Genomic DNA, 57,671 nt, shown 5'->3' with positions numbered 1-57,671 from the left:
GCCCACGGTGACCGCGACTCGCTCGGCCTGTTCCAGCAGCGTCCCAGCCAGGGCTGGGGCACCCCGGAGCAGATCCGCGACCAGCGGTACGCGGCGGCCCGGTTCTACAAGGCGCTGAAGAAGGTACGCGGCTGGGAGCGGATGGAGGTCACCGACGCGGCCCAGGCCGTGCAGCGGTCGGCGTACCCGAACGCGTACCAGAAGTGGGCCGACGAGTCGCAGGTGCTGGCGCGGGCCCTGCTCGGCGAGGCGACCGGCGCGGTGGCCTGCACGGTGGGGCGTACCCCGGTGATGCGCGGGCAGGCCGCGGCGGCCGAGCTGACCCGTGGCCTGACCCTCGACTGGGGCCTGCCCGACGCCGGTGCGGTGGCCGAGCTGACCGACGTGACGGTGCCCGCCGCGGACGCCCGGGACGGCTGGCGGTACGCGCACTGGCTGGTCTCGCACGCCCCCGACCACGGGGTGAAGCGGGTGCGCTTCGACGGGCTGGAGTGGAACGCCGACAACGGACGGTGGGCGAAGGTCGCCGACGGCCGGCCGACCGGGGCACGGGTGCTGGCCGAGGTCTTCGCCGACCCCGCCTGACCTGCCGGCGACGACCCCGGCCGAGCTGCCGGCCGGTGGGCCGGTCAGCCGGCGACGTTCAGCCGGCGACGCACCTTCGCCCGGGTCGATTCGGGCAGTTCGGGGACGTCGAGCAGTCGGGGCAGCAGCTCCGGCTCCAGGCTGGTGGCCCGGAACACCTCACCGATGGTGACGCCGTGCGCCGGCCGGTCCACCACCTCCACCGGGTCACCCGCGCTCACCTCGCCCTCGCGTAGCACCCGCAGGTAGGCCCCGGGGGTGGCCCGGACGGTGAACCGTTTGATCAGGTCGGGCACCCCCCAGAAGCCGGCGAAGGTCGTACACGGGGTACGCGGCTTGGTGACCTGGAGCAACGCCGAGCCGACCGCCCAGCGTTCGCCGATCACCGCGCCGGTCACGTCGACCGCCCAGGTGGTCAGGTTTTCGCCGAAGCCGCCGGGGCGGAGGTCACGGCCCAACTCGGCCGACCACCAGCCGGCGTCCTCCTGCGCGTAGGCGTAGACGGCCTGCTCCGGGCCGCCGTGGTGGGCCCGCTCGCCGATGAAGTCACCGGCCACCCCGTCGGCGCGTAACAGCACCGGGCCGTCGACAGGCCGCTTGTCGATGCCGCTGCGTCCACTCGCGTCACCCGCCCACCGCGCCTGCGTCACCACGCCGAGGTTCACCGCCGCCACCCTGCCCGTCATGGCCCCAGGGTACGGCCGGGCGCGGGCGGTCGCCGTCCCGGATCAGCCCTTGACGGCGCCGGCGACCAGACCGGAGACCATCCGGCGCTGCACCAGCAGGAAGAAGATGATCACGGGCAGGGTGAACAGGGTGGAGGCGGCCATCACCGACCCCCAGGCGGTGTCGTCCCGGCCGAAGAAGAAGGTCATCGCGACCGGCAGGGTGTAGCGGCTCTGGTCGTTGACGAAGGTCAACGCGAAGATCAGCTCGTTCCAGGCGGTGATGAAGGAGAAGATGCTGGTGGCCACCAGGCCGGGCGCGACCAGCGGGAAGAGGACCTTGCGGAAGGTCTGGGCGCGGCTCGCGCCGTCGATGGCGGCGGCCTCCTCCAGTTCCTTGGGCACGGCCGCGACGAAGCCGCGCAGCATCCACACCGCGAACGGCAGCGAGAAGCCCAGGTAGGTGAGGATCAGGCTGGGCAGGGTGTTGTAGAGGCCGAGCCGCTGGATCATCAGGAACAGCGGGATGACCAGCGCCTCCAGCGGGATCATCTGGACCACCAGCAGCATGATCAGGAAGGTGGTCCGCAGCCGGAACCGGAACCGGGCCACCGCCGTCGCGGCCAGCAGCGCCACCAGGCCGCTGAGCACGACCGTGCTCACCGCCACCAGCACGCTGTTGAGCAGGAAGTCGCCGAAGGTCACGCCCGGGATCAGGTTGCCGGTGAGGATCTCCCGGTAGTGCTCCAGGGTGGGGTGGGCCGGGACCGGCCGGGGGGTGGCCGAGAAGATCTCCCGGTTCGGCTTCAGCGAGGTGGCGATCATCCAGTAGACCGGGAAGGCGGCGAAGAGCGCCACCAGCAGGCCCGCGCCGTTGAGGGCGACCTTCTTCACGACGCGTCCTCCTGTCTGAGCACCATCCGGACGTACAGGCCGGTCACCACCAGCAGGATCAGCGTGAGGATGACCGCGATGGCCGAGCCCACGCCGTACTTGGGCGGCGGGGAGAACGCCTCGGCGTACGAGTAGATCGACAGCATGAACGTGGGCCGGTCCTGGGTGCCGCCGGCCAGCACGAACTGCTGGGTGAAGACCTTGAAGTCCCAGATGGTGGAGAGCACCACCAGGATGCCGAAGACCGGCCGCAGCAGCGGAAAGGTGATCTTCCAGAACACCGTCCACGGGCCGGCCCCGTCGACCCGGGCCGCCTCGTGCAGTTCACTCGGCACGCTCTTGAGCCCGGCGAGCACGCTCACCGCGATGAACGGGAACGAGTGCCAGACCACCACCAGGGTCAGGATCGCGAAGAACAACAGGGGTGAGTTGAACCAGCCGTAGCCCGACCAGTCGGTGCGGCCGAAGATCGCCTGCGACAGCCCGTCGGGCAGCGCGTTGAACGCCCAGGTGACCAGGCCGGAGGTGTCATCGAAGATCCACTTCCAGACGATCGTGCCGGTCAGCGCCGGGGTGGCCCAGGCCAGCATCACGCAGCTGGCGACGAAGGTGGCCATCTTCCGGCCGAGCCGGTGCAGCAGCAGCCCGACCAGGGTGCCCAGCACCATCGTCAGCAGTACGTTGGCCGCCGCGAACAGCACGGTGTTGCGTAGCACCGTACGGAAGAACGGGTCGCCGAGGATCTGGGTGTAGTTGGCCAACCCGACGAACGGCCACTCCCGGTCCCCGCGCAACTGCCGGACGCTGTTCAGCCGGAAGAACGACATCGTCACCACCTGGCCCAGCGGCCAGAGCAGCAGCACCCCGATCACGACCAGGCAGGGCAGCAGGAGCAGGTACGGCAGGCGGTCCACCCGGGGCCGCCGCCGGGCGGGGATGTCCCGGGCGGCGGCCGTCGGGGTGTGCTCGGTCAGGGTGCTCACTTGGCGTTGAGGATGCTTTCCATCTCGGCGGCGGCGTCGGCGGTGGCCTGCTGCACCGACTTCTGGCCCTTGATGACCGAGCTGTTCATCGCCTGGGTGACCGTCTTCGTCCGGCTGACCTCCACCCACTTCGGGGTCAACGGGGTCACCCGGGTGCGCTGCATGGCGCTGGCGAACGCCGCCATCAGCTTGTCGTCGGCGTAGTCGCCGCCCTGCACGAGGTCGGAGTAGACCGGGAAGAAGCCGAGGCTGCCGGCGAACGTCTTGGCGTTCTTCTTGCTCAGCAGCACGGTGAGGTAGTCCCAGGCCAGGTCCTGCCGCTTGCTGTCCTGCCAGAGGGCGATGTCCGAGCCACCGGCGAAGGCAGGGGCCGGACCGCCGTCCGGGCCGGGGATGGGGAAGGTCCCCCAGACCTTCTCGATGTCGGGGTTGTCCTTCTTGATCGCGCCGGCCTGCCAACTGCCGGCGAAGGCCATCGCCGCCTTGCCCGTGGCGAACTGGGTACGGGCGTCGATCTCGTTCCACCCGGCGGCGGCGGGCGGGGCCACCTTGTGCACGGTGACCAGGTCGGTCCAGAACTTCACCGCCTGCTGCGCCTGTGGGCTGGTGTAACCGGACTTCCAGGTGCCGCCCTGCTCGGTGGCGATCTCGCCGCCGGCACCCCAGAGGAAGGAGTAGAACGGCAGCTCGGAGTTGCCCGGCAGGGCGATGCCGTAGCTGCCGGGCTTCTTGGCCTGCACCGCCTTGGCGACCGAGACCAGCTCGTCCCAGGTCTTCGGCGGCTGCACGCCGGCCTCGGCGAACCAGTCGGTGCGGTAGTAGACCGCGCGCACCCCGGCGTACCAGGGGACACCGTACTGCTTGCCGTCGAGTTGGGCGTTGCGCACCAGGTCGGGCAGGACGTCCTTGCCCTCGGCCCAGCCGCCGAAGCGGCCGGAGATGTCGGCGAGCGCCTCCTGGGCCGCCCAGCCCTGGGTCTCGGTGTTGCCCAGTTCGGTGACGTCGGGGCCCTCGCCGCCGGCGAGCGCCGCCTGGAACTTCTTGGGCGCCTCCAGCCAGGGGACGTACTGGACCACCACGTCGGTGTCGGGGTGCTTCTGCCGGAACTCGGTCTCGACGCCGTCGAGGAACGCGGTCTGGGCGTCGCTCCCCTCGCCCATCATCCAGACCGTCAGCTTGCTGTCGTCGGCGGCTTCGTCGTCGCCGGAACCGCCGCAACCGGCGAGCACCATCACGGCCGAGGCCACGACGGCGGTGACCGGGGTCAGCCGCTTCCACCTGTTCACGCCACATCTCCCTCGCGCCGTCCGGCATTAACCTTCTCAGCCGCACCCTAGTAGGAAAATTTCCTTTACGACAGGGGGTGGGTGCCGCCCCGCGCGGGCGGACCGTCGACGGTGCGGCGGCGGACGGCGGGGCGTTGCGCGAGGCGACCGTATCGCAGGCGGGGGCCACTCGGGCAGGCCCCGCGACGACCCGACGGGATCGACGGTCGCCATCCGGACAAGCGGATGCCCGCCCCCGGTCCGGGGGCGGGCATCCGCTGAGTTGGTCCGTGCCGGTCGGTCACCGACCGGCGGATGGGGTCACCGGTGGGTGACCCCCCGACGCCCGCCCACGCCGGCCACCAGGGCCACCGCGATGGCGGCGAGGACGACCTGCACCAGCAGCTCGGCCCAGTCGATGCCGGCGGTCTGGGTGGCGATGCCCATCGCGCGGGCCAGCACGGTGCCCAGCAGAGCGGCGCCCACGCCGATCAGCATGTGCAGCCAGATCGGCATGTTCTGGCGGCCCGGCACGACCAGGCGACCCAGAGCGCCGACGATGAGACCGACGACGAGCGCGGTGATGATGCCCCAGACGGTGAACTCCACGGCCGTCCTCCTTCAGTAGATATGTCGTTGGTGAGTGTTTGTTGCTGTGGTGATCGATAGGTTCCCGAAGCGGAGAATCTCCAAACCGACTCCGGTAACGATCTGGTCTAGACCGCCCGCCGCCGGCGACGGCCCGCGCCACCCGGCCCCGCACGCCAGCGGGCGCCCGACCCCGTGGGGGTCGGGCGCCCGCTCAGCGGTGCCGCTTGACTTACCGGTGGGTGACGCTGCGGCGGCGACCCACGCCGGCCACCAGGGCCACCGCGATGGCGGCGAGGACGACCTGCACCAGCAGCTCGGCCCAGTCGATGCCGGCGGTCTCGGTGGCGATGCCCATCGCGCGGGCCAGCACGGTGCCCAGCAGAGCGGCACCCACACCGATCAGCATGTGCAGCCAGATCGGCATGTTCTGGCGGCCCGGCACGACCAGACGGCCCAGAGCGCCGACGATGAGACCAACAACGAGCGCGGTGATGATGCCCCAGACGGTGAACTCCACGGTCGCCCTCCTCCTGAAGATTGAGTCACACGGTATGTGTGGTTCCTGTCGTGACAGCTAGGTTCCCGACCCGCCGGAAAACCAAACCGACTCACCACCCCACATGTCGCCGCACGTCGATCCGACGCCGCTGCGTCGGTTTGCCGGCCGTCGATGTCCACGCAGCTCAGGACACTCGCACCGGCAGATCCGGCAGTGGCACGGGGGCGGAAAAATTCTTCCGTACGACACCGGGGGCGGGCGTGCCGACGGCCGGCGGCCGGGTCGGAACACCGGGGCCGCCGGCCGTCGTGGGGTACCGGGACCGGCTGGGCCGCGCGGGCGCGGCCGACGTGATCGGGCGTACGCGCCCGACTACTTCTTGCCGGCCGGCTTGGCGTCGGCGGAGTCCGAGGAGAGCGCGGCGATGAAGGCCTCCTGGGGGACCTCGACCCGGCCCACCATCTTCATCCGCTTCTTGCCCTCCTTCTGCTTCTCCAGCAGCTTGCGCTTGCGGCTGATGTCACCGCCGTAGCACTTGGCGAGCACGTCCTTGCGGATGGCGCGGATGGTCTCCCGGGCGATCACCCGGCTGCCGATGGCCGCCTGGATCGGCACCTCGAACTGCTGGCGCGGGATCAGGTTGCGCAGCTTCGCCGCGATCGTCGTGCCGTAGTTGTATGCCTTGTCCTTGTGCACGATCGCGCTGAACGCGTCCACCGGCTCACCGTGCAGCAGGATGTCCACCTTGACCAGGTCGGACGCCTGCTCGCCGGAGGGCTCGTAGTCCAGCGAGGCGTACCCCTTGGTACGGCTCTTGAGCTGGTCGAAGAAGTCGAAGATGATCTCGGCGAGCGGCAGGGTGTAGCGCAGCTCCACCCGGTCGGCGGAGAGGTAGTCCATGCCGAGCAGGCTGCCCCGCCGCCCCTGGCACAGCTCCATCACCGCGCCCACGTAGTCGTTCGGGGTGAGCACGGTGGCCCGCACCACCGGCTCGTACACCTCGGCGATCTTGCCGGTGGGGTACTCGCTCGGGTTGGTGACCACGATCTCCTCCCCGTCGTCGGTGATCGCCCGGTAGACCACGTTCGGCGCGGTGGAGATCAGGTCGAGGTTGTACTCCCGCTCCAGCCGCTCCCGGATGATCTCCAGGTGCAGCAGGCCCAGGAAGCCGCAGCGGAAGCCGAAGCCCAGCGCGCCCGACGTCTCCGGCTCGTAGTCGAGCGCGGCGTCGTTGAGCTTGAGCTTGTCCAGCGCCTCGCGCAGGTTGGGGTAGTCGGAGCCGTCGATCGGGTAGAGGCCGGAGTAGACCATCGGCTTCGGGTCCTTGTAGCCGCCGAGCGCCTCGGTGGCCGGCCGGGCGTTGATGGTGACGGTGTCGCCGACCCGGGACTGGCGGACGTCCTTCACCCCGGTGATCAGGTAGCCCACCTCGCCGACGCCGAGCGCGTCGGCCTTGACCATCTCGGGTGAGATGACGCCGATCTCCAGCAGCTCGTGCACGGCGGCGGTGGACATCATCTTGATCCGGTCCCGGGCGCTGATCCGGCCGTCGATGACCCGGACGTAGGTGACCACGCCCCGGTAGACGTCGTACACCGAGTCGAAGATCATCGCGCGGGCGGGCGCGTCGGCGTCACCGACCGGCGGGACGAACTGCCTGACGATCTCGTCGAGCAGGTACGGCACCCCGTCGCCGGTCTTGCCGGAGACCCGGATGCAGTCGGCCGGGTCGCCGCCGATCAGGTGGGCCAGTTCCTCGGCGTACTTCTCGGGCTGGGCGGCCGGCAGGTCGATCTTGTTGAGCACCGGAATGATCTTGAGATCGTTCTCCAGCGCCAGGTAGAGGTTCGCCAGCGTCTGCGCCTCGATGCCCTGCGCGGCGTCGACCAGCAGCAGCGCACCCTCGCAGGCGGCGAGCGACCGGGACACCTCATAGGTGAAGTCCACGTGGCCCGGGGTGTCGATCATGTTCAGGACGGCCTGCTCACCGGCCCGCTCGCCGTCGCGGATGGTCCACGGCATCCGGACGGCCTGGCTCTTGATGGTGATGCCGCGCTCGCGCTCGATGTCCATCCGGTCGAGGTACTGCGCGCGCATCTGCCGGGGATCGACCACACCGGTGAGCTGCAACATCCGGTCGGCCAGGGTCGACTTCCCGTGGTCGATGTGGGCGATGATGCAGAAGTTCCGGATGCGCGCCGGGTCGGTGGCACCAGGAGCGTTCGCGCCGGGATCGAGCGTCGGTGGCACAGCGGTCCGTTCTGGTCGGCTGACGTGAGCGGGCCGACGCGCCGCCGGCCCCCTCTATGCTCCCACGTCGCTCCGAAACCGGTCCGATCACTCCTGGGGTACCCGGCGACGGCACCACCGGTGGCCCACTCCCGGGGGTCACTCCTCGGGAGGCTCGACGAAGAGGGCGGCGAGCTTCGGCAGCCGACGGCGGGCCTCCGCCTCGTCGTCGAAGTCCCAGAAGTCGTTCAGGTCCGGCACCGGCACCGCGTCCCGCGGCGTCGGCAGCTCACTCGCGGTCGCCTTCCGGTACGCGTCCCACGGCGCCGCCAGCATGTCCTCGCACTCGAACTCCTCGCCGCTGAGCGCCGCCGACCGCACCCGGGGCAGCCCGGCCAGCGAATCCGGGTCGGCCACCGCGGCGGCGAAGACCGCCCGGCCCTGGGTCATCAGCCAGCCCCGGAAGTACTCGAACCCGTCGTCGGAGGCACCCCCGTTGATCAGGTACGCCGCACCCCACAGATCGACCCGGTACGAGGCGGCCAGCACCCGCTGCTGGTGGTGCGCGTACCCGACGATGTCCTGCGGGGTGCGCTCGGCGAGCAGCGCGACCGCCCGCGCCGCGACCGCCTCGGCCTCTCCCCCGCCCCCGGCCCGCGCCTGGTCGATCAACTGCCAGAAGTCGTCGGTCCTCATGGCCTGGAGTCTCCCAGACCCGCGCCGGCCCCCGACCCCACCCGGCCGGGGGTCACCACGCCCGGCCGGACCGGGCACGATGGTGGGGTGTCCGCGACGCCGCCGCCGTACCACGAGACCGCCGTGCGACCCGACTGGCGGGACCTGCCCGACGGCCTGCGGGACGCGATCAGCGGCCGGCTCGGCGCACCGGTGGTCGCGGCCCGGACCGCAACCGCGGGCTTCACCGGCGGCTTCGCCGCCGTGCTCACCACGGCCACCGGCGCACGGGTCTTCGTCAAGGCCGCCGACCTGCTCCGGCAGCGCCACCTGGCCGACTGGTACGCCCGGGAACTGGCCGTCCTCGCCCGGCTGCCGGCCGGCCTGCCGGTGCCCCGCCCGCACTGGGCACTCGACGCGGCCGGCTGGTACGCGGTCGGCCTGGACGCCGTCGACGGCCGGACCCCCCGCCTGCCCTGGGACCCGGCCGAACTGGCCGCCGTGCTCACCGGATACGCCGGGGTCGCCGCCGCGCTGGCCGACCCGCCAGCCGGACTGACCGCGCTCGGCCTACCCCGGCTGGCCGACCTGGCCCGCGCCGACATCCTGTGGTGGGACGAGGTGGCCGCCGGACGGGAGCCGGTGCCCCCGCTGATCCCGCCGGCCCGCGACCGGCTGCCCGAACTCGTCGCGCTGGAGTCCCGCCTGCCCGGGTACGCGGCGACCGCGTCCGGCCTGGCCCACGGCGACCTGCGGGTGGACAACGTGCTGCTGGACCCCGCCGGCCGGGCCTGGTTCTGCGACTGGAACTGGCTCTGCCACGGCCCGGCGTGGTTCGACCTGGCCGGTCTGTTGATCACCGGGTACGCCGACGGGGCCGGGCTGGACGCCGTCTTCACCGCGCATCCGGCATCGGCCGACGCCCCGCCCGACGCCCTGGACGTGACGCTGGCCGCGCTCGCCGGCTACTACCTCACCGCCGCCGGCCCACCGGCAACGGCGAACCCCACGCCGGGTGCGGGGTCGGCTGCTGCCGGGGGACACCCGGCGGGCACGTCCGCGCTGCTCGGGGCACACCGGCGGTTCAGCGGGGAACAGGCGCTCCGTTGGCTCGCCGCCCGGCAGGGCTGGCACTGACCCGACCCGGGACGCCGTGACCCGGGCCGTCGGCGTGGCCCGGGCGGGTGCGGTCGGGGTACGGCGTTTTGGCTCGTCCCGGCGGACCTGGTAGCCTGGCTTTTCGCGTGGCGATGACGCATGCTCGTCACACGCGGATTAGCAGACCAAACCGAGCTATCAAGACGAGGCTGTCGCGTGGCGAACATCAAGTCCCAGATCAAGCGCAACCGGCAGAACGAGAAGCGCCGGCTGCGTAACAAGTCGGTCAAGTCGTCGCTGAAGACCGCCATCCGGAAGTTCCACGAGGCTGCGGAGGCTGGTGAGACCGAGAAGGCCACCACCCTGATGCGTGACGCCGCCCGCAAGCTCGACAAGGCCGTCAGCAAGGGCGTCATCCACGCCAACCAGGCGGCCAACCGGAAGTCGGCCATCGCGAAGCGCGTCGACTCGTTCTCGGCCTGACCGAGTAACCCACACCTGACCGAGAGCCCCGGGGCACCACCCCGGGGCTCTCGGCTGTGTGTTTCCCTGGCGGCGGCGCGCTGCATCTCCCCGGCGGCGGTGCCGCTGCGCCGGCCGCCCGCCTCGTCCCGGCGGCGTCGTGGCACCACGACCGTGGTCGGGCTAGCCGTGGTAGCGCCGGGAGCGCAGCGGCGGCCCGGCCGGCCTCCCCGGCGCGGGCACGTCGGTGACCACCGTGCCGGGCAGCGGGTACGACACCGGGGCCCGCCCGACGATCGGTTCGAGTTCCCGCCGAAACCTGTCGCGTTCCTGCTCCGGCACCAGCGCCGCCGAGTGGACCACCCGCCCGGCGACCTCGTCGTTGAGTTTGACCATGACCGCCACCGCCAGCGGCAGTACCGCCACCGCCCACCAGCTCACCAGCTCGGCGAGGGCGAGGAGCACTGCGAGCGCCACCGCCCCCTCGAAGAAGAGGAAGCAGAGCACCCCGCCGGGGTTGACGATGCGCAGACCGAGCAGCCGGGCGTAGAGCGGCCGGTAGCGGCGCTCGTCGGCCGGCATGACCGACCATCCCGGCCGGCCGCGCCCCGCCACCGGCCGGGGAGGGCCGGTCACCCGCCCACCGTGCCGCACCACCGGGCGGGAGGGGCCGGTCACCGGGCGCTGCCCCGCCGGGCTGCGGCAACCGAGAAGACCGCCTTCTCCAGGGCGTACCCCCGGTCGTCGGCACCGCCCTTGACCGCCGCGTTGCACTCGGCCGCCACCCGCATCGCCTCGACCAGGCCCTCCGGGGTCCAGCCCCGGGCCCGCTGCTGGGCGTTCTTGATCTTCCAGGCCGGCATGCCGAGGGTGCTCGCCAGCTGGTAGGGATCGCCCCGGCCGGCGGCGGCGACCCGGGCCACCGTACGGATCCCGTCGGCGAGGGCGTCGGCGATCGGGACCGGATCGACCCCGACGTGCAGGGCCCAGCGCAACGCCTCCAGGGCGGCCGGCACGTCGCCGATCATGGTGGCGTCGGCGACGGTGAAGCCGCTCACCTCGACCCGCCCCCGGTAGTAGCGGGCGACAGTGTCCGCGCCGATCCGCCCGTCGGTGTCGGCGATCAGTTGCGAGCAGGCGGCGGCCAGCTCCCGCAGGTCGGTCCCGACGGCGGCGATCAACGCCTCGGCCGCGTCGTCGGTGCACCTGCCACCGCCCCGGCGGATCTCCTCGCGGACGAACGCGACCCGCTCGCGGTGCCCCTTGAGCTTCGCAGCCGGGACGACCGTGGCACCGGCGGCCCGCAGCCCGTCAGCGAACGCCTTGCCCTTGCCGCCACCCAGGTGCAGGACCACCAGCTGGACGTCCGGGTCGGGATTGCGGGCATAGTCGAGCAGCGCGCCGACCAGGTCCTTGCGGGCGTCCTGGGCGGAGCGGAGCACCAGTACCCGCCGCCCACCGAACAACGACGGGCTGAGCATCTCGGCGATCTCACCGACGGCCAACGCCCCGGCCTGGTACTCCCGGACGTCGACCTGCGGGTCGACGCTGCGGGCTTTCGCCACGGCTTCGGTCACCGCGCGCGTGGCGAGCAGCTCCTCGTCGCCGAGGACGAGCAGAATAGGAGCAAGGTCGACGCCGGTCACGTCGCTCATCTTGGCACGGCTCGGCGGAGGATCGCGCCTGCTCATCGACGGCTGCGACGGCCCACCCCGCAGTCATCGCAAATATAGACATTTACCTCGATTGCCACCCAGTGCACGCAATATCCCTCCCAGTCCGGATTATCTCTCGTCTCTGCCTCCTCGGCCGCCGGGACGGCGGACCGCGCCTTCGGCCCGGCGGGTCACCGACGGCCCGGCGGCAGGCCCCGGCCGACCACCGCGAGCCGGCCGGAACGGACCACCACCGCCACGTCCCCGTCGGTGTCGGTCCGCAGCACCCGCACACCGGAGCGGGCGAGCCGGTCGAGGATCACCGGGCTCGGATGCCCGTAGTCGTTGTCGACCCCCACCGGTACCAGCGCCACCGCCGGCCGGACCGCGTCGAGGAAGGCCGGGTCCTGGTACGCGCTGCCGTGGTGGGCCACCTTGAGCACCTCGGCCCGTAACGCGTGCGACGGCACCCGGTCCAGCAGAGCCCGCTGTTCCTCGGTCTCCGCGTCCCCGGGCAGCACGATGCGGACGCCGGCCACCGTGGCCCGCAGCACCAGCGAGTTGTTGTTCGGGTCGGACCGGGTGCCCCGCAGCGGATAGGGCGGCCCGAGCGCGACCACCTCCACCCCTGGCGACCGGTACGACCAGCCGACCCCCGGCACCACCCGGCGCGCCGATCCGACGGCGGCCGTCACCAGTTCCCGCCCCGCCACCGGCTCGGCCAGGGTCGGGGTGAGCACCATGGCCACCCGCCGGCCCCGGGTCACCCCGGCCACGCCACCGACGTGGTCGGCGTGGAAGTGGCTCACCACCAGCAGCGGCACCTCGCGTACCCCGAGCCGCCGCAGGCAACCGTCCACGGCCGACGGCTCCGGACCGGCGTCCACCACCACCGCCCGGCCGGCCGCCACCGGCAGCACGACCGCGTCCCCCTGCCCGACCGCGCATGCCACCACCACCCAACCGTCAGGCGGCCACCCGCTCGCCACCAGCCGGACCGGCAGGGTGCCCAGCACCACCGCGGCCGCGCCGACCGCCACCAGTCGACGCACCAGCGGACGGCGGACGGCCAACAGCAGCCCCAAGGTCAGCCCGGCCAGCAGTAACGCGCCCGGCAGCCCGCCCGGCCAGGGCAGGGTGCCGGCGGGCAGCCGGGCCCCCACCCGGGCCACGGTGACCAGCCACCAGGCCGGCCAGCTCGCCAGCCAGGCGGCGAACTCCGCCCCGGCCGGCCACCCCGGGGAGACGACCGCCGCCGTCACCCCCAGCACCGTGGCCGGGGCGATCGCCGGCACCACGAGCAGGTTGGCCGGCACCGCCACCAGGCTCACCGTGCCGGAGATGCCGGCCACCACCGGGCCGCAGGCAAGTTGGGCCGCCGCCGGGACGGCGAGCGCCTCCGCCAACCCGGCCGGCACGCCCCGCCGCCGTAGCCCGTCGCGCCAGCCCGGGGCGAGCAGCAGCAACCCGCCGGTGGCCAGGACCGACAGCGCGAAGCCGGCGTCCCCGGCCAGCTCCGGATCGACGAGCACCAGCACGGTCACCGCCGCGGCCAACGCCGGCAGCGTGGCCCGGGGCCGCCCGACCGCCAACGCGGCCAGCCCGATCGCCCCCATGGTGGCCGCCCGCACCACGCTGGGCGAGGGACGGACCAGGACGACGAAGCCGATCAGGGCGAGGCCGCAGAGCACCACCGCCAGCCGCGGACCGGCGCGGGCCCACCGGGCCGCCAGCAGCACCGCGCCGACCACGATCGCCACGTTGGACCCGGACACGGCGTTGAGGTGGGTCATCCCGGTGGCCCGGAAGTCCTCCTCCACGGTGGCCGGCAACCGGCTGGTGTCCCCGACGACCAGGCCGGGCAGCAGGCCACCCTGCTCGGGCGGGAGCGGGGCGCAGGCCCGGTGCAGACCGGCCCGCAGGGTGCCGGCGGCGCGCTGGAGCCACGGCGGTGACCCGTTCCGGACCGGTGGGCCGGACACGGTCAGCACGGCGGCGGTGAGGTCACCGCCCCGGGGTGCGGCGAGCCTGCCCTGGACGGTCAGCCGCTGCCCCGGCAGCAGACCCCGCCAGGCCGGGTCGGTGGCGAGCACGAGCAGGCGTGCCGGAACCCGGAGGCGGTGGCCCTGCGGGTCGGTGAGGACGCTCGACTGCGCGGTGACGAGCAGGGTCACCGGACGGCCTGGTGCCCCGCGTACCGGGCGGGGATCGTCGCGGAGCACCAGGTCGACGGTGACCCGGGCCCGGTCGTCGACCAGCGGGCGCAGTGGTGCGGCGTCCCGCACGTGCAGCCGGGCCGCGGTGGCGGTGCCGCCGCAGACCACGCCGAGCAGCACCGCGACGGCGATCCAGCCGTACCGGCGAGCCGGGGCGGCCGGGCGGCCCAGCACCGCGAGCAGGTGCGCGGTGAGCAGGGCGGCGAGGACGGCGGCGCTCGCGGCGAGCAGGACCGCCGGGCGGGTGGTGAGGTGCAGGCAGGACAGCGCCGCCAACCAGGCCGCCACCGCCAGCCCGGCCAGCCGCAGGTCGGGTGCACGGTCGGTGGTCACACCGTCACCAGGTCCTTGAGCTGCTCGTACCGGGCGTCGCCGATGCCGTCGACCTGGCGCAGGTCGCCCACGCTGCGGAAGCCGCCGTGCTGGTCGCGGTGGGTGAGGATGCGTTGGGCGAGCACCGGACCGACCCCGGGCAACGCGTCGAGCTGGGCCAACGTGGCGGTGTTGAGGTTGACCCGGCCACCCGATGTCGCCCCGCCGGGTGCCGCCGCCGGCCCGGCCGGGGCCGCACCGGAGCCTACGGTGCCGGGTGGGGCGGTGACACCGACCAGGATCAGCTCCCCGTCGGCCACCTTCCGGGCCGGGTTGAGCAGTGCCACGTCGGTGCCGGGCAGGGCCCCGCCGGCCGCCTCGACCGCGTCGGCGACCCGCGCCCCGGCCGGCACCCGGACCAGACCGGGCCGGCGGACCCGCCCGGCCACCGCCACCACCAGCTCGCCGGTCGGCGCGACGGCCGGACCGGACGCGGGCCCGCCGGAGGACTCCGGCCCGGCCAGCGTCGCCGCGGGGCGCACCGGTTCCGGCTGTGGACGGGACCGCCAGGCCCAGAATCCCGCGCCGAGCACCACGACCACCGCCACGGCCGCCAGCGCCCGAACCCCGCGCCGGCCGGGGTCGAAGACACCGGGACCGGGCAACCGGGCGGCCGGTGCCGGGTCGTCACCGTCGGCGGGATGCCGGTGGTCCAGGTCGCCGGGGCGGAACACGGCCGGATCGTCCACCGCACGACGACGTGCACCCGTGTCACGAGGGCCGTCGTCGTGGCGACGTGGACCGGCGTCGGGAGAGTCATCGTCATGTCGACGTGGACCGGCGTCGGAAGGGCCGTCGTCATGCGCCCCGGGACCGGGTGGAACACCGTCGAGGTAGTCGCCGAGGTCGAGGGAGCCGGCGTCGCGGAAACCGGCGTCGGTGGCCGGCCGGGAACGGCGGCCGGCCGACGCCCCGGCCGTGCCCGCCTCCGGCGACGTCCCACCCGCACCCGGTACGCGCAACGCCCCCGGCCGGTACGGGCGGGTTGGCGGCTGCGGCGGGTCCGCCGTCCGTGCCACCGCCGCCACCCCGGCGGTCAACCGGTACAGCCGTCCCCGCACCCTGGTTTCCTCGTCCTCCGACACGGCGCGAGGTTAGGCCGGTGGGCGGCACCCGTTCCGGCCGGCGGAGGTCAGCTGTGGACGGCGACGGCGGCTGTGGACAACCGCCTGATCATGGCCGGATCTGCTATGCGGACCCCGACCGACGGACACTGCGGCCGGAGCGGTTCAGGCCGGACGACGGTGGACCACGACTCCGGCCAGGCCCGGCCCGGCGTGGGCGGCGACCACCGCACCGACCTCGGAGACGTACGTGTCGTGCAGGCGGTCGCCGAGCCGGGCGGTGAGCGCCTGCACCAGGTGCTCGGCCCGGTGCGGGGCGGCGAGGTGGTGCACGCCGAGGTCGACCTCGGCGTCGGCGGCGGCCTCGACCGCCAGGTCGATCAGACGGGCCATCCCCCGGCTGGCGGTACGCACCTTGTCGCGTACCACGATCGTGCCGTCCGGTATGTGCATGATCGGTTTGACCGACAGGGCGGTGCCGAGCAGCGCCTCCGCCGCGTTGATCCGGCCGCCCCGGCGCAGGAACTCCAGCGTGTCGACGTAGAAGAAGATGGTGGTCCGGTCGACGGCGGCCAGCGCCGCCGCGCGTACCCCGGGCAGGTCGGCACCCGCCTCGGCGGCGCCGGCGGCGGCCAGCGCCGGGAAGCCCAGCCCCATGCCTGTGGACCGGCTGTCGACGACCTCGACGCGGTCGCCGACCTCGGCGGCGGCGAGCCGGGCCGCGTCGACCGTGCCGGACAGGTCGGCCGACAGGTGCACCGACAGCACGCCGTCCGCGCCGTCGGCCAGCAGCCGCCGGTACGTGGCGGCGAACTGCGCCGGGGACGGCCGGGACGTGCTCACCGAGACCCGCCGGCCACCGAGGGCCCGGGTGGCGTCGGCGGGGAGGGTCTCCACCCCCTCCTGCCCTTCCGCGCCGTTGAGGACGACGGTCAGCGGCACCACGGTCAACCGGTGCGCCCGCACCGGCCCGGGTGGAAGGTAGGCGGTGGAGTCGGTGACGACCGCGACGGACATGCCCGGCACGCTAGCCGATGCCGGGCCACCCGCCCTGGCCGGCCGGCACTGACCTCCCGGCCCGGCCGGCTCAGCGCGCTGCGGGCCAGCTGGCCCAGCGCGCTGTGGGGCGGCCGGGTCGGGGCGCTGCCGGCCGGTCGACTCAGACCGGCTCGGCCGGTGGCGGGGGCGGAGCGATCGGGCCCACGTTGTGCGCGCGCAGGTGCCAGCCCCGCAGGTCGTTGCGGCGCAGTTCGGTCCAGTGGCAGTTGGCCAGCGCGCCGATGCTGCGCAGCACGGTGTGGTCCCAGCCGAGGAGCTGACCGACGCCCTGTCGGGCCGCGCCACCGTGGGTGGCGACCACGACGGTGCCCCCGTCGGCCAGCTCGGCGGCGGCCAGCAACGCCTCGCCGACCCGCTTGCCGAGGTCGTCGAGGGGTTCGATGCCCGCTCCCGGGTCCGGGTCGCCGGCCCGCCACCGGGCGTGCTCGGTGGGGAACCGGGCGGCGGCGTCGGTGAGGGCGAGGCCCTGCCACCGGCCGAAGTGCCGTTCCCGCAGCCGGGCGTCGGGGCGTACCGGCTGGCCGGTGAGCCGGGTGAGCGCGGCGGCGGTGTCGGCGGCGCGGCGCAGGTCGGAGGCGACGACGACGTCCGGGCGCAGCGCCGCGAGCAGCGGGGCGGCGGCGGCGGCCTGCTCCCGGCCGAGGTCGTTGAGGGGTACGTCGGTCTGCCCCTGCACCCGACCGGTGGCGTTCCAGTCGGTGTTGCCGTGCCGCCAGATGATCAGGCGGGTCATTCGGCGGCGGCACCCGCGGCGTCGGCCTCGACCAGGTCGCGGTCGACGAACGGGAGCTGGGGGCAGTCCTTCCAGAGCCGGTCGAGAGCGTAGAACTCGCGCTCCTCGGTGTGCTGGACGTGGACCACGATGTCGACGTAGTCGAGCAGCACCCAGCGGCCACCCCGCTCACCCTCGCGGCGAATCGGCTTGGCCTTCTCGGGCAGCTCCAGCAGACGTTCCTCGACGGCGTCGACGATGGCCATCACCTGACGCTCGTTGGGTGCCGAGGCCACCAGGAACGCGTCGGTGATGGCGAGCTGGTCACCCACGTCGATGATGACGATGTCCTGCGCCTTCTTGTCGGCCGCGGCCTGGGCGGCGGCCATCGCCAGCTCGTGAGCGCGTTCGGAAACTGTCACCGTTCTCCTTCGATCAACCGTGCGACCCGTCAAGCGTCTCACACCCGGCGCGGAGACGACTTGTCAGTTCTGGCCGCTTACCGGCACGAAGTGGGAGCAACCGGGCATGATCACCGTTGGTAGAGTCGCCGTTTCGCGATGTACTGCACCACACCGTCGGGCACCAGATACCAGACCGGTTCCCCCCGACCCACCCGTTCCCGGCAGTTGGTCGAGGAGATCGCCATCGCGGGCACCTGCACCAGGCTGACCGTGTCGGCGGGCAGGTGCTTGTCGGTCAGCTCGAACCCGGGCCGGGTCACCCCGATGAAGTGGGCCAGCGCGAAGATCTCGTCCAGATCCTTCCAGGACAGGATCCGCTCCAGCGCGTCGGCGCCGGTGATGAAGTGCAGCTGCGCCTTCGGGCCGTACTCGTGGTGCAGGTCCCGCAGGGTGTCGACGGTGTAGGTGGGACCACCGCGGTCGATGTCGACCCGGCTGACCTGGAACCGGGGGTTGGAGGCGGTGGCGATCACCGTCATCAGGTAGCGGTCCTCGGCCGGGCTGACCGGGGTGTCCGCCTTCTGCCACGGCTGACCCGTCGGCACGAAGACCACCTCGTCCAGGCCGAACCGGTCCGCCACCTCGCTGGCCGCCACCAGGTGACCGTGATGGATCGGGTCGAAGGTGCCGCCCATGATGCCGATCCGTCGGATGTCGTCCTCCACCCCATGATCGTAGGCCGCCCCGCGCCGGGCCCGCCGGGGCCCGGCGCGGACCGAGCGTCAGGCGGCGGCAGCGGCGACCGCCGTGCGGGCGACCAGGGCCCGACGCAGGTCGTCGGCGGCGTCGACGACGCTGCGGCGCAGCCCGGGGGTGAGGTCGTCGCGGCTGAGCAGGGCCGCGGCCGAATCCAGGGTGGGCGGGGCCACGGCGTACCGGGGGAAGGCCAGCCGGGCGACCCGTTCGGCCACCCAGGCGGTACGCCGCCGCGCCGCCGCCGGCATCTCGGCGAAGTACCTGTCGACGTACGTGCCGGTCAGCTCGGCCTGCTCGGGTTGCCAGAACCCTTCGGCCGCCGCCTCGACGAGCCGGTTGGAGCAGGTGGTGTCCCGGGTGATGATCTCCCAGGCGGCGTCCTTCGCGGCCACCTCCGGCCGGGCCGCCCGGCACCGGGCCGCCCGCTGGGCGCCGGTGGCGCTGCGGTCGGCCGACGCCTCGGCGGCGATCTCGGGCTCACCGGCCGCACCCAGCACCACCAGCCGGTGCAGCAGCGCCCAGCGCAGCTCGGCGTCGACGGCCAGCCCGTCGGGCACGCCACGGCCGGCGAGCCACCCGACGAGCAGGTCGGCGTCGGCGGTGGCGGAGAGCAACCCCCGGGCGGCGGCCAGTTGCAACGAGCCGCCGGCCGGGGCGGCGGCGAGCAGCGCGGCACATGCCTCGGCCGTGCGCAGCAGCGCGGCGTCCCGGGCGAGCGGGTCGAGGTAGCGGTCGACCAGGTTGCGGCTGCGGGCGAGCACGCTCTCGGCGACGGCCACCTCGGTCTCGGTGGGCAGGGCCGCCGTCAGCAGCGCCACCACCGCCGACACCGGCCGCTCGCCGTCGGTGGCGGCGTCCAGCGACTCCTCCCAGAGCAGCGCGCGGGCCAGCGGGTCGGTGAGCGTGGGCAGCACCGTGCCGACCGCGTCCACCGATGCCGGATCGAGCCGGATCTTGGCGAAGGTGAGGTCACCGTCGTTGGGCAGGAGCAGGCCCCCGGCGACCCGGCCGGTCAGCGCGGGCAGCTCGGTGCGCCCGCCGTCCGCGGCCGGGTCGAGGTCGACCTCGACCCGCTCGGCCGCGCCGTCGGGGGCGTACCGGCCGACGGCGATCCGGTGCGGGCGCAGCACCGGGTACTCCGACGGCGCGGTCTGCACCACCGCCACCGAGGACCACCGGCCGTCGGCGTCCACCGAGGTCTCCGTCCGCAACGTGTTGACCTGCGGTTGGCGCAGCCAGCGGGCGGCCCAGTCGGTGAGGTCCCGCCCGCTGGCGGCGCTGAGGTTGGCGAGCAGGTCGTCCAGGGTGGCGTTGCCGAACCGGTGGGCGGCGAAGTGCCGGTTGAGCCCGGCCAGGAAGGCGTCGTCACCGAGCCAGGCGACGAGCTGGCGGAGCACGCTGGCACCCTTGGCGTACGAGATGCCGTCGAAGTTGAGCAGGCCCTGGGCGGCGTCGGCGACCTCGTCCGGGGCGACCGGGTGGGTGGACGGGCGCTGGTCGGCGGCGTACCCCCAGGCCTTACGGCGGATCGCGAACGTCGTCCAGGCCTGGTCGAACCGGGTGGCCTCGGCGGTGACCCGGGTGCCCAGGTACTCGGCGAAGGACTCGTTGAGCCACAGGTCGTCCCACCAGCGCATGGTGACCAGGTCACCGAACCACATGTGGGCCATCTCGTGGGCGATGGTGGTGGCCCGCTGCTCCCGTTCGCTGTCGGTGACCGCCGAACGGAAGACGTCGTCGTCGCGGATGGTGACCAGACCGGGGTTCTCCATCGCCCCGGCGTTGAACTCCGGCACGAACGCCTGGTCGTACTTGACGAACGGGTAGGGCTCGGCGAAGAGCTGGTGGAAGCGGTCCAGGCACTGCTTGGTGACGGTGAGGATCTCGTCGAGGTCGGCGTCGAGGTGCGCGGCCAACGACTGCCGGCAGTAGACGCCGAGCGGGATGCCGTCGTGGCTGTCCCGCCGGACGTGCCAGGGGCCGGCGATCAGCGTGACGAAGTAGCTGGCCAGGGGGGCGGTGGGGGCGAACTCCCAGCGGCCCGGGGCCGGGTTGGCGGCGAGCGGGCCGTTGCCGGCGACCGTCCACTGTGGCGGGGCGGTCACCGTGAGGGTCACCGGGGCCTTGAGGTCGGGCTGGTCGAAGGCGGCGAAGATGCGCGGCGCCTCGTCCAGGAACGACATCGCGTAGAGGTACGTCGCCCCGTCGGCCGGATCGACGAACCGGTGCATCCCCTCACCGGTGTTGGAGTAGGCCATCTCGGCGGTGACCGTGAGGGTGTTCTCCGCCGCCAGCCCGGTGAGCGGGAACCGGCCGTCGGTGAACGCCCCCGGGTCCAGCTCCCGGTCGTTGAGCCGGACCGTCTCCAGGGCCGCGGGTTTGACCTCGACGAAGGTCTCGGCACCGGCGGTGGCCCGGAACCGGATGGTGGTCGTCGACCGGAAGCGCTCCTCGCCACCGGTCAGATCGAGGTCCACCTGATAGGACTCGACATCGATCAGTGCGCGACGCGCGGTCGCCTCTACACGGGTCAGGCTCGGCATCCGCTTATCCTGCCCGACGGGGAGCCGGCCGGGCTCCCCGATACGCGCGGCAATGGAGGATCAACAATGGGTCAGCACCCCAAGGGCGACTTCGACCTGTCCCGGGCGGTCTGGCAGCGAGCCGAGGGCGACACCTCCGACAGCGCGGTCGAGGTGGCCTTCGTGGACGACCTGATCGGGATGCGCAACTCGGCCGAGCCGGACGGCCCGGTGCTGGTGTTCACCCAGGCGGAGTGGGACGCGTTCGTCGCCGGCGCGCAGGACGGCGAGTTCGACCTGGACTGACGGCCGGGCAGCGGCCCCCGGGCGGTACGCGGCGACCCGCCCCGCGCCCGGGGGCACGGCTGATCGGGCGACCGCCGCCCCGACCCGCCCCGGGCCGGCGCGGTGGCACCCACTCGACGGCTCACCCGTCCCCCTCGCCCCAGCCCAGTCCGCCCGGCCCCGGGGCGTGGTGGAAGCCGGGGTGGCCGGCGACGTCGGCGCAGCGGTCGCCGTCCGGGCCGACGGCGGAACAGAACAGCCGCTCCGCGCCCCGCCAGGCATCGGCCGGGGACAGCGCGGCCGAGGCCAGCACCAGCTCCGGACGGAGCAGGCTCAGCGCCTCTGCGTACGCCACCGCCAACTCCCGGGCATGTTCCGGCCCGTCGGCGGTGAACCCGAGGTGCACGGTGAAGCGCCGGGACGGCCGGCGTGGCCTGGCGAGCAGCGGCCGACCCGGCGGGTGGCCCCCGCCGGCCCGGCCGAGCGCGTCGACCACCTGTCGCTGACGCCAGTACGGCGGTGTGTTCTCCCGCATCCGGTCCTCCCCGTCGTCGACGCCCCACGGCCGCCCGTGCGGGCCCGGGGTCGAGCAAACCAGTTTCGCGGCGGCCCGGGAGGGGCCAGCGGGCATCCGGTCACCGTCCGGGGCACGGCGGGATTCAGGGCCCCGGACCCGGGTAGACCACCCACGGCCGACCAGCCGGGTCCGCCCACGTCACCGCGTCAGGAGAGCCCGATGGCCACCACACCGGCCGACCGCAGCCTGGAGAGCACGCTGGCGTTCTTCCGCGAGGGCTACCGGTTCATCAGCAACAGGTGTGAGCGCTACGACACGGACATCTTCACCGCCCGGCTGCTGCTGGAACCGACGATCTTCCTGCGCGGGCGGGCCGCGGCGGAACTGTTCTACGACCCGCAGCGGTTCCGGCGCGCCGGTGCCGCTCCCAAGCGGGGTCAGCGGACGCTGACCGGGCAGGGTGGGGTGCAGGGGTTGGACGGGGCGGCCCACGCGGACCGCAAGGCGATGTTCATGTCGATCATGACGCCTTCGGCGGTCGAGCGGATCGGCCGACTCTTCGCCGACCAGTGGCGCGTCCGGCTGGCCGCCTGGGGCGCCGCCGGCCCGGTGGTGCTCCGCGACGAGATCGGTCCGATGCTGTTGCGGGCCGTCTGCTCCTGGGCGGGCGTACCGCTGCCGGAGAGCGAGGTCGGCAGGCGTAACGCCCAGATGCAGGCCATGATCGACGGACCGGCCGCGCTCGGCCCCCGGCACTGGCGGGGGTTGTACGGCCGGCTGCGGGCCGAACGCTGGATCGCCGACCTGGTGGAGCGGGTACGGGTCGGCACCGTGGCCGCTCCCGAGGGCAGCGCGCTCGCGGTGGTCGCCGAGCACCGCGACGCCGGGGGGCGGCTGCTCCCCCGCCGGGTCGCCGCCGTGGAACTGATCAACGTGCTGCGTCCCACCGTGGCCGTCGACAGGTACGTCCTGTTCGCCGCCCTGGCCCTGCACGACCATCCGGACTGGCGGGAACGGGTGCGCACCGGCGACGAGCCGACCGAGTGGTTCGTCCAGGAGGTCCGCCGCTACTACCCGTTCTTCCCGGTCGCCTTCGCCCGGGTGCGGGACTCCTTCGAGTGGCAGGGGCACCATTTCCCGGCCGACCGCCGGGTGCTGCTCGATCTGTACGGCACCAACCACCACCCAGGGATCTGGTCCGAGCCGGAGCGGTTCCGCCCGGAACGGTTCGCCGGCTGGCGCGACGACCCGTACGGTTTCGTGCCGCAGGGCGGGGGCAGCCACCTGGGCGGCCACCGCTGCGCCGGGGAATGGATCACCATCGAGCTGATGAAGCGGGCGGTCGGCCTGCTGACCGGGGCGATGGACTACCGGCTGCCGCCGCAGGACCTGGCCCTGGACCTGTCCCAGGTGCCGACCCTGCCGCCCAGCGGCCTGGTGCTCACCGACGTCCGCCCCAGCAACTGACCGCCGGGGCCGGGCCGCCGCACGGGACCCGGCGGCACCGGTCGGGTGCGGGTGCCTGACGCCGCGCGGTTTGTCCGGCCGGCGGCGGGGGATGTCCGGGGACCACCGTCACCGGGAGGACCCGTGCCCGACACCATCCACCGCCGCGCCGGCACCGGCCGGGACGCCGCCACCACCGTCCGCTGCGGGCGGACCGCCGGACGTCGCGGGGCACGCCGGTGAGCGCCCCCGCCGGGTCCGCGCGACCGGCCCCGGCCGGGTTCCGCCCGGCCGCCGTGGCGGGCGGGCCGCCGCGCCCGCCCCGGCTCCCCGTCGAGTACGTCCTGCCGCTGCGCCGGACCGACGACGACGGCCTGGCCGAGCTGACCGACTACCTGCGCACGCTGTGCCGGCTGGTCGACGTGACAGTGGTCGACGGCTCACCACCACAGGTGTTCGCCGGGCACGCCGCCCACTGGCGCGGCCTGCTGCGGCACCTGCCGCCCGACCCGGCGGTGCAGGGGCTCAACGGCAAGGTACGCGGGGTGCTGACCGGGGTGGCGGCGGCCCGGCACGAACACGTGGTGATCGCCGACGACGACGTCCGGTACGCCGAGGCGGAACTGCTGGTGGTGCACCGCCTGCTGGACACCGTCGACCTGGTCCGCCCGCAGAACTACTTCGACCCGCTGCCCTGGCACGCCTGGTGGGACACCGGCCGGACCCTGCTCGACCGGGCGTTCGGCGTCGACTGGCCGGGGACCCTGGCGGTGCGGCGCAGCACCTTCCGGGCGATGGGCGGCTACGACCCGGACGTGCTCTTCGAGAACCTGGAGCTGGTCCGCACGGTGCGCGCGTACGGCGGCACCGAGGCGAGTCCCGCCTGGCTCTACGTCCGCCGGCTGCCGCCGTCCACAGCGCGCTTCCGGGGCCAGCGGGTCCGCCAGGCGTACGACGACCTGGCCCGACCGGCGCGGCTGCTGGTGACACTGGCGGTGCTGCCTGCCGTGGTGGCCGCGTCGGTGGCCCGCCGGCCGGGGCTGGTGGCCGGTGCGGCGGCCGGGGCGGTGGCGCTGGCGGAGATCGGTCGGCGACGGGCCGGCGGCACGGCGGTGTTCCCGGCGAGCACCACCCTGGCCGCGCCGCTCTGGCTGCTCGAACGCGGGTTCTGCGGGTGGCTCGCGGTGGCCCGTCGGGTGGGCCGGGGCGGGGTGCGTCACGCCGGTCGGCGGGTGCGCCGCCCGGCGCACTCGGTGCGGGCGCTGCGGCACCTGATGGCCCCGGCCGAACCGGGCGAGCTGATCCGGTGGGTGCGGGCCGATCCGGCCTCCCGGGGCCGCTGACCGGACGTGACCCGCGAGCACGCCCGACAGGGTGCCCGGGATGACTGTCGGTTCCGGGCCTCCCAGCGGCGGCGGCCCAGCCGGGGGTCGCGGCCCGGCCCGGCGTCGGCGGCCAGCGCCGGATGCCGGTGGGTGGCACACAATTCGCGTTTCCGCCGCCGGAGGTCGCCGGCCGGCCCAGAATGTGAGGATCGTCCGACTGTGCCGCGCAGTTGGCTCCCGTGGAGGTGACAGCGATGGCCCACGCCGTACGACGACCCGCCCCGGCCGCCCCGAAGCCCCGGGTGCAGACGGTCGCCGCCGCCGCCGCGGTGGTCTTCCTGCTGCTCGGTGTCCTCGGCTTCGTTCCCGGCGTCACCACCGGCTACGACGGGCTGGCCTTCGCCGGCCACCACTCCGGGGCGAAGCTGCTCGGGGTGTTCCAGGTGTCGGTCCTGCACAACCTGCTGCACCTGCTGTTCGGGGTGGTCGGCCTGGCGCTGGCCCGCCGGCTCGGTGGGGCCCGGCTCTACCTCACCGTCGGCGGGGTGCTCTACCTGGCGCTCTGGCTGTACGGCTTCGCCGTCGCCCGGGACGCCCCGGCCAACATCGTCCCGTTCAACGACGCGGACAGCTGGCTGCACCTGGGGCTCGGCCTCGGCATGCTCGCCGTCGGCCTGCTGCTGTCCAACGACGCCGGCACCGGCGGCCGGCTGGACGTCCCCGCCGACCGGCCCTGAACCGCCCCGCTCAGGCCGCCACCGGCAGCCGCTTGGCGAAACACACGCTGTACGGGTTGTCGACGTACTGGCCGTAGACCGGGATCGGTTGGTATCCGCAGGAGGTGTAGAGGCCGATCGCGGCCGGCAGGTAACTGCCCGTCTCCAGGCAGAGCACCGAGTGGCCGCGCTGGAACGCCAGCTCCTCCAGCGCGCTGAGCAACTGCCTGGCGATCCCCCGCCCCCGGTACGCCGGCCGGACGTACATCCGCTTCAGCTCGCCGGTCTCGGCGTCGAGCGACTGTACGCCACCGCAGGCGACCACCCGACCGGCGTCGACCACCACCAGGTAGCGGATGCCGTCGTGCACCACGGTGGCCTGCCCGTCCAGTCCGCCGTCGGCCTCGCGCAGCTCCCGCTGCTGGGCGGCGACCAGCGCGTCGACCTCCGGGTCGGTGGCGGGACGGGACTCGATCAGCATCATCCCACGGTAGGACGGGTCCGTTTCACGAAGGTTTCCAGGAAACGACCCGGACCCGGCCGGTAACGGGCTATTCTTCGTCCCCGTCGCTGTCCTCGTCGTCGTCCGCCGGCTCCGGGGCCGCGTCCAGTTCGTCCTCCGGGCGCTGCCGACGTGCCTTACGGGCGGCCAACCGCTCGGCCGCCCCGGGACGCGTCGACTTCTCCTCCAGCCGGACGTCGGTCCCCCGGTTGCCGGGGATGAAGTCGACGCCCGCGTACAGGGTCGGCTGCCAGTCGAACTCCCGCTCCCCGATCCGGACCAGGTCACCGGGGTTGGCGCCGGCCTTGGCCAGCTTCTCCTCCACGCCCAGCCGGGCCAGCCGGTCGGCGAGGAAGCCGACCGCCTCGTCGTTGTCGAAGTTCGTCTGCCGGACCCAGCGTTCGGGGCGGATACCCCGCACCGTGAACGAGCCGTCGGTCTGCGCCTCGATCGTGAACCCGGCGTCGTCGACCGCCTTCGGCCGGATCACGATCCGGGTCGGCTCGGCCGGCGGGGCGGCCCGGCGGGCCTGGTCCACCAGCTCCGCCATCGCGTACGTCAGCTCCTTGAGCCCCTCCCGGGTGGCCGCGGAGACGTCGAACACCCGGAACCCGCGCGCCTGCAGGTCGGGGCGGACGATGTCGGCGAGGTCCTGCCCGTCCGGCACGTCGACCTTGTTGAGCGCCACCAGCCGGGGCCGGTCGGCCAGCCCGCCGTACTCGGCCAGCTCCGCCTCGATGGTGTCGATGTCGGCAAGCGGGTCCCGGCCCGGCTCCAGGGTCGCCGTGTCGACCACGTGCACCAGCACGGCGCACCGCTCGACGTGGCGCAGGAACTCCAGGCCCAGCCCCTTGCCGGTGGCCGCCCCGGGGATCAGCCCCGGCACGTCGGCGACGGTGAAGGTGTGGTTGTCCACCCGGACCACGCCCAGGTTGGGCACGAGGGTGGTGAACGGGTAGTCGGCGATCTTCGGCTTGGCGGCGGAGATCACCGAGATCAGCGACGACTTGCCCGCCGACGGGAAGCCCACCAGGCCGACGTCGGCGACGCTCTTGAGTTCCAGCACCACGTCGAGCCGGTCACCGGGCTCGCCCAACTCGGCGAAGCCGGGGGCCTTGCGGCGGGCGTTGGCCAGCGAGGCGTTGCCCCGGCCGCCGCGCCCGCCCCGGGCCGCCTCGAAGGTGGTGCCCGCGCCGACCAGGTCGGCCAGCACGGTGCCGTCGAGGGTCTGCACGACGGTGCCGTTCGGCACCTTGATCAGCAGGTCGTGGCCGTTGGCGCCGTCGCGGTTCGAGCCGGCACCGCCCTTGCCGTTCTCGGCCTTGAGGTGCGGGCGGAAGTGGAAGTCCAGCAGGGTGGTGACCTGCGGGTCGACCACCAGCGAGACGCTCCCGCCGTGCCCGCCGTTGCCCCCGTCCGGGCCGCCGAAGGGCTTGAACTTCTCCCGGTGGATGGAGACACAGCCGTGCCCGCCGTCGCCGGCCTGCATGTGCAGGACGACCCGGTCAACGAACGTCGTCACGACGCCAATCCTTCCAGCGGGGTCCGGCCCCGCACCTGAAAAACACCCCCGGCCCCGCCGCGACGGCGGCCGGCACCCGGCGGTGGGGGCATTCCCCCACCTGAAACGGCGAAGCGGGCCGGGACCCCCAGGTCCACGGCCCGCTTCGCCTGCGTGTTACTGCGGCACGATGCTGACGGTCTTGCGACCCCGCTTGGTGCCGAACAGGACCGAGCCGGCGGCCAGCGCGAAGAGCGTGTCGTCGCCACCGCGGCCGACCAGGTCACCGGGGTGGAACTTGGTGCCACGCTGACGGATGAGGATCTCACCCGCGCTGACGACCTGACCACCGAAGCGCTTCACGCCGAGTCGCTGGGCCGCGGAGTCACGACCGTTACGCGAGCTGGACGCACCCTTTTTGTGAGCCATTGTCCGACGACCTACTTCCCGCTGGAGATGCCGGTCACCTTGACCTGGGTCAGCGGCTGGCGGTGACCCTGGCGCTTGTGGTAGCCGGTCTTGTTCTTGAACTTGTGGATCCGGATCTTCGGGCCCTTGGTGTGCGCGGCGATCTCGCCGGACACCGCGACCTTGGCAAGCTTCGCCGCGTCGGTCACCAGGTCGTCACCGTCGACGAGGAGCACCGCGGTGAGCTTCACCGCGTCACCGGGGGCACCGGTGAGCTTCTCGACCTCGATCACGTCGCCCTCGGCGACCTTGTACTGCTTGCCGCCGGTCTTGACGATCGCGTACATCGGAGGCGGACTCCCTGTCGTTGAGGCTGCTGGCGGTCGTTCCCATGGCAACTCGCCGGGTAGCTGTGACACCGGCAGCGCGGGCACGCGGGAACTCGGCACACCAAAGTGCGCCGCAGGAAAGAGTACGCCATCACCCGCCCGCCACCCAAACCGACCCCCCGCCCGGCCGGGCCCGCCGTCAACGGGCGCAGAGCTGGTCCAGCCGCTGCTGGAGCCGGTCCAACTCGGTCTCGTCGATCGAGTCGACGTCGGTGCCGAGCCGGCCGATCTCGGTGGCCAGATCGGTGAGCAGGGTCTTCAACTGCGGATCGGTGGCCCGGCCGGACTGCTGCCGCAGCACCGTCCGCCAGGTGGTCAGCGCCGCCTCCGCCCGCTTGCGGGCGGAGGCGGCCGCCGCGCTGTCGTTCGCGCCGACCGCCGCGATCATCGTGCCCAGTTCCTCGACGTAGGTGCGCACCGCCGTGGTCGAGGCCGCCTCGGCGTCGGCACACACCTGCGGTCCGTTGCCGCCGGCCGGGGAACCGCTCACCGCGGCCGACGGGACCACGGAGGCCGGGGTGGCGGCACCGGAGGGCCGACCGGAGGCCGTCGGCGCGTCGGCCCGGTCACCGGAACAGCCGACGCCGGCCAGCAGGACGGTGGTCAGCACGAGGGCGGCGGGCAGGCGGCGCATGGTCTTCTCCTAGCCGGGGGTGACCGATGGTATCGCCGTACCCCGGCACGGCAGGACCCCTCCCACCGGCGGTACGCCGGGGAAGGGGTCCACTGCCGTCGGGTGCGCGGCTCAGCCGGTCACGGCCGGGTACGGCGACGGGCACCGCCCCGGCGGGAGCGCCGCCGGCCCGTGCCGGCCTCCCCGTCGTCGCCGTCGGGGTCGCCGAGCGCGTCCGGGTCGTCCGCCCCGGCGAGCCGGGCCGACTCGCCGGTCTGGGCGTCGTCCACGGCCGGGGCGGCCGGGGTCTGCGTCTCGTACCGGGACAGGTCATAGCCCATGGTGTCGTCGTAGCCGTTGTCGGCCGCCGGGGCGGCGACCTCGACCTCGGGGGCCTCGGTGGTCTCCACCACGGCACGCTCCGCGGTCACCGCCTTGCGGGCCCGCCGCCGCGCCGACGCGGTGGCGGTGGGCGACGCCTCGGCCGCCGGGGTGGTGACCGCCGAGGCCACCGTCTTGACCCGTTCGCCCGCGCCACCACCGGTACGCGGCTTCTCCGGCACCGGCTCGGTGTGGATCACCAGACCCCGGCCCTTGCAGCACTCGCACGGCTCGCTGAACGCCTCCAGCAGCCCGGCCCCGATCCGCTTGCGGGTCATCTGCACCAGACCCAGCGAGGTGATCTCGGTCACCTGGTGCTTGGTGCGGTCCCGGCCCAGGCACTCGGTGAGCCGGCGCAGCACCAGCTCCCGGTTGGACTCCAGCACCATGTCGATGAAGTCGATCACCACGATGCCGCCGATGTCGCGCAGCCGCAGCTGGCGGACGATCTCCTCGGCCGCCTCCAGGTTGTTGCGGGTGACCGTCTCCTCCAGGTTGCCCCCGGAGCCGGTGTACTTGCCGGTGTTGACGTCGATGACGGTCATCGCCTCGGTGCGGTCGATCACCAGCGAGCCACCCGAGGGCAGGAAGACCTTGCGGTCCAGCCCCTTGATGATCTGCTCGTCGATCCGGTACTCGGCGAACACGTCGGCGGTGCCGACGTACCGGCGCACCCGGTCGACCAGGTCCGGTGAGACGTGCGACAGGTACGACTCGACCATGCCGTACGACTGCTCGCCCTCGATGACCAGCTCGCGGAAGTCCTCGTTGAACAGGTCCCGGACCACCCGGATCACCAGGTCGGGCTCCTCGTAGAGCAGCACCGGGGCGCCGCCTGCGGTCGCCTTGGCCTGGATGTCCTCCCACTGGGCCTGGAGGCGCTTGACGTCCCGGGCCAGTTCGTCCTCGCTGGCCCCCTCGGCGGCGGTCCGCACGATCACGCCCGCACCGTCGGGGACCAGCTTCTTGAGCACGTCGCGCAGCCGCTTGCGCTCGGTGTCGGGCAGCTTGCGGCTGATCCCGGAGGCGTTGCCGTTGGGCACGTAGACCAGGTGCCGGCCGGAGAGCGCCACGTGGCTGGTCAGCCGGGCGCCCTTGTGCCCGATCGGGTCCTTGGTGACCTGCACCAGCACCGAGTCGCCGGAACGCAACGCCTGCTCGATCGAGCGGGAGCGCCCCTCCAGGCCGCTGCTGTCCCAGTTGACCTCACCGGCGTACAGGACGGCGTTGCGACCGCGCCCGACGTCGACGAAGGCCGCCTCCATGCTGGGCAGGACGTTCTGCACCTTGCCCAGGTAGACGTTGCCGGCCATGGTGCCCGACGAGTTGCGGGTGACGTAGTGCTCGACCAGGACGCCGTCCTCCAGGACCGCGATCTGGGTACGGTCGCCGCGCTGACGGACCGCCATCACCCGGTCGACCGCCTCGCGGCGGGCCAGGAACTCCGACTCGCTCAGGATCGGCGGACGGGTCCGGCGCTGCTCCCGACCGTCCCGGCGACGCTGGCGCTTGGCCTCCAGCCGGGTCGAGCCGGAGACGCCCTGCACCTCGTCGACGGCCTTGCGGGGCTCCCGGATCTTGACCACCGTGGGCACGCCGTCGTCGGCGCCGCCCTCGACGTCCCCGGAACCCCGACGACGCCGCCGACGCCGACGCCGGGTCAGCCCGTCCCCGTCGCCCTCGTCCTCGGCCTCGTCGCCCTCACCCTCGGCCTCGACCTGGGCCGGTTCCTCGGTCTCGTCCTCGTCGGCGTCGTCCGCGCCGCCCTTGCCCCGGCCCCGGCCCCGGCGGCCCCGGCGACGGCGGCGACGCGCGGCGGCCGACTCGTCGTCGTCCTCGTCGTCGTTGTCGTCGCCCTCCTCGGCCTCGCCGGTGGGCTCCTCCACGACGGCCTCGACCGGCTCGACGACCTCGACCGGCTCGACCTCGCGGCGGCCACGGCGACGCCGCCGCCCGGTCTCGACCGGTTCCTCGACGGGCTCCTCGGCGACCGGGCCGGGCTCGACCACCCGGAAGGTGGGCGGCTCCTCCGGCTGCGGGGCCATGAACAGGACCGTCGGCGCGGCGATCGCGGCTCGCCGCCGACGGGTGCGCGGCTGCGGCTCGGCCGGCTCCACCGGCTCGTCGGTGGCCGGCACGGCGACGCCCGGCGACACCTCCCCGGTCCGGTTGCCGGCGGCCGACGGCGAGACGACGGCCGCGCGACCGACGGCGGGCTCCCCGGCAACGGGCTCCACGGCCTCGTCGGCGACGGTCGGCTCGGTCGGGGCGGCCGCCTCGACGGCGGGCTCCTCCTCGTCGAGTGCACCATCCTGAGCTGCGGAAACCTCGCCCACGGTCGCCTGACCGGTCGTCACCTCGGCGGCCGGCGGCGACGCCGGGACCTCGGCGGGCGGCTCGGTCGCCGCCGGGGCGACGGCCTTCTTGCGCCGGGTGCGGGTCACCTTCACCGGCGGGACGAGTTCCGCGCTGCCCTCCTCGACCCCGGCGACGACCACCGGTTCCTCGGCGGCCTTGGCCGGGGTGGCCTTGCGCCGGCGGCGGGTGGTCTTCGGCGCGGAGTCCAGCTCACCGGCGACCGGGACGATCACCTCGGCCTGCTGTGACTCGTCGGTGGCCGACGGGGCGGTGCCGGACGCCTCGGCGGGCGCTCCCCCGGTCAGCTCCGGCTGGCTCAGCGGCGCGGCCCGCCGCCTGGTGGCCCGCCGCCTGGTCGGTGCCGCCACACCCTCCGTGGACGCCGCAGCGCCCTCCGGTGGTGTCGCGGCGGCTCCCGCGCCGGCGTCGATGGTGCTGTCGGCGGTGTCGCCGGCCGGCTGGGAACCGGTCCGTTCGCCGCCCTCGGGCTCGTTCTCGAGCATGGACGTTCTCCAGTTCTGGCGGCCCCGGGCGCGGGTGAGCGCTGCCACGCAGGATCGCCGCAAAAGTGTTTCCGCCGGGCGCGCGACGTGCGCGACCGCCGAAGTCTGCCTGCCAGAACGCCGACCGACGGTCAGCGTTCCCCGATGGCTGCCCCGTCGCGGTCCGCGTCCAACGGATCCACGATCGCGCCCTGCGCGGTCAACACGCCCTGCGCCAGCCGGATCACCCTCGGGGAGACCGGCGGCTCCAGGGCGGCCACCACGCGGAGGCCGGAAAGGACGTCATCGGGTCGTACGGACGGGGTGACCTGCCGTACGACCAGTTCGAGTATCGCACATGACGGCTCCGCCGCCCCGGAAGGCGTCTGCACCGGGGGCAGCACATCGATGCGTGTCACTGCACCTCGCGCGTCGAACGTCCGCCGGCCCTGCTTGGTCATCCGCTCGACCTGCACCTCGTCGGCGGCCACGAAGGCGGAAACCGCCCGTTGCGCCACCGCGTGCTCGACCCCGGGCAGCTCGATGCGCCAGTACGACGCCTCGATCCGCTCGGCCAGACTCCCCCCGGTCGCGACCACCACGTCCAGCACGTCGAGGCCGGGCGAGAGCGCCGCGTCGAGGGCCAGCCGCAGCTGTTCCGGGTCGACCGTCGCCTGGAGGCCGACCTCCAGGTACTCCGCCTCGCTGGCCACACCGGTGGGGGCGGCACTGGCGTAGGAGATCTTCGGGTGCGGGGTGAAGCCCTGGGAGAAGGCCACCGGCACGGCGGCCCGGCGCAGGGCGCGCTCGAAGGCGCGGGCGAAGTCCCGGTGGGAGGTGAACCGCAACGGCCCGCGCTTGGCGTACCGGATCCGGACACGCTGGACGACAGGCGCCTGCCCGCCCTCCGGCTGTGGTTTCCTGCTGATCGTCGTACTCCTCGGTCTGGTCACCGGCCGCCGTCCCCCGTGGCGCGGGCTGCCGGTGACGATAGCCGCACAACCGCCGCAACGGGACGGGTGGCCCGCCGTGGCGCGCCGACCCCCGTCCCGTCGACTGTCACTGCTGGGCGCCGGTGGGCACCTTCAACGCGGTCACCGGGGTGAGCGGCAGGAGCTTGCGGCCGGTGGGACCGATCTGGATCTCGGTGTCCATCGACGGGCAGACGCCGCAGTCGAAGCACGGGGTCCACCGGCAGTCGTCCTGCTCGTACTCGCCGAGCGAATCCTGCCAGTCCTGCCAGAGCCAGTCCTTGTCCAGACCCGAGTCCAGGTGGTCCCAGGGCAGCACCTCCAGCTCGTCGCGCTGGCGGGTGGTGTACCAGTCCAGGTCGACACCGAAGGTCGGGAGCACCGCGTCGGCGGCGTCCACCCAGCGCCGGTACGAGAAGTGCTCGCTCCAGCCGTCGAACCGGCCACCGTTGCGCCACACCTCGTGGATCACCGCGCCGACCCGGCGGTCACCCCGGCTGAGCAGGCCCTCGATCAGCGACGGCTCCCCGTCGTGGTAGCGGAAGCCGATCGCCCGGCCGAGCGAGCGGTCCGCGTTGATGGCCTGCTTGAGCAGCTTGAGCCGGCCGTCGATGACCTCGGGCCGCTCCATCGACGCCCACTGGAACGGGGTGTGCGGCTTGGGCACGAACCCGCCGATCGAGACGGTGCAGCGGATGTCCTTGGAGCCGGTCGCCGCCCGCCCGGCCCGGATCACCTCGTGCGCCATGTCGGCGATCTCCAGGACGTCGGCGTCGGTCTCGGTGGGCAGGCCGCACATGAAGTACAGCTTCACCTGCCGCCAGCCGTTGGTGTACGCGGTGACCACCGTGCGGATGAGGTCGTCCTTCGACACCATCTTGTTGATGACCTTGCGGATCCGCTCCGACCCGCCCTCCGGGGCGAAGGTCAGCCCGGTGCGCCGGCCGTTGCGGGACAGCTCCTGCGCCAGGTCGATGTTGAACGCGTCCACCCGGGTCGACGGCAGCGACAGCGACACGTTGGTGCCGGCGTACTGCTCGGCCAGGCCGGAGCACATGTCACCGATCTCGGAGTGGTCGGCCGAGGACAGCGACAGCAGGCCCACCTCGTGGAAGCCGGAGAACTCCAGCCCCTGCTGCACCATCTGCCCCACCGTGGTGATTGACCGCTCCCGCACCGGACGGGTGATCATGCCGGCCTGGCAGAACCGGCAGCCCCGGGTGCAGCCCCGGAAGATCTCCACCGCGTACCGCTCGTGCACCGTCTCGGCCAGCGGCACCAGCGGCTTCTTCGGGTACGGCCAGGCGTCCAGGTCCATCGTCGTGCGCTTGTGCACCCGGAACGGCACGTCCGGGCGGTTCGGCACCACCCGCTGGATCCGGCCGTCGGGCAGGTAGTCCACGTCGTAGAAGCGCGGCACGTAGACGCTCTCGGTGCGGGCCAGCCGCAGCAGCAGCTCGTCCCGGCCACCCGGGGAGCCCTCCGCCTTCCACTCCCGGACGATCGTGGTGATCTCCAGGACCGCCTCCTCGCCGTCGCCGAGCACGGCGGCGTCGATGAAGTCGGCGATCGGCTCCGGGTTGAACGCGGCGTGCCCGCCGGCCACGATCACCGGGTCGGCGTCGGTGCGGTCGGCCGCCAGCATCGGAATGCCGGCCAGGTCGATCGCGGTGAGCAGGTTGGTGTACCCCAGCTCGGTGGAGAACGAGACCCCGAACACGTCGAACCGGCGCACCGAGCGGTGCGCGTCGACGGTGAACTGCGGCACGCCATGGGTGCGCATCAGCGCCTCCAGGTCCGGCCAGACCGCGTACGTCCGCTCGGCCAGCACGTCGGGCAGCTCGTTGAGCACCTCGTACAGGATCTGCACGCCCTGGTTGGGCAGGCCCACCTCGTACGCGTCGGGGTACATCAGCGCCCACCGTACGGTTGCGGCGTCCCAGTCCTTGACCACCGCGCCCAGCTCGCCACCGACGTACTGGATGGGCTTGGTCACCTGGGGCAGCAGCGCCTCCAGCCTTGGCCACACCGACAACGTGGTGTCGTGGTGCGGCGACGCGACCGCCGCGTCGTCGGTCGGGGCCGCGGCGGGGCGCGGGGTCGTGGACGGAGCACTCATGGAGCCCAAGGGTACGCGTCCACCGGCGGTCGGCTCGCCGCACCGCCGACCTGCCCGCTCCGTCACCCACCGTCCCGCCCGCTCCGCCGTCCGGCCGGTCGGACGGCGGAGACCGCACCCGCAGGTCCCCGGGCCGGCTGTGCGAGGCTTCCCGGTCGGCGGGGGCCGAGGGCGGCCGATTGGTCGAGGTGGCAGCCCGGTACTAACCTCGCAAGCCGGTGCGAGAGGAGATTGCCGCGATGCCGGAGCCGCAGCCGGGAGCAGACCGGCCGGCCGACGGGGACGCCCCCGTCCCGGGTCGGCAGCAGGGTCCGGTGGTCGCCACCGGTCCGGCCGACCTCCCCGTACCGCCGTCCGGCGGCCCCGCCGAACCGGCGACGCCGGCCGGTGAGCCCGTTCCGGCTCCCCCGGCCGACCCCGCGCCGCCGGCCGGTGACGCCACCGCCACCGCCGCGCCCGTCGATGCCACCGCCGCGCCGGAAACCCCGGCCGAACAGGACAAACCGGCCACGCAGGTCGACCCGGTGACGCAGAGCGGCCCGACCGGACAGGACGACGCGCCTGCCCCGAGCGCCCCCACCGGGCAGGACGACCCGACCGCCGCACAGGACGGCCCGGCGACGCAGGACGACGCGACCGAGCAGGACGACCCCGCGACGCAGGACGACCCCGCCGACCAGGACGACCCGGCCACGCAGGGGGGCCCGGACGCACAGGATGAGCAGGCCGGGCCGGCAGAGCCGCTACCGCCCGCCGAACCGGCCGCGCCTGCCGGGCAACCCGACCCGCCGGCACCCGGCAGCCCCACCGCGCAGTCCGGTCTGCCGGAACCGGGCAACATGCCGGAGCAGACCGGCCCCGAGGATCCGACCGACCCCGGGGACCCGACCAGCCCGGCAGGCCAGGTCAGCCCGGCAGGCCAGTTCAGCCCGGCCTGGCCCGTTCCACCAGCCGGGTCCGCCGATCCGGTGGAGTCGGCTGGTCCGGCACGGGGGGTCGCACCCGGCCCGGTCACCCCGGTGCGGGGGTCGGCCGCCGTTCCGGGCCGGATCACCCCGCCCGGAGCACCGCACCGGCCCGACGCCACCCGGGTGGAGCACCCGGGCGGGCAGCACCCCGACCCCACGCGCATCGATCGGCATCCCGACGACACCCCGGTGGCGCAGCGGCCGGACGCCACCCGGATCGAGCACCCGGGCGGGCAGCGCCCCGACCAGACGCTGGAGGAGCCGGCGGTGCCCCGGTGGAGCGGCTCCGCCGCCGTGCCCGCGCCACCGCCACGCCGACCCGGGTGGGGTGAGTCGGTCGAGTTCGTCCCGCTTCCACCGCCCCCGCCACCGCCACCGGAGCTGCCCGAGCACCGCACCCCTGTCGACCCGTGGGCGGGTGCCGACACCGGTGGCTGGGACGTGCACCATCCGGAGCTGACGCCGCTGCCGTACGCCCCGCCGCCACCGACCCGCCCCTACCCGGCAGCCGGTGACCAGCCGCCTGCCGCCGCGGCGGTCCCGCCGTACCAGCCCACCCCGCCGCAGCAGCACACGCCGACCCCGCCACGCCAGCACAGCCCGGCGACGCCGTACCCGTCGGCGGCACCGACCGCCCCGGCCACGCCCTCGCCGACCCGGCCGTACCCGGTCACGCCGGTGCCCGCCGCACGGCCGGCACCCCCGCCGCCGGCCCGCCCGGTGTCGCCCCCGTCGGCCCGCCCGGCGTCACCGCCGCCTCCGCCGCCCGCGTCGCCCCGCCCGCCGAAGCAGCGGCGGGTCCGCCCGCAGCCGCCCGCCCCGCCGCCGCAGCCACCGCCCAACCGGCCACCCAAGGGGTACGTCCGCCGCAAGCGGCGACGCTGGCCCTGGGTGCTGCTGCTCAGCCTGGCCTGCTGCTGCGGCTGTCCCGCCTGGTTCGGCAGGCCGGCCTGGGAGCAGTACCCGGCCGACGCCGCCCTGCCCGTCCAGGTGGCCGACCTGACCCTGCGGTCGGACTCCGGCGGCGAGGTCGACAAGCTCAAGGCCGAGGTACGCAAGGCGAACCTGCTCGCCGAGGACGTCTACGCCGGGGTCTACAGCACCTCCGACGGCAAACGGGTGACCGTCTTCGGGGACACCGGCTTCCGGCTCCGGCCGGAGTCAGACGCGGACGAGGCGATGGTGCGGTTGACCGACACCTTCGGCCTGGGTACGCCCCAACCTGTCGACAGCGGCGTCCGGGGCCGGTACGAGCGCTGCGCCACCGGGTCGTCCGAGGGCACCGACGTGGTGGTCTGCACCTCGGTGGACTACGGCAGCAGCGCCACCGGGGTGTTCACCAGGCTGTCGGTGGACGACAGCGCCCGGCTGCTCGCCACGATGCGCGCCCAGATCGTCACCCCGAAGCAGGGCTGAGTCGGGGCGGGCGGTCAGGCCGGGGCGCTGCCGGCGGTGGACGTACCGCCCGAGGTGGGCTCGGCACGGCGGGGAGCGTACCGGGGGACGTACTCCTGGCCGGTGAGCTTCTGGATCTCGGCCATCATCTCGTCGGTCATCTCCCGCAGCGAGGTGCGGTCGTCGCCGCGGCCGGTGAAATCCAGCGGCTTGCCGAACCGGATGACGATCTTCGCCTTGCCGGGGCGGGGAATCCGGGTGCCGATCGGCTGGACCTTGTCGGTGCCGGTCACCCCGACCGGGATCACCGGCACCCCGGCCGCCACCGCCAGCCGGGCGGTACCGGTCCGTCCCCGGTAGAGCCGGCCGTCGGGCGACCGGGTCCCCTCGGGATAGACGGCGACCAGGTCCCCGCCGCGCAGCGCGGGGATGGCCGCGTCGAACGCGGACAGCGCGGCCCGGCCACCGGCCCGCTCGACCGGGATGGCACCGAGGCCGGTGAGCACGAACTTGGACAGCGCACCCTTCGGGCCGGTGCCGGTGAAGTACTCCGACTTGGCCCAGAAGGCGAGGTGCCGGGGAACGACGGTGCCGAGCAGCAACTCGTCGGCGACGGAGAGGTGGTTGCCCGCGAAGATCGCGCCGCCGGTCGCCGGAATGTGCTCCAGGCCCTCCACGACCGGGCGGAACGCCAGCCGCATCGCGGGTCCCACGGTGAGCTTGCCGATGGTGTAGAGCAGCGGCACGGGTCCTCCGGCGGTCGTACGGTGAAACAGGCGGTGTCACGGTAGCGGACGGACGCCCGTACGACCCAACGGGTGCACGCGCGTCCGCCTGCTGGATGGCGCGGGTGATCGGTGGGTCCCGGCCGTCGGGCCGGGACCCACCGACGACCTCACACCGGGCGGACGGTCACCGTCACCCGCTCGCCGTCGCCGACCTCACCGGTGAAGCCGTCGACGCCGTCGGCGAAGTCCACCGTGTCGGCCAGCACCTCCCGGGCCACGAACCCGGTGTACGCCGACACCGCCGCCCGGACCTGCTCGGAGGCCGCCACCGACACCACGATCCGGTCGGAGATGTCCAGGTCGGCATCCCGACGGGCCTGCTGCACCACCCGGACCACGTCCCGGGCCAGCCCCTCGGCGGCCAGTTCCGGGGTGACCTCGGTGTCGAGCACCACCACGCCCTCACCACCGGGCAGCGGCGCGGAGTGCTCGGCGTCGGCGGCGACCAGCCGCAGCTCGTACTCGCCCTCGGCGAGGGTGACCCCGGCGGCGACCGGAGCGCCGTCGCGCAGCTCCCACTCCCCCGCCTTGACCGCCCTGATCACCTGCTGCACCTGCTTGCCGACCCGGGGGCCGAGCGCCCGGGGCACCACCGTCAGCACCTGCTGGCAGTAGCTGGCGACCTCCGCCGAGAACGCCACCTCCTTGACGTTGACCTCGTCGGCGACCAGGTCGGCGAACGGCCGGAGCTGGTCGGCGACCGGGGAGGCCACGGTCAGCTTCGGCAGCGGCAGCCGGACCCGCAGCCCCTTGGCCTTGCGCAGCGACAGCGCCGCCGAGCAGACGTCCCGGGTGGCGTCCATCGCCGCGACCAGGTCGTGGTCGGCGGGCAGATCCTGCGCCGACGGCCAGTCGGTCAGGTGCACCGACCGCTCGCCGGTCAGCCCGCGCCAGATCTCCTCGGCGGTCAGCGGGGCCAGCGGCGCCACCACCCGGCAGAGCGTCTCCAGCACCGTCCACAGGGTGTCGAACGCGTCGGCGTCACCCGACCAGAACCGGTCCCGGGAGCGCCGCACGTACCAGTTGGTCAGCGCGTCGAGGTAGGACCGGACGGAGGCGCACGCCCCGGAGATGTCGTACGCGTCCATCTGCGTGCCGACGGTCTCCACCAGCTCGCGGGTCTTGGCCAGCACGTACCGGTCGAGCAGGTGCGTGCTGTCCACCCGCCGCCGGGCGGTGTGCCCGTCGGCGTTGGCGTAGAGCGAGAAGAAGTACCAGACGTTCCACAGCGGCAGCAGCACCTGCCGGACGGCGTCGCGGATCGCCGGTTCGGTGACCGCCATGTCGCCGCCGCGCAGCACCGGCGAGGACATCAGCATCCAGCGCATCGCGTCCGAGCCGTACGCGTCGAAGACGTGGTAGACGTCCGGGTAGTTGCGCAGGCTCTTGGACATCTTGCGCCCGTCGGAGCCGAGCAGGATGCCATGGCTGAGGCAGTTGCGGAACGCCGGCCGGTCGAACAGCGCGGTGGCCAGCACGTGCATGGTGTAGAACCAGCCCCGGGTCTGCCCGATGTACTCGACGATGAAGTCGCCCGGGTAGTGGTGCTCGAACCAGTCCGCGTTCTCGAACGGGTAGTGCACCTGGGCGAACGGCATCGACCCGGACTCGAACCAGCAGTCCAGCACCTCCGGCACCCGACGCATCGTCGAGCGCCCGGTCGGGTCGTCCGGGTTGGGGCGGGTCAGGTCGTCCACGGCCGGCCGGTGCAGGTCGGTCAGGCGTACGCCGAAGTCCCGCTCGATCTCGGCCAGCGAGCCGTACACGTCGACCCGCGGGTAGTTCGGGTCGTCGGACTTCCAGGCCGGGATCGGGGAGCCCCAGAACCGGTTGCGGCTGATCGACCAGTCCCGGGCGTTGGCCAGCCACTTGCCGAACGAGCCGTCCTTGATGTGGCCGGGCGTCCAGTTGATCTGCTGGTTCAGCTCGACCATCCGGTCCCGGAACTGCGTCACCGCGACGAACCACGACGACACCGCCTTGTAGACCAGCGGGGTGTCGCAGCGCCAGCAGTGCGGGTACGAGTGGGTGTAGGTGTCCTGCTTCAACACCACCCCCCGCTCCTTGAGCTCCCGGATCACCGGCTTGTTGACGTCGAAGACCTGCTCGCCCTGGTAGGGCGGGACCAGCGCGGTGAACCGGGTGTGGTCGTCCACGGTGACGATGGTGGGGATGCCGGCGGCGTTGCAGACGTTCTGGTCGTCCTCGCCGAAGGCCGGGGCCAGGTGCACGATCCCGGTGCCGTCCTCGGTCGTGACGAACTCCGCGCCGAGCACCTGGTAGGCGTTCTCCCCGGCCTGCTCGACGAGGAAGTCGTAGAGCGGGGTGTAGCGGCGGCCGACCAGGTCCCGGCCGTACACGGTGCCGACCTGCTCGTAACCTTCCAGCTCCTTGGCGTACGCGCCGAGCCGGGCCGCGCCGACGACGAACCGTTCCCCGTCGCGGTCGAGCACCGCGTACTCGATGTCGGGGCCGACGGCGAGCGCCAGGTTGGACGGCAGGGTCCACGGCGTGGTGGTCCACACGCCCAGCCGCACCGGCCCGCGCAGCAGCTCCGGGGCGTTCTCGTCGGGGGTGAGGGTGAACCACACCGACAGGGTCGGGTCGTGCCGGTCGCGGTAGACGTCGTCCATCCGGGTCTCGGTGTTCGACAGCGGCGTCTCGCACCGCCAGCAGTACGCCAACACCCGGAAGCCCTCGTAGACCAGGCCCTTGTCGTGCAGGGTCTTGAAGGCCCACATGACGCTTTCCATGTAGTCCAGGTCGAGGGTCTTGTAGTCGTTGGTGAAGTCGACCCAGCGGGCCTGCCGGGTGACGTACCGTTCCCAGTCCTGGGTGAACTCCAGCACCGAGGAGCGGCACGCCTCGTTGAACCGGGCCACCCCGAGGTCGAGGATCTCCGCCTTGCTGGTGATGCCGAGCTGCTTCTCGGCCACCACCTCGGCGGGCAGGCCGTGGCAGTCCCAGCCGAAGCGCCGCTCGACGTGCCGGCCGCGCATGGTCTGGTAGCGCGGCACCACGTCCTTGACGTACCCGGTGAACAGGTGGCCGTAGTGCGGCAGGCCGTTGGCGAACGGCGGGCCGTCGTAGAAGACGTACTCGTTCTTGCCGTCGTCGCCGGCCGGCCGGGCCGCCACCGAGGCCTCGAAGGTGTGGTCGGCGCTCCAGTGCTCCAGGACACGGCGCTCGACCGCGGGCAGGTCCGGGCTCGCCGGGACGCCGGCGGCGGTCGGGTCGTGCAACGGATAGCCCATCGGGGGTCGCTCTCCTCTGGCAGCTCACTCAGTCGTGGTCTGCGAGGACGAGCCCTGTGCCGGCACGCCGTCGTCGACGCCCCGGGCCGGGCCCGCGGTACCACCCCGCTTGACGGTCAGGATCGACCGCCCGCTCGTTGGTCGGCTGTGACGGGCCGCCCCGTCCGGTTCTAGTCGGGCCCTCGGGGCCCTTTCTTCCGGAGGCTCACCGGTGATGGCCGGGTCGAAGCCTGTACCGGCAAGGATACTCGACCGGTGCGGGTCGCCGCCGCCGAGTAACGGGGGTGCGGCGGGCCCGGCCGACCCATAGATTCGCGGCCATGGGTGAGCACGCGATCGAGGCGGTGGGGCTGCACCGCAGCTACCGCAGCCGGACCGGCTGGTTACGACCGCAGCGCCGGGAGGTGCACGCCGTCGCCGGGGTCGACCTCGCGGTGGGCCACGGTGAGCTGTTCGGCCTGCTCGGCCCGAACGGCGCCGGCAAGACCACCACCATCAAGCTGCTCAACACCCTGCTCGTCCCGACCGGGGGCGAGGCGAGGATCTGCGGCTTCGACGTGGTCCGGCAGACCCGGGAGGTGCGCCGGCGCATCGGGTACGTCTTCGGCGGCGACCGGGGCCTCTACGACCGGCTCTCCGCCCGGGACAACCTGCGCTACTTCGCCGAGTTGTACGGCGTACCGGGCCGGGAGCAGAAGCGTCGGATCGCGGAGCTGTTCGAGCTGGTCCGGTTGACCGGCCGGGAGGACGACCGGGTCGAGGGCTACTCCCGGGGGATGCGCCAGCGGCTGCACATCGCCCGGGGGCTGCTGCACCGGCCCCGGGTGCTGTTCCTCGACGAGCCGTCGATCGGGGTCGACCCGGTGGCCGCCCGGGAGCTGCGGCAGACCGTCGCCGACCTGGCCGCCACCGGCACCACCGTGCTGCTGACCACGCACTACATGGCCGAGGCCGACGAGTTGTGCGGCCGGATCGCGGTGATCGCGGGCGGCCGGATCCAGGCCCTGGGCACCCCCGCCGAGCTACGCCACCACGCCGACGGCCGGCGGGTGCTGGAGGTGGAGGCGTACGGGGTGACCGACGGGCAGCTGGCCGCCATCCGGGCCCGGCCGGGCGTACGCGAGGTGAGCCTGGCGGTGCACGGGGCGGCGCAGCTGCTCGGGGTGCAGTCCGACGCGAGGGTGGACGTGCAGGCCGACGTGCTGCGGGAGCTGGGCGGGGTACGGCTGGGCCGGGTGACCGCCCGGCAGCCCACCCTGGAGGACGCGTACGTGGCGATCGTCAACCGGGCGACGACGCCGGTGCCCGGGCCGGTGCCGGCGTGAACACCGTACGGATGATCGCGGTCGGCGCGCTGCTGCACGTCAAGCAGCTCAGCCGTTCCCCGTTCGAGATCGCCATCGCGTTGATCGTGCCGGTGGTGCAGGCGACCCTGGCGGTCTACCTGTTCCGCGCCGGCGGTGAGCCGGACCGGTTGCTGGAGGCGGCGGTCGGCGCGGGCCTGATGGGGGTCTGGTCGACGGTGCTGTTCGGCTCCGGCGGGGCGATCCAGAACCAGCGCTGGCAGGGCACCCTGGAAATGATCATGTTGGCGCCCCGGCCGCCGGCGCTGGTGCTGCTGCCGGTCACCCTGGCCACCGGCGTCACCGGCACCTACGCGATGCTCGCCACCCTGGCCTGGGGCCGGCTGCTCTACGGCATCCCGCTCGACTTCGCCCACCCGGTGGCCTTCCCGGTGGCGGTGGCCGGTTGCATCGCCGGGCTGGGCATGTTCGGCCTGCTGCTGGCGTCCAGCTTCGTGCTGCTGCGGCACGCCAACGCGCTGGCGAACATGCTGGAGTACCCGATCTGGCTGGTCTCCGGGATGCTCGTGCCGGTCACCGCGCTGCCCGGCTGGACCGGGCCGGTCGCCGCGGTGCTGCCGACCACCTGGGGTGCCCGCGCGGTGCACGAGGCGGCGTCCGGCGGGCCGGTCTGGCCGGCGCTGGGCGTCTGCCTGGCGATCAGCCTGGCCTGCCTGGCCGCCGGCTGGGCCCTGATGACGTACGTCGAGCGCCGGGCCCGGGTCACCGCGACCCTGGCCCTGGCCTGAGGAGGCACCGGTGGGCGCGCTGCTGCGGCTGGTCGGGGTGGGCGGGGTCATCGCCTACCGGGCCCTGTTCAACTGGACCACCCCGTCGATCTTCGTGGGCACCCTGCTGGTGGGCCCGCTGTTCCAGCTCTTCTTCTTCGCCTACCTGGGGCGGGAGTTCGGGGTCGCCGACGACCGGTTCTACATCGTCGGCAACGCGGTGCTCACCGCCGCGCTGGCCTGCGTCTACGGCGGCACCATGGCGGTGGCCAACGAGCGGCGTTTCGGCACCCTGGGGCACGTGCTGCTCTCCCCGCGCAGCCGCACTGCCATCTTCCTCGGCCGGGTGCTGCCGTACGCCGGCAACGGCCTGCTGATCGCGGCGAGCACGCTCACCGTGGCCGCGCTCCTGCTCGGCCTGCGGGTCCCGGCCACCGCCCTGCCCGGCCTGCTGCTGGCGCTGGCCACCGCCTCGCTGGCCTGCGGTTTCTTCGGCCTGACCCTGGGCGCGCTGGGGTTGCGCTTCCGGGACGTCTTCCTGATCTCGAACGTGGCGGTGGCGCTGCTGCTGCTGTTAACCGGGGTGAACGTGCCGGCCGACGACCTGCCGGCGGGCATCCGTGCGGTGGGCGCGGTGCTGCCGATCACCCATGCCGCCGACGCGGCCCGGCGGCTGGCCGGCGGCGCTCCGCTGGGCGACGTCCTGCCGGCGATCGGCGCGGAGCTGGCCGTCGGGGTCGGCTACGCCGTGTTGGCGGCCGGGCTGCTGCGGGTCTTCGAGGCGGAGTCCCGTCGCCGCGCCTCGCTGGACACCCTCTGAGCCGGCGGCGCTAGCCGGTGACCTCCAGGTAGCGGTCGACCATCGCGTCGACCTGCGCCGGCACCTGGAGCTGCACGAAGTGCCCGGAACCCACGGTCTGCCCGATGAACGCCTGCGGGGCGAGTTCGGCCAGCCGGGCGTAGTCGGCGAACGGGGCGTTGCTGCCCACGAAGAGCAGCGGGCGGTCCCAGCGGCGCAGGGCGGCCACGTCCTGCTCGGCGGCGATCCAGTCGGCCAGCCCGGCGATCGGCGCGTACGCCACCTCGGTCGACGGGCGGGCGGTGGCCGCCACCACCCGCTCCACCAGGCGCGGGTCGGAGTACGGCGGGAAGTACGACCTGACGATCGACTCCCGGACCGCGCCCGAGGTGTCCTCCCGCAGCGACGCCGCCACCTGGGCGATCGCGGCGGCGGAACCGGGTGCCCCGGCCACCGCGGAGTCGAGCAGCCCCAGCCGGGTGAACCGGTCCCGGTCCCCGGCGGCGGCCTGCAGCGACCAGACCCCGCCCAGGCTGTGCCCGATCACGAAGACCCGGCGCAGGTCGAGCGCGGCGGCGAAGGCCCGCAGGTGACCGGCCATCGCGGTGACCGCGTAGCCGTCGGCCGGGGGCGGGCTGGCCCCGTGGCCCGGCATGTCGACGGCGATCACCCGGTCCTGGCGGGTGGCCAGGTGCCGGGCCAGGGGTGCCATGAAGTCGTGGTCGCAGCACCAGCCGTGCACCAGCAGGAAGGTGCTCCGCCTGCCGTGCCCGTACGTCCAGTACCGCATCCCGGCGGCAGTCTGCCCGTCCATCGTCGAACCCTCCCCGGTGTTTTCGCAGGTAGTGGCGTCCTTCCACTTAAGCGCGCCCGGTCGGACAGGGCACGGCGTATTGTTCCTTTTGGCACACCTGGACCTTTTCGGGTGGCGCAGCGGTGGGACGGGAGCGGGCCGTGGACGGGCGGATCGACGAGTTCTTCGCCGCCCTGGCCGCCGACGGCCGGGGCCGGTTGCCCGTCGCCCCCAGCGGACTGCTCCGCTTCGACGTCGTCGCCGAGGGCGGCGAGACCGCCACCTGGTTCGTCCGGCTCGCCGGTGCACAGACCCGGGTCACCCGCACCGGCGAACACCCCGACTGCACGGTGGAGGTTCGGCCGGAGGCGTTCGCCCGGCTGCTGGCCGGTCGGGACAACCTGGTGTCGATGCTGCTGCGCGGCGACATCTCGGTCGCCGGCGACCTGGCGCTGCTGTTCACCTTCCGGCGGCTGCTGCCGGTCGACGCCGACAGCGTCGGCACCGAACCCGCCGCCGAGCTGGCCCCCCACACCGCCACCGGCGTCGTCGGGCTGAACGAGGTCACCAGCGTCTTCGCCGGCAACATTTTCATGATCAGCGAGAGGAACGGGAATGTGTCGGCCGCGCCGACCTCCCCGCTCGGGCTCTTCTCCTTCGACACCCGGTTCCTGTCCACCTGGCGGCTGACCATCAACAGCGAATCCCTCTCGGTGCTCTCCGTCGACGACGTCGCCACCTACGAGGCGAAGTTCGGGCTGGTCCCCGGCGAACCCACCCACTACGTCAACGCCACCACCTCCGTGCTGCGGCACCGCTGGGTCGGTCCGGAGTACGAGGAAGAGATCACCCTGTTCAACTACGCGCCGGAACCGGTGCGCTACGTCGTCCGACTCGACGTCGGCGCGGACTTCGCCGAGGTGCTGGAGGTCCGCGACGGCTTCAAGCGGGCCCGACCGGTGACCGCCACCGTCGCCGACGACGCGCTACGGCTGCACTACCGGCGGGCCGGCCTGCACCGGGAGACGGTGATCACCGCCAGCACCCCGGCCGCGCTCGACCAGCACGGCCTGACCTGGACGGTCACCGTCGAACCCCACGGCTCCTGGTCCACCCGGCTGCGGGTGCTGGCCCTGCTACGCGACCTGCACCGCCGTGACCTACGGGAACGGCTGACCAGTTCGGTGGGCCGCAGCGGGCACCAGCGGGGCCGGGAGATCGCCGCCCGCACCGCCGGGGTGCCCCGGCTGCGCGCCGACCACAAACCGCTCCAGCAGGCGTACGAGTACGGCGTACGCGACCTGGCCGCGCTGCACTACCCCGGGCTGAACTTCCAGACCGCGCTGCCCGCCACCGGACTGCCCTGGTCGATGGCGCTGCTCGGCCGGGAGAGCCTGGTCAGCAGCTTCCAGGCGCTCCCCTTCATGCCCGAACGGGCGGTCAACACGCTGCGTATCCTGGCGCTGAGCCAGGGCGTCCGGCACGACCCGTTCCGCGGCGAACAACCCGGCAAGATCGTCCAGGAGAGCCGGTACGGCGACTCCGGTGCGTTCAACGACACCCCGGAGTCGGCCAGCTTCAGCGCGGTCGACACCACCGCCGCCTTCGTCATCCTGCTCGACGAGTACGAACGCTGGACCGGCGACGCGGACCTGGTACGCCGGTTCGAGTTCGAGATCCGGGCCGCCATCGGCTGGCTCGAACGCGACGCGGACCGGGCCGGCAGCGGCTATGTCTGGTCCACCCAGCACCCGACCCGCACCGGGCCGCAGAACGAGAGCTGGCGCAACTCCGCCGACGCGATCTGCTTCGACGACGGCCGCCCACCCACCTACCCGCTGGCGATCTGCGAGATCCAGGGGTACGCCTTCGAGGCCCGCCGTCGGGCCGCCCGGATGGCCCGCCGGTTCTGGGACGACCCCGCCTGGGCCGACCGGCTCGAACGCGACGCCGCCCGGCTGCGGGACCGGTTCGACCGGGACTTCTGGCTGCCCGACCGGGGCCACTACGCGGTGGCGGTGCAGCTCGACGGCGTCCCGCTGGACTCCCTCACGTCCAACATGGGGCAACTGCTGTGCACCGGCATCGTCGCCCCGCACCGCGCCGAGCAGCTGGTGGCGCACCTGATGTCCCCGGCGCTGTACTCCGGCTGGGGCATCCGCACCCTGGCCAGTACGGCGGCCGACTACAACCCGCTGGGCCACCACACCGGCGCGGTCTGGCCCTGGGAGAACTCGCTGATCGCCTGGGGGCTGCGCCGGGCCGGGTTCCGGGCGCAGGCCGCCCGGGTCGCCACCGGGCTGCTCGACGCCGCCCGGCACTTCCAGGGCCGGCTGCCGGCGTACCTCACCGGCTACGACCGGGCCACCACCCACGTCCCCGTCCCGCACGGGTTCACCGACAGCCCGTACGCGCCGTCGGCCGGGGCGCCCCTGATGCTGCTGCGCGCGCTGCTCGGACTCGAACCGTACGAGGACCATCTCGCCGTCGACGCCGCCGTCCCCGAGGAACTGGGCGAGATCGAACTGCTCGACATCAAGGGCCGCTGGGGGTACGCCGACGCGCTCGGCCGGGGCCGCCCGTTCCGCGACCGCCCCGTCCCCTGACCTCCCCCGCGCCCCACGACCCGGTCGGCCGGTGGCATCCGCCCGGGTCAGCGCGGGCTCAGCCCAGGGCGGGGAACCACAGGGCGATCTCGCGCTTGGCACTGTCGGTGGAGTCCGAGGCGTGCACCAGGTTCTCCCGGTTGGACAGCGACAGGTCGCCCCGGATCGTGCCGGCGGCTGCCTTCCGCCCATCGGTGCTGCCGATCATCGCCCGGACCACCTCGATCACCTGGTCGCCGGAGAGCACCAGCGACACCAGCGGCCCGCTGGTCATGAACGTCTTCAGCGGCGGGTAGAACGGCTTGTCCACGTGCTCGGCGTAGTGCTGGTCGGCGAATCCGCCGTCCAGCGTCCGGATCTCCAGCGCGTCGATCCGCAGGCCCTTGCGCTCGAAGCGGGAGACGATCTCGCCGACCAGGCCACGGCGCACCGCGTCGGGCTTGATCAGTACGAGGGTGCGCTCATCCGCGCTGCTGCTGGACACGCTGGGTTCCTCCTGTGCGCACAAGGCGGTTCGGCTGGGTACGGTCAGCCTAGCGACCCGGTCCCGGCACCGGCGCGGCGGCTGCTCTTTCCCTCGGTCGCCGCGCGGCCTAGCCTGGCTCTGACCCCTGGGAGGTCCACTGTGGCGAATGGCGGGAACCGCACCATCGCGCCGGTACGCAAGCTGATCGCCGTGGTGCTCGGCACCGTGGCGGCCTTCGTCGTCCTGTTCGGGCTGGGCATGACCAGCTGGGCCATCGTCGCGCTGGGGGTGGCCCTGGTCGTGCTCGCCGTCGCCCTGGGCACCGTGCGCGGCGGCGGACGCACCTGGGTGGTCGGCGTCGGCCACGTACACAGCGCCTCCGAACCCCCCACCCAGTACGCCTTCGGCCGGTGCGAACTCCAGTTGGTGATCGACGCGCCGGGCCTGCCGCCCCGGTCCAAGAAGATCATCGAACCCCGGGTGCCGGTGGCGAAATGGCCGTCACTGGGGCAGACCCTGCCGATCCGGGTGGCCCTGGACGACCAGCGGCACGTCCGCGTCCTCTGGGACGAGGTGCCGACCCACACCGAGGCCGCCACGGGCGTGACCGACCTGCCCCCGGAGTACGCCGACGCCGAGCCGCTCGACGACATGCTGATCCAGCAGGAGGCCCCGCCGTGGGCGGGCCGGACGGCCGACGACGACTTCCACGACGAGTTCCGGGACGACCTGCGCGAGCCGCCGCCCGCCGACCCGGTCCGGGCCGAGCCGCTGCGCCCGGAGTCGCCGCACCCGGACCCGGTCCGGGCCGAGCCGCTGCGCGACGACGTCGAGGTGCTGACCGACGACGAGCGGGAGCCGGTGGTGGTGCACCAGCGGCCGGGCGGCCCGGTGGTGCTGGAGGGCACTCTGGTGGAGCAGCCCACGGCCGGCCAACTCCCCCGCCGGGCCACCGCCCCCACCACCGCCGGCACCGCTTCGGCAGCCACCGCTTCGGCAGCCACCGCCGGCACCGCCTCGGCCGCTGCCGGCACCGCCGCCGGGACGGCCACCGCCGCGCCCGCCCCCCGGCCGCCCGCCGAGGAACGGTTCGACGCGCCGATTCTCGACCCGGTCGACGTCCCGCTGGACGCCCCCACCACCACCGGCGACGGCCGGCTCGACCCCGACCTGGACGAGGCGATCTTCGGGTACGACCCGGCCGCCGCGACCGCCGGGGGCGACGATGCGGCCGGCCCGATCAGCGGCGTCGGGCTGACCCTGCTGGTCACCGACCTGTCCCGCTCGCTGGACTTCTACCGGGACCTGGGCTTCGAGGAGTTCGACCGGGGTGCCGGCAACGCGGTGCTCGCCTCCGGGCAGACCCGGCTGGTGCTGCGCGAGGTGACCGGGGCCGCCCCGATAAGCCGCCGGCTGGTCCACGTCAACCTGGAGGTCGACGACATCGAGACGGCGTACCGGCGGCTCAAGGACACCGGCGTCCGGTTCACCTACGCGCCCCGGGTGGTCAACCGGGGCACCAGGCTGGAGGTGTGGGCCGCCGCCTTCCGGGACCCGGACGGGCACGGCATCGCGCTGACCCAGTGGCGGGAACGCGCCGAGGCGTGACCCGGCTCAGCCGAGGATGACCCGCCGCACGTGCAACGCGTACGCCCAGACCAGGGCGAAGATGATCCCGAGTCCGAACAGCGACCAGTGCAGCAGGCCGGCGAGCAGCAGCAGCCCCTGCAACACGGTGCCCGCCGACCAGGCCCACCGGCGGCGCATCAGGCCGGCCAGCAGGACCGCCGCCACGGCCAGCGCCACGGTGGCCGCGATCGCCGCCCCGCCGAAGTGCCCGCCGACCAGCCGGATCGGCTGGATCGCCAGCAGCAGCACCAGCGCCTCCAGGCCGAGCGTCCCGGCCCCGAGCCCCCGGACGGCCGCCTCGGGATTACGCAGCCCCGAACGCCGCCCAGCCGGGCCACTGCCCTCGGCCGGGCCGGTGTCCTGCGCCGATCCGGTGTCCTGCGGGCCCGTGTCCTGCGCCGGGGCGGTGCGGTCGGGCGCTCCGGCGCTGTCGGCCCGGCCGGCACTCCCGGCCGGCTCCGGTTGGTCGGCAGGGGCGCGGTCCCGGCGTGGGCCACCCGGGGTCGGGCCGGTCATCGCTTGAGCAGCCGTCGGGCGTCGGCCACCGTCACCACCGAACCGGTGACCAGCACCCCCACCCCGGCCAGTTCCCCGGGGACGTCGTACTCGGCCTCGGCGACGGCCGCCTCGATGGCGTCCGGCATCGAGTCGGCCACCTGCACCCGGTCCGGCCCGAAGACCTCCCGGGCCAGCCCGGCCAACTCCTCGGCGGGCATCGCCCGGGGTGAGCTGTTGCGGGTGACGACGAGTGAGTCGAGCACCGGTTCCAGCAGTTCCAGCAGGCCGGCGGCGTCCTTGTCGCCGAGCACGGCGAGCACCCCGACCAGCTTGCTGAACGCGAACTCCTCCTGGAGCGCGGTGACCGTGGCGGCCATCCCGTGCGGGTTGTGCGCCCCGTCCAGCAGCACCGTCGGGGCGTTGCGCACCTTCTCCAGCCGGCCCGGGGAACTGGTCGCGGCGAACCCCTCCCGGACGGCCTCGACGTCGAGCTGCCGCTTCGCCCCGGCCCCGAGGAACGCCTCGACGGCGGCCAGCGCCACCGCCGCGTTCTGCGCCTGGTGCGCGCCGTGCAGCGGGAGGAACACCTCGTCGTACACCCCGCCGAGCCCCTGGAGGGTCAGCACCTGGCCGCCGACGGCGACCGCCCGGCGCAGCACCCCGAACTCCGCGCCCTCCCGGGCGACGGTCGCGCCGACCTCGGCGCACCGTTCCAGGATCGGCCGGGCCGCCTCCTCCTCCTGCGCGGCGGCGATGACCGTCGCGCCGGAGTGGATGATGCCGGCCTTGTGCAGGGCGATGTCCTCCAGGGTGTCGCCCAGCCACTCGGTGTGGTCCAGCCCGATCGGGGTGAGCACGGCCACCCCGGCCTGGAGCACGTTGGTGGCGTCCTCGGCACCGCCCAGACCCACCTCCACCACCGCCACGTCGACAGGCGCGTCGGCGAACGTGGCGAACGCCAACGCGGTGGTCAGGTCGAAGTAGGTGAGCGGCTCGGCGGACCGCTGGTCGACCAGGTCGGCCAGCGGCTTCACCTCGCGGTACGTGGCGACGAAGCGGGCCTCGTCGACCGGCTCCCCGTCCAGGCTGATCCGCTCCCGGACGGTCTCCAGGTGCGGGCTGGTGTAGCGGCCGGTGTGCAGCCCGAAGGCCCGCAACAGCGAATCGATCATCCGGGCCGTGGACGTCTTGCCGTTCGTCCCGGTCAGGTGGATGGACGGGTACGCCCGCTGCGGGCTGCCGAGCAGGTCGAGCAGCGACTCGATGCGGTCCAGCGAGAAGTGCATGCGGGTGAACCCGCGCGCCGTCAACTCCGCGTCGACGGCGGCGAACTCATCGCGCTCCCCGCCGGACCGGCCGGGCTTGTCGGTACGGTCGGTCACGACGGAAGCGCCTCCAGAGCGGCGTCGATGCGGACCAGGTCGGCCTCGGCGACCGCCAGCCGGTCACGGATCTTGGCGACCACCGGCTCGGGCGCCTTGCCGACGAACGCCGGGTTGTCGAGCTTCGCGCGGGCCTGCGCGACCTCCTTCCCGGCGGCCGCCCGGTCCTTGGTGAGCCGGGCCCGTTCGGCGGCCACGTCGATCGACCCCCGGGTGTCCAGCGCCACGCTGACCTCGCCGGGCATGGCGAGGGTGGCGCTGGCCTGGAAGTCGTCGGCCGGGGCGTCCAGCCGGGCCAGCGACCGGATCAGCGGCTCGTGCGTCGCGATGCCCGCCCCGGCCAGCCCGTCCAGTCGGGCGGCCACCCGCTGGGTGGGCCGCAGCCCCTGGTCGGAGCGGAACCGCCGGATCTCGGTCACCACCCGCTGGACGGTGCCGACCTCGCGCTCCGCGGCGTCGTCCATCAGCGTACGGTCGGCGACCGGCCAGGCCGCCGTCATCACCGTCTCGCCCCCGGTGAGCGCGGTCCACAGTTCCTCGGTGACGAACGGGATCACCGGATGCAGCAGCCGCAGCAACTGGTCCAGCACGTGCCCGAGCACCCGGCGGGTGGCGTCGGCGGCCGGCCCGCCGGCGGCGAGCACCGGCTTGCCCAGCTCCACGTACCAGTCGCAGACGTCGTCCCAGGCGAAGTGGTAGAGCAGGTCGCACACCTTCGCGAACTCGTACGCCTCGAACTGCTCGTCCACCTCGGCGGTGACGTGCGCCAGCCGGGACAGGATCCACCGGTCGACGGTGGAGAACTGGTCGGCGGCCGGCAGCGGACCGGTGGTGTGTGCGCCGTTGAGCAGCGCGAACCGGGTGGCGTTCCATAGCTTGTTGCAGAAGTTGCGGGAGCCCTGGCACCACTCCTCGCTGACCGGCACGTCCCCGCCCGGGTTCGCGCCCCGGGCCAGGGTGAACCGGGTCGCGTCGGCCCCGTACCGGTCGACCCAGTCCAGGGGGTCGACCACGTTGCCGAACGACTTCGACATCTTCTTGCCGTACTGGTCGCGGACCATGCCGTGCAGGGCGACCGTGTCGAACGGCTGCCGGCCGTCCATCGCGTACAGGCCGAACATCATCATCCGGGCGACCCAGAAGAAGAGGATGTCGTAGCCGGTGACCAGCACGCTGGTCGGATAGAACTTGGCCAGGTCCGGGGTCTGCTCCGGCCAGCCGAGGGTGGAGAACGGCCACAGGCCGCTGGAGAACCAGGTGTCCAGGACGTCCTCGTCCTGCTGCCAGCCCTCGCCGGTGGGGGGCGTCTCGTCCGGGCCGACGCAGACGATCTCGCCGGCCGGGCCGTACCAGACGGGGATGCGGTGGCCCCACCACAGCTGCCGGGAGATGCACCAGTCGTGCATGTTGTCGACCCAGGCGAAGTAGCGCTTGGCCAGCTCGGCCGGCTCGATCGTCACCCGGCCGTCGCGCACCGCGTCGCCGGCCGCCTTGGCCAGCGGGGCGGTGTTGACGAACCACTGCAACGACAGCCGCGGCTCGACCGTGGTACGACACCGGGAGCAGTGCCCCACCGCATGCACGTACGGCCGCTTCTCGGCCACCACCCGGCCCTGCTCGCGCAGCGCCGCCACGATCGCCGGGCGGGCCTCGTAGCGGTCCAGGCCCTGGAACGGGCCGGGCGCGGTGATGACGCCCCGCTCGTCCATGATCGTCAGGGCGGGCAGGTCGTGCCGCTGGCCGATCTCGAAGTCGTTGGGGTCGTGTGCCGGGGTGACCTTGACCATGCCGGTGCCGAACGCCGGGTCGACGTGCTCGTCGGCGACGATCGGGATGTGCCGGCCGGTCAACGGCACCTCCACCGTGGTGCCGATCAGGTGCCGGTAGCGCTCGTCGTCGGGGTGCACGGCCACGGCGGTGTCCCCGAGCATCGTCTCGGCCCGGGTGGTGGCGACCACGACGTCGTCGCTGTACCGGATCGAGACCAGCTCACCCTCGTCGTCGGTGTGCTCCACCTCGATGTCCGACAGGGCGGTCAGGCAGCGCGGACACCAGTTGATGATCCGGTTGGCCCGGTAGATCAGGCCGTCGTCGTAGAGCTTCTTGAACATGGTCTGCACGGCCCGGGACAGGCCCTCGTCCATGGTGAAGCGTTCCCGGTCCCAGTCGACCGAGTCGCCGAGTCGGCGCATCTGGCCGAGGATCGCCCCGCCGGACTCGGCCTTCCACTGCCAGACCCGCTCGACGAACTGCTCCCGGCCGAGGTCGTGCCGGGACAGCCCCTGGCCGGCGAGCTGCCGCTCCACCACGTTCTGGGTGGCGATGCCGGCGTGGTCCGTGCCGGGCAGCCAGAGCGCCTCGTACCCCTGCATCCGCTTGCGGCGCACCAGCGAGTCCTGGACGGTGTGGTCCAGGGCGTGGCCCATGTGCAGCACACCCGTGACGTTCGGCGGGGGGATCACGATGGTGAACGGAGGCTTGTCACTCTGCGCCGACGCCCGGAAGTGGCCGGCGGCTACCCACTGCTCGTACCGTCGCTGCTCTACCTCGCCGGGCTGGTACTGGCCGGCAAGGGTCGGGGCGTCGGGGCGTCGGGCATCCAGTCTCTCGGTCACCCGTGAAAGTCTACGGAGCGCTTCGGCGGACCCGACGTGCACCACCGGTCATTCGCGTACGGTGGCGAACATGTCCGACGCACATCTCACCGAGCGTCAGCTCATCGAGGGTCCCGAACCGGTCGAGCTGACCGACGAGCCGATCCGGTTGAGCACCCACGACCCGGAGCAGGACCCGCAGGGGCGGGGCCTGGTGTCCCGACGCCGGCGGATCGCGCTGACGGTCGCTCTCGTGGCCGGCCTCGCCGGTGCCGCCGCGCTCGGCGTCGCGGGCTGGCGCATCGCCCAGGAGAAGGCCGTCCGGATGGATGCACCGGCACACCTCGCCGGTCTCACCCGCGACGACTCCGAACGGGCCCGCAGCACCGCCGACTACCTGCGCAGTGGATTCGCCGCCGACATCGACCTGGACCGCAGCATCGGTACGGTCTACCGCGACCCGGCCGACGAGAAGCGGGTGGTGCTGTTCTTCGGTGGCACCACCCTGCTCTGGCAGCCGGAACGCGAACTGGACAGCCTGTTCCGGTTGATGGCCGACGAAACCGGCCGGGTGACCGACGTCCGTACGGTGCCCGCCGGGAAGTACGGCGGCGTGATGAAGTGTGGACGGACCAGCGGCGACGGCGGCGACTTCGCGATCTGCGGCTGGGCCGACCACGGCAGCGTGGCGATGGGCATGTTCGCCAACCGTCCCGTCGACGATTCGGCCGGCCTCTTCCGCCAGCTCCGCGAGGGCATCCAGACCCGGGACTGACCCTCCCCCGGCGCTCCGCTGCGTGTGCTGTGTTGCGCTATGCCAGCCGCCGATGCCCGCAACCACCGGTACCCGGGTGGCTTCCTGGGCGTCGGGGCGGACGGTCATCCCGGGATGTGGCCTCGACTGGCCTCGACGCAGCTGGAGGGGCTGTCGCGGGTGAATGGGTGCGGACAGCAGTCGAGGCCGGCCCCGTTCACGGGGCCGGCCTCGACCGAAAGATTGTCCGGCGGTGTCCTACTCTCCCACACCCTCCCGAGTGCAGTACCATCGGCGCTGGAGGGCTTAGCTTCCGGGTTCGGAATGTAACCGGGCGTTTCCCCTCCGCCATGACCGCCGTAACACTATGAACATATCAAACAACACACACACCCACACACGCGTGTGGGGGGTTGTTCGGTGTTTGTTCAGAGTTGCACAGTGGACGCGTAGCAGCCTTGTTATCAAGTCCTCGGCCTATTAGTACCGGTCAACTCAACCCGTTACCGAGCTTACATTTCCGGCCTATCAACCCAGTCGTCTAGCTGGGGGCCTTACCCCACCAAAGGTGGGTGGGATACCTCATCTTGAAGCAGGCTTCCCGCTTAGATGCTTTCAGCGGTTATCCCTTCCGAACGTAGCTAACCAGCCGTGCCCCTGGCGGGACAACTGGCACACCAGAGGTTCGTCCGTCCCGGTCCTCTCGTACTAGGGACAGCCCTTCTCAAGTATCCTACGCGCACGGCGGATAGGGACCGAACTGTCTCACGACGTTCTAAACCCAGCTCGCGTACCGCTTTAATGGGCGAACAGCCCAACCCTTGGGACCTGCTACAGCCCCAGGATGCGACGAGCCGACATCGAGGTGCCAAACCATCCCGTCGATATGGACTCTTGGGGAAGATCAGCCTGTTATCCCCGGGGTACCTTTTATCCGTTGAGCGACACCGCTTCCACACGCAAGTGCCGGATCACTAGTCCCGACTTTCGTCCCTGCTCGACCTGTCAGTCTCACAGTCAAGCCCCCTTGTGCACTTGCACTCAACACCTGATTGCCAACCAGGCTGAGGGAACCTTTGGGCGCCTCCGTTACCCTTTAGGAGGCAACCGCCCCAGTTAAACTACCCACCAGACACTGTCCCTGAACCGGATAACGGTCCGAAGTTAGATACCCGAATCAACCAGAGTGGTATTTCAAGATTGCCTCCACCCATACTGGCGTACAGGTTTCACCGGCTCCCACCTATCCTACACAAGCCCATTCAGATACCAATGTCAAGCTATAGTAAAGGTCCCGGGGTCTTTCCGTCCTGCCGCGCGTAACGAGCATCTTTACTCGTACTGCAATTTCGCCGGGCCTGTGGTTGAGACAGTGGGGAAGTCGTTACGCCATTCGTGCAGGTCGGAACTTACCCGACAAGGAATTTCGCTACCTTAGGATGGTTATAGTTACCACCGCCGTTTACTGGCGCTTAAGTTCTCCGCTTCGCCCCCGAAAGAGCTAACAGGTCCCCTTAACGTTCCAGCACCGGGCAGGCGTCAGTCCATATACATCGAATTACTTCTTCGCATGGACCTGTGTTTTTAGTAAACAGTCGCTTCCCCCTGCTCTCTGCGGCCATACAACGCTCCACCCGCACGGGGCTTCACGTCTCCGGCCCCCCTTCTCCCTAAGTTACGGGGGCAATTTGCCGAGTTCCTTAACCACAGTTCGCCCGATCGCCTCGGTATTCTCTACCTGACCACCTGTGTCGGTTTGGGGTACGGGCCGCTCGAAACTCGCTAGAGGCTTTTCTCGGCAGCATAGGATCACTGACTTCACCTGAATCGGCTCGGCATCACGTCTCAGCCTCAATGCACCGCGGATTTGCCTACGGCACGGCCTACACGCTTACCCCGGCACAACCACCGGCCGGGCTCAGCTACCTTCCTGCGTCACCCCATCGCTTGACTACTACCCGCCAGGTTCCCACGCTCCCCAACCTCAACCCGAAGGTCTCAGCTGGTTTGGGTGGTTAGCACAACGAGGTTCATCACGGGCGCTCCTTCGCGGGTACGGGAATATCAACCCGTTGTCCATCGACTACGCCTCTCGGCCTCGCCTTAGGTCCCGACTCACCCAGGGCGGATTAGCCTGGCCCTGGAACCCTTGGTCATCCGGCGGAAGGGTTTCTCACCCTTCTTTCGCTACTCATGCCTGCATTCTCACTCGTGCCGCGTCCACAACTAGGTCACCCCGCTGCTTCACCCCCGGCACGACGCTCCCCTACCCATCCACACACCTGCACACCCCATCAAGGAGATGCGAAGTATCATGTGAATGCCACAGCTTCGGCGGTGTGCTTGAGCCCCGCTACATTGTCGGCGCGGAACCACTTGACCAGTGAGCTATTACGCACTCTTTAAAGGGTGGCTGCTTCTAAGCCAACCTCCTGGTTGTCTATGCGACCCCACATCCTTTTCCACTTAGCACACGCTTAGGGGCCTTAGCTGGTGATCTGGGCTGTTTCCCTCTCGACTACGAAGCTTATCCCCCGCAGTCTCACTGCCGCGCTCTCACTTACCGGCATTCGGAGTTTGGCTGATTTCGGTAAGCTTGTAGGCCCCCTAGACCATCCAGTGCTCTACCTCCGGCAAGAAACACACGACGCTGCACCTAAATGCATTTCGGGGAGAACCAGCTATCACGGAGTTTGATTGGCCTTTCACCCCTAACCACAGGTCATCCCCCAACTTTTCAACGTTGGTGGGTTCGGCCCTCCACACGGTCTTACCCGCGCTTCAGCCTGCCCATGGCTAGATCACTCCGCTTCGGGTCTAGAACATGCGACTACAACGCCCTCTTCAGACTCGCTTTCGCTACGGCTCCCCCACACGGGTTAACCTCGCCACATGCCACTAACTCGCAGGCTCATTCTTCAAAAGGCACGCCGTCACCCCGCAAGGCTCCGACGG

General features: G+C 72.7%; 47 protein-coding genes and 2 rRNA genes (2 of these 49 only partly in view). 14 read left to right on the top strand and 35 right to left on the bottom strand.

The window, feature by feature from the left end:
* On the top strand, positions 1–585 hold the 3' portion of the coding sequence (locus ACWCHM_RS03275) for a hypothetical protein (protein WP_204959680.1). 279 nt of this gene lie to the left of the window's left edge; 585 of the gene's 864 nt are visible here — the last part of the coding sequence; its start codon lies beyond the left edge, outside the window; it ends in the stop codon at positions 583–585.
* Positions 586–629: 44 nt separating this feature from the next.
* Here ACWCHM_RS03275 and ACWCHM_RS03270 read toward each other — a convergent pair whose 3' ends face one another.
* The 8 genes from ACWCHM_RS03270 to ACWCHM_RS03235 form a co-directional block, all read right to left on the bottom strand.
* Positions 630–1,271 carry an MOSC domain-containing protein gene (locus tag ACWCHM_RS03270; RefSeq protein ID WP_204959564.1) on the bottom strand — a complete coding sequence of 214 codons (642 nt, stop codon included), beginning with the start codon at positions 1,269–1,271 and terminating at the stop codon, positions 630–632.
* Between the two features lie 42 nt (positions 1,272–1,313).
* Positions 1,314–2,144: a carbohydrate ABC transporter permease gene (locus ACWCHM_RS03265; protein WP_281895000.1), complete on the bottom strand. Its 831-nt coding sequence runs from the start codon at positions 2,142–2,144 to the stop codon at positions 1,314–1,316.
* Positions 2,141–3,127 carry a carbohydrate ABC transporter permease gene (locus ACWCHM_RS03260; protein ID WP_454221455.1) on the bottom strand — a complete coding sequence of 329 codons (987 nt, stop codon included), beginning with the start codon at positions 3,125–3,127 and terminating at the stop codon, positions 2,141–2,143. The genes ACWCHM_RS03265 and ACWCHM_RS03260 overlap by 4 nt, the downstream gene beginning before the upstream one ends.
* Positions 3,124–4,413 carry a sugar ABC transporter substrate-binding protein gene (locus ACWCHM_RS03255; RefSeq protein WP_281894996.1) on the bottom strand — a complete coding sequence of 430 codons (1,290 nt, stop codon included), beginning with the start codon at positions 4,411–4,413 and terminating at the stop codon, positions 3,124–3,126. Before ACWCHM_RS03255 ends, ACWCHM_RS03260 begins: the two co-directional genes overlap by 4 nt.
* 300 nt (positions 4,414–4,713) lie before the next feature.
* The gene (locus ACWCHM_RS03250) at positions 4,714–5,001 is read right to left on the bottom strand and encodes a GlsB/YeaQ/YmgE family stress response membrane protein (RefSeq protein ID WP_281894993.1); all 288 of its coding nucleotides are present in this window, start codon (positions 4,999–5,001) and stop codon (positions 4,714–4,716) included.
* Positions 5,002–5,212: 211 nt separating this feature from the next.
* Positions 5,213–5,500, bottom strand: a complete 288-nt coding sequence (locus ACWCHM_RS03245; protein WP_421487635.1) for a GlsB/YeaQ/YmgE family stress response membrane protein — start codon at positions 5,498–5,500, stop codon at positions 5,213–5,215.
* Positions 5,501–5,854: 354 nt separating this feature from the next.
* Positions 5,855–7,732, bottom strand: coding sequence for a translation elongation factor 4 (lepA, locus tag ACWCHM_RS03240; RefSeq protein ID WP_204959570.1), 1,878 nt, complete (start codon positions 7,730–7,732; stop codon positions 5,855–5,857).
* A gap of 138 nt (positions 7,733–7,870) precedes the next feature.
* Positions 7,871–8,407: a DUF4240 domain-containing protein gene (locus tag ACWCHM_RS03235; RefSeq protein WP_204959571.1), complete on the bottom strand. Its 537-nt coding sequence runs from the start codon at positions 8,405–8,407 to the stop codon at positions 7,871–7,873.
* A gap of 87 nt (positions 8,408–8,494) precedes the next feature.
* On the opposite strand from ACWCHM_RS03235, the gene ACWCHM_RS03230 reads away from it, so the two are divergent.
* A complete protein-coding gene (locus tag ACWCHM_RS03230; RefSeq protein WP_454221454.1) occupies positions 8,495–9,523 on the top strand; it encodes a phosphotransferase family protein in 1,029 nt (342 codons plus the stop codon).
* A 177-nt stretch (positions 9,524–9,700) separates the two neighbouring features.
* Positions 9,701–9,967 (top strand): 30S ribosomal protein S20, encoded by a 267-nt coding sequence (gene rpsT, locus ACWCHM_RS03225; protein ID WP_204959572.1) that lies wholly within the window; start codon positions 9,701–9,703, stop codon positions 9,965–9,967.
* Positions 9,968–10,129: 162 nt separating this feature from the next.
* On the opposite strand, the gene ACWCHM_RS03220 is transcribed toward rpsT, so the two are convergent.
* The 9 genes from ACWCHM_RS03220 to pepN form a co-directional block, all read right to left on the bottom strand.
* Positions 10,130–10,528: a hypothetical protein gene (locus tag ACWCHM_RS03220; protein ID WP_239485543.1), complete on the bottom strand. Its 399-nt coding sequence runs from the start codon at positions 10,526–10,528 to the stop codon at positions 10,130–10,132.
* A gap of 92 nt (positions 10,529–10,620) precedes the next feature.
* On the bottom strand, positions 10,621–11,601 hold the full coding sequence (gene holA / locus ACWCHM_RS03215; protein WP_281894981.1) for a DNA polymerase III subunit delta: 981 nt from the start codon (positions 11,599–11,601) through the stop codon (positions 10,621–10,623).
* A gap of 191 nt (positions 11,602–11,792) precedes the next feature.
* Positions 11,793–14,150: a ComEC/Rec2 family competence protein gene (locus tag ACWCHM_RS03210; protein WP_204959574.1), complete on the bottom strand. Its 2,358-nt coding sequence runs from the start codon at positions 14,148–14,150 to the stop codon at positions 11,793–11,795.
* On the bottom strand, positions 14,147–14,863 hold the full coding sequence (locus ACWCHM_RS03205) for a helix-hairpin-helix domain-containing protein (RefSeq protein ID WP_372445999.1): 717 nt from the start codon (positions 14,861–14,863) through the stop codon (positions 14,147–14,149). The genes ACWCHM_RS03210 and ACWCHM_RS03205 overlap by 4 nt, the downstream gene beginning before the upstream one ends.
* A gap of 555 nt (positions 14,864–15,418) precedes the next feature.
* Entirely contained in the window at positions 15,419–16,270 is an 852-nt protein-coding gene (locus ACWCHM_RS03200) for a DegV family protein (protein ID WP_421490350.1), read from the bottom strand.
* Between the two features lie 142 nt (positions 16,271–16,412).
* Positions 16,413–17,045, bottom strand: coding sequence for a histidine phosphatase family protein (locus ACWCHM_RS03195; RefSeq protein WP_204959577.1), 633 nt, complete (start codon positions 17,043–17,045; stop codon positions 16,413–16,415).
* On the bottom strand, positions 17,042–17,446 hold the full coding sequence (rsfS, locus tag ACWCHM_RS03190) for a ribosome silencing factor (RefSeq protein WP_204926278.1): 405 nt from the start codon (positions 17,444–17,446) through the stop codon (positions 17,042–17,044). Before rsfS ends, ACWCHM_RS03195 begins: the two co-directional genes overlap by 4 nt.
* A gap of 110 nt (positions 17,447–17,556) precedes the next feature.
* Positions 17,557–18,153, bottom strand: a complete 597-nt coding sequence (gene nadD / locus ACWCHM_RS03185; protein WP_088644365.1) for a nicotinate-nucleotide adenylyltransferase — start codon at positions 18,151–18,153, stop codon at positions 17,557–17,559.
* Positions 18,154–18,210: 57 nt separating this feature from the next.
* Positions 18,211–20,727 carry an aminopeptidase N gene (gene pepN, locus ACWCHM_RS03180; protein ID WP_454221453.1) on the bottom strand — a complete coding sequence of 839 codons (2,517 nt, stop codon included), beginning with the start codon at positions 20,725–20,727 and terminating at the stop codon, positions 18,211–18,213.
* A 66-nt stretch (positions 20,728–20,793) separates the two neighbouring features.
* Here pepN and ACWCHM_RS03175 point away from each other — a divergent pair, with 66 nt between their 5' ends.
* Positions 20,794–21,012, top strand: a complete 219-nt coding sequence (locus ACWCHM_RS03175) for a DUF397 domain-containing protein (protein ID WP_067312494.1) — start codon at positions 20,794–20,796, stop codon at positions 21,010–21,012.
* A gap of 121 nt (positions 21,013–21,133) precedes the next feature.
* On the opposite strand, the gene ACWCHM_RS03170 is transcribed toward ACWCHM_RS03175, so the two are convergent.
* Positions 21,134–21,622: a hypothetical protein gene (locus ACWCHM_RS03170; RefSeq protein WP_454221452.1), complete on the bottom strand. Its 489-nt coding sequence runs from the start codon at positions 21,620–21,622 to the stop codon at positions 21,134–21,136.
* Positions 21,623–21,727: 105 nt separating this feature from the next.
* On the opposite strand from ACWCHM_RS03170, the gene ACWCHM_RS03165 reads away from it, so the two are divergent.
* The 3 genes from ACWCHM_RS03165 (at position 21,728) to ACWCHM_RS03155 (ending at position 25,016) form a co-directional block, all read left to right on the top strand.
* On the top strand, positions 21,728–22,975 hold the full coding sequence (locus tag ACWCHM_RS03165) for a cytochrome P450 (RefSeq protein ID WP_204959579.1): 1,248 nt from the start codon (positions 21,728–21,730) through the stop codon (positions 22,973–22,975).
* A gap of 218 nt (positions 22,976–23,193) precedes the next feature.
* A complete protein-coding gene (locus ACWCHM_RS03160) occupies positions 23,194–24,297 on the top strand; it encodes a glycosyltransferase (RefSeq protein WP_281894955.1) in 1,104 nt (367 codons plus the stop codon).
* 236 nt (positions 24,298–24,533) lie between these two features.
* Entirely contained in the window at positions 24,534–25,016 is a 483-nt protein-coding gene (locus tag ACWCHM_RS03155; RefSeq protein WP_454221451.1) for a DUF4383 domain-containing protein, read from the top strand.
* A gap of 10 nt (positions 25,017–25,026) precedes the next feature.
* Here ACWCHM_RS03155 and ACWCHM_RS03150 read toward each other — a convergent pair whose 3' ends face one another.
* The 8 genes from ACWCHM_RS03150 to ACWCHM_RS03115 form a co-directional block, all read right to left on the bottom strand.
* A complete protein-coding gene (locus ACWCHM_RS03150; RefSeq protein ID WP_454221450.1) occupies positions 25,027–25,476 on the bottom strand; it encodes a GNAT family N-acetyltransferase in 450 nt (149 codons plus the stop codon).
* Between the two features lie 70 nt (positions 25,477–25,546).
* Entirely contained in the window at positions 25,547–27,019 is a 1,473-nt protein-coding gene (gene obgE, locus ACWCHM_RS03145) for a GTPase ObgE (RefSeq protein WP_281894951.1), read from the bottom strand.
* Positions 27,020–27,175: 156 nt separating this feature from the next.
* Positions 27,176–27,427, bottom strand: coding sequence for a 50S ribosomal protein L27 (rpmA, locus tag ACWCHM_RS03140; protein ID WP_088647594.1), 252 nt, complete (start codon positions 27,425–27,427; stop codon positions 27,176–27,178).
* An 11-nt stretch (positions 27,428–27,438) separates the two neighbouring features.
* Complete coding sequence (rplU, locus tag ACWCHM_RS03135) at positions 27,439–27,753, bottom strand: 50S ribosomal protein L21 (protein ID WP_067312477.1); 315 nt, start codon at positions 27,751–27,753, stop codon at positions 27,439–27,441.
* Between the two features lie 181 nt (positions 27,754–27,934).
* Entirely contained in the window at positions 27,935–28,429 is a 495-nt protein-coding gene (locus ACWCHM_RS03130) for a hypothetical protein (protein WP_204959583.1), read from the bottom strand.
* Between the two features lie 119 nt (positions 28,430–28,548).
* Entirely contained in the window at positions 28,549–31,650 is a 3,102-nt protein-coding gene (locus ACWCHM_RS03125; RefSeq protein ID WP_454221449.1) for an Rne/Rng family ribonuclease, read from the bottom strand.
* 131 nt (positions 31,651–31,781) lie between these two features.
* Complete coding sequence (locus tag ACWCHM_RS03120) at positions 31,782–32,501, bottom strand: TIGR03936 family radical SAM-associated protein (RefSeq protein ID WP_204959683.1); 720 nt, start codon at positions 32,499–32,501, stop codon at positions 31,782–31,784.
* A gap of 187 nt (positions 32,502–32,688) precedes the next feature.
* On the bottom strand, positions 32,689–34,719 hold the full coding sequence (locus ACWCHM_RS03115) for a TIGR03960 family B12-binding radical SAM protein (RefSeq protein ID WP_204959585.1): 2,031 nt from the start codon (positions 34,717–34,719) through the stop codon (positions 32,689–32,691).
* A 218-nt stretch (positions 34,720–34,937) separates the two neighbouring features.
* Between ACWCHM_RS03115 and ACWCHM_RS03110 the strand changes: the two genes are divergently transcribed.
* Positions 34,938–37,103, top strand: a complete 2,166-nt coding sequence (locus ACWCHM_RS03110) for a hypothetical protein (RefSeq protein WP_454221448.1) — start codon at positions 34,938–34,940, stop codon at positions 37,101–37,103.
* 14 nt (positions 37,104–37,117) lie between these two features.
* Here ACWCHM_RS03110 and ACWCHM_RS03105 read toward each other — a convergent pair whose 3' ends face one another.
* Both ACWCHM_RS03105 and ileS read right to left on the bottom strand, forming a co-directional pair.
* Positions 37,118–37,828 carry a lysophospholipid acyltransferase family protein gene (locus tag ACWCHM_RS03105; protein WP_204959586.1) on the bottom strand — a complete coding sequence of 237 codons (711 nt, stop codon included), beginning with the start codon at positions 37,826–37,828 and terminating at the stop codon, positions 37,118–37,120.
* 149 nt (positions 37,829–37,977) lie between these two features.
* Entirely contained in the window at positions 37,978–41,124 is a 3,147-nt protein-coding gene (gene ileS / locus ACWCHM_RS03100; protein ID WP_454221447.1) for an isoleucine--tRNA ligase, read from the bottom strand.
* A gap of 320 nt (positions 41,125–41,444) precedes the next feature.
* Between ileS and ACWCHM_RS03095 the strand changes: the two genes are divergently transcribed.
* From ACWCHM_RS03095 to ACWCHM_RS03085, 3 genes are read left to right on the top strand one after another with little or no spacing between them, the layout of a single operon-like run.
* On the top strand, positions 41,445–42,449 hold the full coding sequence (locus ACWCHM_RS03095) for an ABC transporter ATP-binding protein (protein WP_454221446.1): 1,005 nt from the start codon (positions 41,445–41,447) through the stop codon (positions 42,447–42,449).
* Complete coding sequence (locus ACWCHM_RS03090; protein WP_454221445.1) at positions 42,446–43,216, top strand: ABC transporter permease; 771 nt, start codon at positions 42,446–42,448, stop codon at positions 43,214–43,216. Before ACWCHM_RS03095 ends, ACWCHM_RS03090 begins: the two co-directional genes overlap by 4 nt.
* 10 nt (positions 43,217–43,226) lie before the next feature.
* The gene (locus ACWCHM_RS03085; RefSeq protein ID WP_454221444.1) at positions 43,227–44,015 is read left to right on the top strand and encodes an ABC transporter permease; all 789 of its coding nucleotides are present in this window, start codon (positions 43,227–43,229) and stop codon (positions 44,013–44,015) included.
* Positions 44,016–44,025: 10 nt separating this feature from the next.
* Here the strand turns inward: ACWCHM_RS03085 and ACWCHM_RS03080 are convergent, their stop codons facing one another.
* The gene (locus ACWCHM_RS03080) at positions 44,026–44,808 is read right to left on the bottom strand and encodes an alpha/beta fold hydrolase (RefSeq protein ID WP_425848160.1); all 783 of its coding nucleotides are present in this window, start codon (positions 44,806–44,808) and stop codon (positions 44,026–44,028) included.
* A gap of 140 nt (positions 44,809–44,948) precedes the next feature.
* On the opposite strand from ACWCHM_RS03080, the gene ACWCHM_RS03075 reads away from it, so the two are divergent.
* Entirely contained in the window at positions 44,949–47,393 is a 2,445-nt protein-coding gene (locus ACWCHM_RS03075) for a glycogen debranching N-terminal domain-containing protein (RefSeq protein WP_454221443.1), read from the top strand.
* 58 nt (positions 47,394–47,451) lie between these two features.
* Here the strand turns inward: ACWCHM_RS03075 and ndk are convergent, their stop codons facing one another.
* A complete protein-coding gene (gene ndk, locus ACWCHM_RS03070) occupies positions 47,452–47,877 on the bottom strand; it encodes a nucleoside-diphosphate kinase (protein ID WP_204959591.1) in 426 nt (141 codons plus the stop codon).
* 141 nt (positions 47,878–48,018) lie between these two features.
* Between ndk and ACWCHM_RS03065 the strand changes: the two genes are divergently transcribed.
* Positions 48,019–49,467, top strand: a complete 1,449-nt coding sequence (locus ACWCHM_RS03065) for a VOC family protein (RefSeq protein ID WP_454221442.1) — start codon at positions 48,019–48,021, stop codon at positions 49,465–49,467.
* A 6-nt stretch (positions 49,468–49,473) separates the two neighbouring features.
* On the opposite strand, the gene ACWCHM_RS03060 is transcribed toward ACWCHM_RS03065, so the two are convergent.
* The 3 genes from ACWCHM_RS03060 to ACWCHM_RS03050 all read right to left on the bottom strand — a co-directional run bounded on the left by ACWCHM_RS03060 (position 49,474) and on the right by ACWCHM_RS03050 (position 53,983).
* Positions 49,474–50,004, bottom strand: a complete 531-nt coding sequence (locus ACWCHM_RS03060) for a DUF4233 domain-containing protein (protein ID WP_454221441.1) — start codon at positions 50,002–50,004, stop codon at positions 49,474–49,476.
* Positions 50,001–51,272: a bifunctional folylpolyglutamate synthase/dihydrofolate synthase gene (locus tag ACWCHM_RS03055; protein ID WP_239485752.1), complete on the bottom strand. Its 1,272-nt coding sequence runs from the start codon at positions 51,270–51,272 to the stop codon at positions 50,001–50,003. Before ACWCHM_RS03055 ends, ACWCHM_RS03060 begins: the two co-directional genes overlap by 4 nt.
* A gap of 92 nt (positions 51,273–51,364) precedes the next feature.
* Positions 51,365–53,983 carry a valine--tRNA ligase gene (locus ACWCHM_RS03050; protein WP_454221440.1) on the bottom strand — a complete coding sequence of 873 codons (2,619 nt, stop codon included), beginning with the start codon at positions 53,981–53,983 and terminating at the stop codon, positions 51,365–51,367.
* 70 nt (positions 53,984–54,053) lie between these two features.
* Between ACWCHM_RS03050 and ACWCHM_RS03045 the strand changes: the two genes are divergently transcribed.
* Complete coding sequence (locus tag ACWCHM_RS03045; RefSeq protein WP_204959596.1) at positions 54,054–54,737, top strand: hypothetical protein; 684 nt, start codon at positions 54,054–54,056, stop codon at positions 54,735–54,737.
* A 224-nt stretch (positions 54,738–54,961) separates the two neighbouring features.
* Here ACWCHM_RS03045 and rrf read toward each other — a convergent pair.
* Positions 54,962–55,078 (bottom strand): 5S ribosomal RNA (gene rrf / locus ACWCHM_RS03040).
* A gap of 98 nt (positions 55,079–55,176) precedes the next feature.
* A 23S ribosomal RNA gene (locus tag ACWCHM_RS03035) occupies positions 55,177–57,671 on the bottom strand (it continues 616 nt past the right edge of the window).

The sequence above is a fragment of the Micromonospora sp. SCSIO 07396 genome (genome assembly GCF_053667945.1).
This window is presented reverse-complemented; position numbering and strand designations above follow the sequence as displayed.

Excerpts from the sequence above, each read along its gene's own strand:
- ACWCHM_RS03060 (WP_454221441.1), bottom strand. The coding sequence starts at position 50,004 with ATGACCGGCCCGACCCCGGGTGGCCCACGCCGGGACCGCGCCCCTGCC.
- ACWCHM_RS03045 (WP_204959596.1), top strand. The coding sequence starts at position 54,054 with ATGTCCGACGCACATCTCACCGAGCGTCAGCTCATCGAGGGTCCCGAA.
- ACWCHM_RS03080 (WP_425848160.1), bottom strand. The coding sequence starts at position 44,808 with ATGGACGGGCAGACTGCCGCCGGGATGCGGTACTGGACGTACGGGCAC.
- ACWCHM_RS03095 (WP_454221446.1), top strand. The coding sequence starts at position 41,445 with ATGGGTGAGCACGCGATCGAGGCGGTGGGGCTGCACCGCAGCTACCGC.
- ACWCHM_RS03155 (WP_454221451.1), top strand. The coding sequence starts at position 24,534 with ATGGCCCACGCCGTACGACGACCCGCCCCGGCCGCCCCGAAGCCCCGG.
- ACWCHM_RS03130 (WP_204959583.1), bottom strand. The coding sequence starts at position 28,429 with ATGCGCCGCCTGCCCGCCGCCCTCGTGCTGACCACCGTCCTGCTGGCC.
- rpmA (WP_088647594.1), bottom strand. The coding sequence starts at position 27,427 with ATGGCTCACAAAAAGGGTGCGTCCAGCTCGCGTAACGGTCGTGACTCC.
- rplU (WP_067312477.1), bottom strand. The coding sequence starts at position 27,753 with ATGTACGCGATCGTCAAGACCGGCGGCAAGCAGTACAAGGTCGCCGAG.
- ACWCHM_RS03055 (WP_239485752.1), bottom strand. The coding sequence starts at position 51,272 with ATGCACTTCTCGCTGGACCGCATCGAGTCGCTGCTCGACCTGCTCGGC.
- ileS (WP_454221447.1), bottom strand. The coding sequence starts at position 41,124 with ATGGGCTATCCGTTGCACGACCCGACCGCCGCCGGCGTCCCGGCGAGC.
- pepN (WP_454221453.1), bottom strand. The coding sequence starts at position 20,727 with ATGCCGAGCCTGACCCGTGTAGAGGCGACCGCGCGTCGCGCACTGATC.
- ACWCHM_RS03270 (WP_204959564.1), bottom strand. The coding sequence starts at position 1,271 with ATGACGGGCAGGGTGGCGGCGGTGAACCTCGGCGTGGTGACGCAGGCG.
- ACWCHM_RS03195 (WP_204959577.1), bottom strand. The coding sequence starts at position 17,045 with ATGACCCGCCTGATCATCTGGCGGCACGGCAACACCGACTGGAACGCC.
- holA (WP_281894981.1), bottom strand. The coding sequence starts at position 11,601 with ATGAGCGACGTGACCGGCGTCGACCTTGCTCCTATTCTGCTCGTCCTC.
- ACWCHM_RS03200 (WP_421490350.1), bottom strand. The coding sequence starts at position 16,270 with ATGTCCGTCGCGGTCGTCACCGACTCCACCGCCTACCTTCCACCCGGG.
- ACWCHM_RS03235 (WP_204959571.1), bottom strand. The coding sequence starts at position 8,407 with ATGAGGACCGACGACTTCTGGCAGTTGATCGACCAGGCGCGGGCCGGG.
- ACWCHM_RS03165 (WP_204959579.1), top strand. The coding sequence starts at position 21,728 with ATGGCCACCACACCGGCCGACCGCAGCCTGGAGAGCACGCTGGCGTTC.
- ACWCHM_RS03175 (WP_067312494.1), top strand. The coding sequence starts at position 20,794 with ATGGGTCAGCACCCCAAGGGCGACTTCGACCTGTCCCGGGCGGTCTGG.
- ACWCHM_RS03115 (WP_204959585.1), bottom strand. The coding sequence starts at position 34,719 with ATGAGTGCTCCGTCCACGACCCCGCGCCCCGCCGCGGCCCCGACCGAC.
- ACWCHM_RS03170 (WP_454221452.1), bottom strand. The coding sequence starts at position 21,622 with ATGCCCGCTGGCCCCTCCCGGGCCGCCGCGAAACTGGTTTGCTCGACC.
- ACWCHM_RS03125 (WP_454221449.1), bottom strand. The coding sequence starts at position 31,650 with ATGCTCGAGAACGAGCCCGAGGGCGGCGAACGGACCGGTTCCCAGCCG.
- ACWCHM_RS03150 (WP_454221450.1), bottom strand. The coding sequence starts at position 25,476 with ATGCTGATCGAGTCCCGTCCCGCCACCGACCCGGAGGTCGACGCGCTG.
- ACWCHM_RS03220 (WP_239485543.1), bottom strand. The coding sequence starts at position 10,528 with ATGCCGGCCGACGAGCGCCGCTACCGGCCGCTCTACGCCCGGCTGCTC.